49 protein-coding genes and 1 pseudogene (1 of these 50 running past the window's edge) are annotated in these 56954 nt (G+C 72.8%); 33 read left to right on the top strand and 17 right to left on the bottom strand.

The genetic code is table 11. The annotated features are described in order from the left end of the window. Positions 1-1202, top strand: the 3' portion of a protein-coding gene (gene gcl / locus ACFVGS_RS29465) for a glyoxylate carboligase (protein ID WP_384410797.1). The gene continues 577 nt to the left of window position 1, outside the view; only the last 1202 of its 1779 coding nucleotides appear in the window; its start codon lies off the left edge, out of view; it ends in the stop codon at positions 1200-1202. Between the two features lie 51 nt (positions 1203-1253). On the opposite strand, the gene ACFVGS_RS29460 is transcribed toward gcl, so the two are convergent. Then, positions 1254-2228, bottom strand: coding sequence for an ArsR family transcriptional regulator (locus tag ACFVGS_RS29460; protein WP_384410709.1), 975 nt, complete (start codon positions 2226-2228; stop codon positions 1254-1256). A 218-nt stretch (positions 2229-2446) separates the two neighbouring features. Here ACFVGS_RS29460 and ACFVGS_RS29455 point away from each other — a divergent pair, with 218 nt between their 5' ends. Next, entirely contained in the window at positions 2447-3655 is a 1209-nt protein-coding gene (locus tag ACFVGS_RS29455; RefSeq protein WP_384410712.1) for an MFS transporter, read from the top strand. Between the two features lie 392 nt (positions 3656-4047). Here the strand turns inward: ACFVGS_RS29455 and ACFVGS_RS29450 are convergent, their stop codons facing one another. The 3 genes from ACFVGS_RS29450 to ACFVGS_RS29440 form a co-directional block, all read right to left on the bottom strand. Beyond that, positions 4048-5505, bottom strand: coding sequence for a catalase (locus tag ACFVGS_RS29450; protein ID WP_384410714.1), 1458 nt, complete (start codon positions 5503-5505; stop codon positions 4048-4050). Between the two features lie 205 nt (positions 5506-5710). Then, the gene (locus ACFVGS_RS29445; protein ID WP_385694637.1) at positions 5711-6601 is read right to left on the bottom strand and encodes a 2-hydroxy-3-oxopropionate reductase; all 891 of its coding nucleotides are present in this window, start codon (positions 6599-6601) and stop codon (positions 5711-5713) included. Between the two features lie 65 nt (positions 6602-6666). Then, positions 6667-7500, bottom strand: a complete 834-nt coding sequence (locus tag ACFVGS_RS29440; RefSeq protein ID WP_384410720.1) for a TIM barrel protein — start codon at positions 7498-7500, stop codon at positions 6667-6669. Positions 7501-7640: 140 nt separating this feature from the next. Here ACFVGS_RS29440 and ACFVGS_RS29435 point away from each other — a divergent pair, with 140 nt between their 5' ends. The 9 genes from ACFVGS_RS29435 to ACFVGS_RS29395 all read left to right on the top strand — a co-directional run bounded on the left by ACFVGS_RS29435 (position 7641) and on the right by ACFVGS_RS29395 (position 15718). Beyond that, positions 7641-7913, top strand: a complete 273-nt coding sequence (locus ACFVGS_RS29435; RefSeq protein WP_384410801.1) for a hypothetical protein — start codon at positions 7641-7643, stop codon at positions 7911-7913. Then, positions 7910-8296: a helix-turn-helix domain-containing protein gene (locus ACFVGS_RS29430; protein ID WP_384410723.1), complete on the top strand. Its 387-nt coding sequence runs from the start codon at positions 7910-7912 to the stop codon at positions 8294-8296. The genes ACFVGS_RS29435 and ACFVGS_RS29430 overlap by 4 nt, the downstream gene beginning before the upstream one ends. A gap of 155 nt (positions 8297-8451) precedes the next feature. Next, a complete protein-coding gene (gene uraD, locus ACFVGS_RS29425) occupies positions 8452-8973 on the top strand; it encodes a 2-oxo-4-hydroxy-4-carboxy-5-ureidoimidazoline decarboxylase (RefSeq protein ID WP_384410726.1) in 522 nt (173 codons plus the stop codon). After that, positions 8970-9377 carry a hydroxyisourate hydrolase gene (gene uraH, locus ACFVGS_RS29420; protein ID WP_384410729.1) on the top strand — a complete coding sequence of 136 codons (408 nt, stop codon included), beginning with the start codon at positions 8970-8972 and terminating at the stop codon, positions 9375-9377. Before uraD ends, uraH begins: the two co-directional genes overlap by 4 nt. A gap of 5 nt (positions 9378-9382) precedes the next feature. After that, entirely contained in the window at positions 9383-10306 is a 924-nt protein-coding gene (pucL, locus tag ACFVGS_RS29415) for a factor-independent urate hydroxylase (RefSeq protein ID WP_384410732.1), read from the top strand. 69 nt (positions 10307-10375) lie between these two features. Continuing rightward, a complete protein-coding gene (locus ACFVGS_RS29410; protein ID WP_385694632.1) occupies positions 10376-11794 on the top strand; it encodes a nucleobase:cation symporter-2 family protein in 1419 nt (472 codons plus the stop codon). A 48-nt stretch (positions 11795-11842) separates the two neighbouring features. Continuing rightward, positions 11843-13234 carry an 8-oxoguanine deaminase gene (locus ACFVGS_RS29405; RefSeq protein WP_384410740.1) on the top strand — a complete coding sequence of 464 codons (1392 nt, stop codon included), beginning with the start codon at positions 11843-11845 and terminating at the stop codon, positions 13232-13234. Between the two features lie 397 nt (positions 13235-13631). After that, entirely contained in the window at positions 13632-14981 is a 1350-nt protein-coding gene (locus tag ACFVGS_RS29400) for a nucleobase:cation symporter-2 family protein (RefSeq protein ID WP_384410804.1), read from the top strand. Positions 14982-15064: 83 nt separating this feature from the next. Further along, entirely contained in the window at positions 15065-15718 is a 654-nt protein-coding gene (locus ACFVGS_RS29395) for an aspartate/glutamate racemase family protein (protein ID WP_385694629.1), read from the top strand. Between the two features lie 82 nt (positions 15719-15800). On the opposite strand, the gene ACFVGS_RS29390 is transcribed toward ACFVGS_RS29395, so the two are convergent. Continuing rightward, entirely contained in the window at positions 15801-16364 is a 564-nt protein-coding gene (locus tag ACFVGS_RS29390; RefSeq protein WP_385694626.1) for a hypothetical protein, read from the bottom strand. A gap of 200 nt (positions 16365-16564) precedes the next feature. Here ACFVGS_RS29390 and ACFVGS_RS29385 point away from each other — a divergent pair, with 200 nt between their 5' ends. Both ACFVGS_RS29385 and ACFVGS_RS29380 read left to right on the top strand, forming a co-directional pair. Then, positions 16565-17530: a fibronectin type III domain-containing protein gene (locus ACFVGS_RS29385; protein ID WP_385694624.1), complete on the top strand. Its 966-nt coding sequence runs from the start codon at positions 16565-16567 to the stop codon at positions 17528-17530. Between the two features lie 51 nt (positions 17531-17581). Then, a complete protein-coding gene (locus ACFVGS_RS29380) occupies positions 17582-19516 on the top strand; it encodes a hypothetical protein (protein WP_385694622.1) in 1935 nt (644 codons plus the stop codon). Here the strand turns inward: ACFVGS_RS29380 and ACFVGS_RS29375 are convergent. The 3 genes from ACFVGS_RS29375 to ACFVGS_RS29365 all read right to left on the bottom strand — a co-directional run bounded on the left by ACFVGS_RS29375 (position 19503) and on the right by ACFVGS_RS29365 (position 23380). After that, positions 19503-20654 (bottom strand): GDSL-type esterase/lipase family protein, encoded by a 1152-nt coding sequence (locus ACFVGS_RS29375; protein ID WP_385694620.1) that lies wholly within the window; start codon positions 20652-20654, stop codon positions 19503-19505. The two genes, ACFVGS_RS29380 and ACFVGS_RS29375, sit on opposite strands and share 14 nt — an antisense overlap. Positions 20655-20917: 263 nt before the next feature. Then, a complete protein-coding gene (gene aceB / locus ACFVGS_RS29370; protein WP_385694617.1) occupies positions 20918-22540 on the bottom strand; it encodes a malate synthase A in 1623 nt (540 codons plus the stop codon). Between the two features lie 228 nt (positions 22541-22768). Next, complete coding sequence (locus ACFVGS_RS29365) at positions 22769-23380, bottom strand: NTP transferase domain-containing protein (protein ID WP_385694614.1); 612 nt, start codon at positions 23378-23380, stop codon at positions 22769-22771. A 160-nt stretch (positions 23381-23540) separates the two neighbouring features. Between ACFVGS_RS29365 and ACFVGS_RS29360 the strand changes: the two genes are divergently transcribed. Further along, the gene (locus tag ACFVGS_RS29360) at positions 23541-23864 is read left to right on the top strand and encodes a DUF5955 family protein (protein ID WP_384410761.1); all 324 of its coding nucleotides are present in this window, start codon (positions 23541-23543) and stop codon (positions 23862-23864) included. A 10-nt stretch (positions 23865-23874) separates the two neighbouring features. Here the strand turns inward: ACFVGS_RS29360 and ACFVGS_RS29355 are convergent, their stop codons facing one another. After that, positions 23875-24501 (bottom strand): response regulator, encoded by a 627-nt coding sequence (locus ACFVGS_RS29355; RefSeq protein ID WP_384410764.1) that lies wholly within the window; start codon positions 24499-24501, stop codon positions 23875-23877. Positions 24502-24503: 2 nt separating this feature from the next. After that, positions 24504-25661 (bottom strand): sensor histidine kinase, encoded by a 1158-nt coding sequence (locus tag ACFVGS_RS29350; protein WP_384410767.1) that lies wholly within the window; start codon positions 25659-25661, stop codon positions 24504-24506. Positions 25662-25785: 124 nt separating this feature from the next. On the opposite strand from ACFVGS_RS29350, the gene ACFVGS_RS29345 reads away from it, so the two are divergent. Then, positions 25786-26862: an ABC transporter permease gene (locus ACFVGS_RS29345; RefSeq protein WP_384410770.1), complete on the top strand. Its 1077-nt coding sequence runs from the start codon at positions 25786-25788 to the stop codon at positions 26860-26862. Then, positions 26859-27542, top strand: a complete 684-nt coding sequence (locus ACFVGS_RS29340) for an ABC transporter ATP-binding protein (protein WP_384410773.1) — start codon at positions 26859-26861, stop codon at positions 27540-27542. The genes ACFVGS_RS29345 and ACFVGS_RS29340 overlap by 4 nt, the downstream gene beginning before the upstream one ends. 60 nt (positions 27543-27602) lie before the next feature. On the opposite strand, the gene ACFVGS_RS29335 is transcribed toward ACFVGS_RS29340, so the two are convergent. Further along, on the bottom strand, positions 27603-28409 hold the full coding sequence (locus tag ACFVGS_RS29335) for an IclR family transcriptional regulator (RefSeq protein WP_384422376.1): 807 nt from the start codon (positions 28407-28409) through the stop codon (positions 27603-27605). 332 nt (positions 28410-28741) lie between these two features. Between ACFVGS_RS29335 and allB the strand changes: the two genes are divergently transcribed. Continuing rightward, a complete protein-coding gene (gene allB, locus ACFVGS_RS29330; protein ID WP_384422418.1) occupies positions 28742-30076 on the top strand; it encodes an allantoinase AllB in 1335 nt (444 codons plus the stop codon). Next, on the top strand, positions 30073-31194 hold the full coding sequence (alc, locus tag ACFVGS_RS29325; RefSeq protein ID WP_384422420.1) for an allantoicase: 1122 nt from the start codon (positions 30073-30075) through the stop codon (positions 31192-31194). The genes allB and alc overlap by 4 nt, the downstream gene beginning before the upstream one ends. Before the next feature lie 93 nt (positions 31195-31287). On the opposite strand, the gene ACFVGS_RS29320 is transcribed toward alc, so the two are convergent. Continuing rightward, entirely contained in the window at positions 31288-32028 is a 741-nt protein-coding gene (locus tag ACFVGS_RS29320) for an SDR family NAD(P)-dependent oxidoreductase (RefSeq protein WP_384422378.1), read from the bottom strand. Positions 32029-32193: 165 nt separating this feature from the next. Between ACFVGS_RS29320 and ACFVGS_RS29315 the strand changes: the two genes are divergently transcribed. Both ACFVGS_RS29315 and ACFVGS_RS29310 read left to right on the top strand, forming a co-directional pair. Continuing rightward, on the top strand, positions 32194-32808 hold the full coding sequence (locus ACFVGS_RS29315) for a dihydrofolate reductase family protein (protein WP_384422380.1): 615 nt from the start codon (positions 32194-32196) through the stop codon (positions 32806-32808). A gap of 111 nt (positions 32809-32919) precedes the next feature. Further along, positions 32920-33867 (top strand): DMT family transporter, encoded by a 948-nt coding sequence (locus ACFVGS_RS29310; protein WP_384422382.1) that lies wholly within the window; start codon positions 32920-32922, stop codon positions 33865-33867. Here ACFVGS_RS29310 and ACFVGS_RS29305 read toward each other — a convergent pair. Further along, positions 33864-34082 (bottom strand): hypothetical protein, encoded by a 219-nt coding sequence (locus ACFVGS_RS29305; protein ID WP_385694606.1) that lies wholly within the window; start codon positions 34080-34082, stop codon positions 33864-33866. The genes ACFVGS_RS29310 and ACFVGS_RS29305 overlap by 4 nt on opposite strands. A gap of 157 nt (positions 34083-34239) precedes the next feature. Between ACFVGS_RS29305 and ACFVGS_RS29300 the strand changes: the two genes are divergently transcribed. Genes ACFVGS_RS29300 through ACFVGS_RS29290 form a run of 3 tightly spaced genes read left to right on the top strand, consistent with a single transcriptional unit; the run spans position 34240 to position 37331 of the window. Further along, positions 34240-35454, top strand: a complete 1215-nt coding sequence (locus ACFVGS_RS29300; protein WP_385694604.1) for a sensor histidine kinase — start codon at positions 34240-34242, stop codon at positions 35452-35454. After that, entirely contained in the window at positions 35451-36143 is a 693-nt protein-coding gene (locus ACFVGS_RS29295; protein ID WP_384422388.1) for a response regulator, read from the top strand. Before ACFVGS_RS29300 ends, ACFVGS_RS29295 begins: the two co-directional genes overlap by 4 nt. Positions 36144-36152: 9 nt before the next feature. Beyond that, on the top strand, positions 36153-37331 hold the full coding sequence (locus ACFVGS_RS29290) for a cytochrome P450 (RefSeq protein ID WP_384422390.1): 1179 nt from the start codon (positions 36153-36155) through the stop codon (positions 37329-37331). Positions 37332-37416: 85 nt separating this feature from the next. On the opposite strand, the gene ACFVGS_RS29285 is transcribed toward ACFVGS_RS29290, so the two are convergent. Then, a complete protein-coding gene (locus tag ACFVGS_RS29285) occupies positions 37417-38424 on the bottom strand; it encodes a Gfo/Idh/MocA family oxidoreductase (RefSeq protein ID WP_384422392.1) in 1008 nt (335 codons plus the stop codon). A 194-nt stretch (positions 38425-38618) separates the two neighbouring features. Here ACFVGS_RS29285 and ACFVGS_RS29280 point away from each other — a divergent pair, with 194 nt between their 5' ends. From ACFVGS_RS29280 to ACFVGS_RS29235, 10 genes and pseudogenes are all read left to right on the top strand, one after another. Continuing rightward, the gene (locus tag ACFVGS_RS29280; RefSeq protein WP_385694601.1) at positions 38619-39638 is read left to right on the top strand and encodes a sugar ABC transporter substrate-binding protein; all 1020 of its coding nucleotides are present in this window, start codon (positions 38619-38621) and stop codon (positions 39636-39638) included. Beyond that, positions 39635-40690 carry an ABC transporter permease gene (locus ACFVGS_RS29275; RefSeq protein WP_384422396.1) on the top strand — a complete coding sequence of 352 codons (1056 nt, stop codon included), beginning with the start codon at positions 39635-39637 and terminating at the stop codon, positions 40688-40690. Before ACFVGS_RS29280 ends, ACFVGS_RS29275 begins: the two co-directional genes overlap by 4 nt. Next, a complete protein-coding gene (locus ACFVGS_RS29270; RefSeq protein WP_384422398.1) occupies positions 40687-41493 on the top strand; it encodes an ATP-binding cassette domain-containing protein in 807 nt (268 codons plus the stop codon). The genes ACFVGS_RS29275 and ACFVGS_RS29270 overlap by 4 nt, the downstream gene beginning before the upstream one ends. Positions 41494-41529: 36 nt before the next feature. Beyond that, positions 41530-42705, top strand: coding sequence for an ROK family glucokinase (locus ACFVGS_RS29265; RefSeq protein WP_384422400.1), 1176 nt, complete (start codon positions 41530-41532; stop codon positions 42703-42705). Then, the gene (locus ACFVGS_RS29260; RefSeq protein WP_384422402.1) at positions 42702-43301 is read left to right on the top strand and encodes a hypothetical protein; all 600 of its coding nucleotides are present in this window, start codon (positions 42702-42704) and stop codon (positions 43299-43301) included. Before ACFVGS_RS29265 ends, ACFVGS_RS29260 begins: the two co-directional genes overlap by 4 nt. A gap of 78 nt (positions 43302-43379) precedes the next feature. Continuing rightward, positions 43380-44654: pseudogene (locus tag ACFVGS_RS29255) on the top strand (MFS transporter). Between the two features lie 231 nt (positions 44655-44885). After that, positions 44886-46100, top strand: coding sequence for a globin domain-containing protein (locus ACFVGS_RS29250; protein ID WP_384422406.1), 1215 nt, complete (start codon positions 44886-44888; stop codon positions 46098-46100). Next, entirely contained in the window at positions 46097-46906 is an 810-nt protein-coding gene (locus ACFVGS_RS29245; protein ID WP_384422408.1) for a pyridoxamine 5'-phosphate oxidase family protein, read from the top strand. Before ACFVGS_RS29250 ends, ACFVGS_RS29245 begins: the two co-directional genes overlap by 4 nt. A 149-nt stretch (positions 46907-47055) precedes the next feature. Then, on the top strand, positions 47056-47616 hold the full coding sequence (locus tag ACFVGS_RS29240) for a hypothetical protein (RefSeq protein WP_384422409.1): 561 nt from the start codon (positions 47056-47058) through the stop codon (positions 47614-47616). 131 nt (positions 47617-47747) lie between these two features. Then, positions 47748-49454, top strand: a complete 1707-nt coding sequence (locus ACFVGS_RS29235; RefSeq protein WP_385694597.1) for a long-chain fatty acid--CoA ligase — start codon at positions 47748-47750, stop codon at positions 49452-49454. Positions 49455-49723: 269 nt separating this feature from the next. Here the strand turns inward: ACFVGS_RS29235 and ACFVGS_RS29230 are convergent, their stop codons facing one another. From ACFVGS_RS29230 to ACFVGS_RS29220, 3 genes are all read right to left on the bottom strand, one after another. Further along, positions 49724-50179, bottom strand: coding sequence for a hypothetical protein (locus ACFVGS_RS29230; protein ID WP_385694594.1), 456 nt, complete (start codon positions 50177-50179; stop codon positions 49724-49726). After that, positions 50176-51255 carry a flavin-containing monooxygenase gene (locus tag ACFVGS_RS29225; protein ID WP_384422415.1) on the bottom strand — a complete coding sequence of 360 codons (1080 nt, stop codon included), beginning with the start codon at positions 51253-51255 and terminating at the stop codon, positions 50176-50178. The genes ACFVGS_RS29230 and ACFVGS_RS29225 overlap by 4 nt, the downstream gene beginning before the upstream one ends. A gap of 194 nt (positions 51256-51449) precedes the next feature. Then, positions 51450-56954 (bottom strand): amino acid adenylation domain-containing protein (locus ACFVGS_RS29220; RefSeq protein WP_385694592.1); only part of this gene is annotated, 5505 nt, incomplete at its 5' end.

The following is a 56954-nucleotide window of genomic DNA, read 5'->3' as shown; positions in this document are numbered from 1 at the left end:
CGCTGAACTTCCTCCTGGAGTCCGAGCGCCCGCTGATCGTCGCCGGCGGCGGCATCATCAACGCCGACGCCTCCGACCTCCTGGTCGAGTTCGCCGAGCTGATCAACGTCCCGGTCATCTCCACCCTCATGGGCTGGGGCACCATCCCCGACGACCACGAGCTGGCCGCCGGCATGGTCGGCGTCCAGACCGCGCACCGCTACGGCAACGCGACCTTCCTGGAGTCGGACTTCGTCCTCGGCATCGGCAACCGCTGGGCCAACCGCCACACCGGCTACAACATGGACGCCTACACCAAGGGCCGGAAGTTCGTCCACGTCGACATCGAGCCCACCCAGATCGGCAAGATCTTCGCCCCGGACTACGGCATCGCCTCCGACGCCAAGGTCGCCCTGGAGCTCTTCGTCGAGATCGCGAAGGAGTGGAAGGCCGCGGGCAGGCTGCCGGACTTCTCCGCCTGGGCCGCCTCCGCGCAGGAGCGCAAGGCCACCCTGCAGCGCCGTACGCACTTCGACGACATCCCCATGAAGCCGCAGCGCGTCTACGAGGAGATGAACAAGGCCTTCGGCCCGGAGACCCGCTACGTCACCACCATCGGTCTCTCCCAGATCGCCGCCGCGCAGTTCCTGCACGTCTACAAGCCGCGCCACTGGATCAACTGCGGCCAGGCCGGCCCGCTCGGCTGGACGATCCCGGCCGCGATCGGCGCCGCCACCGCGGACCCGGAGACCCCGGTCGTCGCCCTCTCCGGCGACTACGACTTCCAGTTCATGATCGAGGAGCTGGCGGTCGCCGCCCAGCACAAGGTCCCCTACGTCCACGTCCTCGTGAACAACGCCTACCTGGGTCTGATCCGGCAGGCACAGGGCGGTCTCGGCATCAACTTCGAGGTCAACCTCGAGTTCGAGAACATCAACACCCCGGAGATCGGCGTCTACGGCGTCGACCACGTCAAGGTCGCCGAGGGCCTGGGCGTCAAGGCGATCCGCGTCGAGGACCCGAACAAGCTGGGCGAGGCCCTGGAGCAGGCCAAGAAGATGGCCGTCGAGTTCCAGGTCCCGGTCGTCGTCGAGGCGATCCTGGAGCGCATCACCAACATCGCGATGAGCAAGACGGTCGACATGAGCGACGTCACCGAGTTCGAGGAGCTGGCCACCGAGCCCGGCCACGCGCCCACCGCGATCAAGGCCCTGCAGGTCTGATCAGGCTGCCGTGACACGGCCCCCGCCCCGTTGAGCACCGGGGCGGGGGCCTTACGGCGTCTGCGCCCGTACGAGCACGGCGCCCGCGTCCGTCCAGTCGTACAGGACCGAACGGCCGGCCCGTCGCCGCCGTACCAGACCGGCGTCGAGCAGCACCTTCAGGTGCCGGCCCACCGAACCGAGGCCCTGACCGGTCAGCGCCACCAACTGGCTGGTGGACGTGGGGGATTCGAGGCGTACGAGGATCCCGGCGCGGGCCCGGCCGAGCAGGGCCCCGAGCGCCTCCGGCACGACGGGGCCCGTGACGTCCGTCAGGGCGCCGGAGCACGCGTACACGATCGCGTACCGCTCCGAGCCCTCCCAGGAGCACCAGCCCTTCTCCGGTGTCACCGGGACGAACAGCAGCCGGCCGCCGTCCACCGAACGCGGGGGATAGTCACGGGTGTTGATCTGCAGCCGCCCGTCGCCCAGCCAGCGCATCTTCCCCGGGCACAGCTCGTCGAGGGCCGCCGCCCAGCCGTCCCGGGCCAGGCGTGCGGTGCGCGCCACCACGTCGGCCTCCAGGATCCGCCGGCGGCGCGGCCAGTCCGGCAGCACCGTCTCCCGCCACACCCACTCCAGGACCTCCGCCATCCGCCGCGGCAGGTCGGGCGCCGAACGCAGCGGCTCCGGTACGGGACCGCCGACCGCCACCTCCAACTGCGGGACCGCGATGCCCGGTTCGACGTTCCGGACCGCCGCGACCTCGTCCTCGAAGGACTGCTCGCCCTCGCCCAGCGGCGTCGGCGTCAGGAAGTCCGCGTTCCAGGTGGGACCAAGGGCCGCCCGTACGAGCGGCGCGTCGAGCGGTTCGGCGGCCAGCCGCTCCCGGTAGGCGGGCAGGTGTGCGGCCAGCCAGGCCCGTTCGCCCGGGTGGGCGCCGGCCGCGGCGTGCAGGGTCTTCAGCGCGGCGACGGTCTCGGCCAGCGGCGAGATGACGAACCTGCTCGAGGCCAGCGAGTCGGTACCGATCTGCCACCAGCCCATGGCGTCACCCCCTGCCTCGTCCCGCCCGCGTCGCTGTCCCGCCCGGAGCTGTCCCGCCCGGAGCTGTCCCGCTCGGGCCCCGTCGTCCCGCCCGGGAGCTGTCCCGCCCGGCGCTCTTCCGCCCAGGACTCCATCGCCCCGGACTCCATCGCCCGGATGCTTTCGCCTCCGCGCGAAAGAATATCGGCCCGCCGTGACCGTCCCCGAGACTCCGGCGCATGCCCCGCTACCGCGACCTCTTCCGTACTCCCGAGTTCACCCCGCTGTTCCTCCTCGGCGCCGCCCAGGTCGCCGCCCAGACCGTCTCCGGCCTCGGACTCGCCACCCTCGTCTTCCGGGCCACGCACTCCCCGCTGCTCTCCGCCCTCGCGATGTTCGGTCCGGCCCTCGCCCAGCTGGTCGGCGCCACGACCCTGCTGTCGGCGGCCGACCGGCTGCCGCCCCGCGCGGCGCTGACCGCCGTCGCCCTCGTCTTCGCGGCCGGCACCGCGGCCCAGGCGATCCCCGGTCTGCCGGTCGGCGCCGTCTTCGCGATCCTCTTCCTCCAAGGCCTCGTCGGCTCCGTCGGCGGGGGAGTGCGCTACGGGCTGCTCACCGAGATCCTGCCGCGCGAGCGGTATCTGATCGGCCGCTCCGTGTTCAACATGGCCGTCGGCGTCTGCCAGATCGCCGGCTTCGCCGCGGGCGGCGTGCTGCTCGCACTGCTCTCACCCCGCGGCACGCTGCTGACCGGCGCCGCGCTCTACGCCGCCGCCGCGCTGCTCGCCCGCTGCGGGCTGTCCGGGCGTGGTCCGCGCGCGACCGGCCGGGCCTCGGCCGCCGAGACCTGGCGGACCAACGCCCGGCTGTGGTCCTCCCGCCCGCGACGGCTCGCCTACCTCGCCCTGTGGGTGCCCAACGGCCTGATCGTCGGCTGCGAGTCGCTCTTCGTGCCCTACGCCCCCGAGCGCGCCGGACTCCTCTTCGCCTGCGCCGCGCTGGGGATGCTGGCCGGGGACGCCGTGGTCGGGCGCTGTGTACCGCAGCGGTGGCGGGGCCGGCTCGCCGCGCCCCTGCAGGCGCTGCTGGCGGCCCCGTACCTGGTCTTCGCGCTGGACCCCGGGCTGCCGCTCGTCGTGGTCGCGGTCACGGTGTCGGCGGTCGGCTACAGCGCGAGCCTGCTCCACCAGGAGCGGCTGACCTCCCTCGTCCCGGACGAGCTGAGCGGCCACGCGCTCGGCCTGCACGCCTCGGGGATGCTCGCCCTCCAGGGACTGAGTGCGGCGCTCGCCGGCGGCCTCGCCCAACTCACCTCGCCCGCCACGGCGATGGCCCTGCTCGCGGCCGGCTCGCTCGCCGTCAGCCTGACGCTCGTCCTCGCCGAGGAGCCGCGGTCCGACGGGACGCCGTCCGGCGTGCGTACCGCTCGTGCCCGGACGCGGAGGTGAAAAGGACCAGGGCCTGACCGCTGTGCGAGGTCAGGCCCTGGTCTTCGAACGCGCTGTACGGGACCGTAAACCGTACGGCGCGACGTGGTGACCGCCCGACGGCACGAGGCTGGCGCGACAGGACGTTCGCGCCGCCGGGCGGAGTCTGTCCCCCTTCCGTGCGAGAAGGGGGGGCGTTGGGACCGCGGTGGTGCCGACGGGCGCTGCGGCCGGTCCCTTCCTTCAGGTCAAGAAGGGGAGCCGACAGGCCCTTACCACCGCACTGGCTCGGCGCCACCGCGGTCCTCACGCTGTCCGGGTCACCGGCCACCCCTCATCCGGGCCGGCGATCCGGACTGCGTACGGTCACTGACCTCCCGTCAGGTGCCGTACGCAGTCGGGGTGTCGGAGGATCAGTCCTCGCGCAGGGCGCGGACGGCCTCCTCGACGCGCCGGCCGTACTCGGGGTCGGCGGCGGCGAAGTGGGCGATGTTCTTCTCGATGATGTCCTCGCGGGAGACCTGGGACAGGCCGCCGGCGATGTTGGCGATCAGGCGGGCCTTCTCGTCCTCGGACATCAGGCGGTAGAGCTCACCGGCCTGGAAGAAGTCGTCGTCCTTGGCGTGCTCCGGGGCCGCGTGGGTGCCGGTCCAGCCGTGGACGGCCAGCGGCGCGGAGAGCGGGACGTCGGTCTGGCGCGGGCCGGAGTACGAGTTGGGCTCGTAGTTCTTGTCGTGGCGCGAGCCGTTGCGGGTGGCCATGAAACCGTCGCGGCCGTAGTTGTCGGCCGTGGTCGCCTTCGGGGCGTTGACCGGCAGCTGGGTGTGGTTGACGCCGAGGCGGTAGCGGTGGGCGTCCGCGTAGGCGAAGAGACGGCCCTGGAGCATCTTGTCCGGCGACGGGCCGATGCCCGGGACGAAGTTGTTCGGCGAGAAGGCGGCCTGCTCGACCTCGGCGAAGACGTTGTCCGGGTTGCGGTCGAGGACCAGACGGCCCACGCGCTGCAGCGGGTAGTCCGCGTGCGGCCACACCTTGGTGAGGTCGAACGGGTTGAAGCGGTAGTCCGCGGCCTCGGCGGCCGGCATCACCTGGACGTAGAGGGTCCAGGACGGGTTCACGCCGCGCTCGATGGACTGCAGCAGGTCGGTCTGGTGCGAGTTGGCGTCCTTGCCGACGAGCTCGGCGGCCTGCTCGGCGGAGAGCGAGCGGATGCCCTGGTTCGTCTTGAAGTGGTACTTCACGAAGAAGGCCTCGCCCGCCTCGTTGGTCCACTGGTAGGTGTGCGAACCGTAGCCGTTCATGTGCCGGTACGAGGCCGGGATGCCGCGGTCGCCCATGAGCCAGGTCACCTGGTGGGTCGCCTCGGGGGCGTGCGCCCAGAAGTCCCAGACGTTGTCCGGCTCCTGCTTGCCCGTGAACGGGTCGCGCTTCTGGGAGTGGATGAAGTCGGGGAACTTGATCGGGTCCTTGATGAAGAACACCGGGGTGTTGTTGCCGACGAGGTCGTAGTTGCCCTCCTCGGTGTAGAACTTCACCGCGAAGCCGCGCGGGTCGCGGACCGCGTCCGCGCCGCCGAGCGAGTCGGCCACGGTGGAGAAGCGCAGGAACAGCTCGGTCTTCTTGCCGACCTCGGAGAGGAACGCGGCCTTGGTGTACGCCGTGACGTCGTCGGTCACCTCGAAGTAGCCGTACGCGCCGGAGCCGCGGGCGTGGACCACGCGCTCCGGGATGCGCTCGCGGTTGAAGCGCGCGAGCTTCTCCAGCAGGTGCTGGTCCTGGAGCAGGATGGGGCCGCCGACGCCGGCGGTGGCGGAGTTCTGGTTGTCGGCGACCGGGGCGCCGGACTCGGTCGTAAGCACACGCTGAGGCATCTTGTCGGGTCGACCTTCCGTGCGGTGAGCTGCACTGCTGAGTGGTGGAGTGCTCTGGAGCGTAAGGACGCTCCGCGAACAACGTCAACAGTTTGTTGAAAATGAAGTCTGGTGTTCCGGACGGCGGCGGCGCCTGGGCGCGACAGGACAGTTGTCAGCGCCGCCGCCGTCCGGAAATCAAGGGCCCGTCAGCGACGGGCGCGGATCAGACCTGCTGGCCGGAGAGGCGCTCGACGGCGCGCAGCAGGGCCGAGTGGTCCAGGCCGCCGTCACCCTGCGCGCGCAGCGAGGCGACGAGCTGGGCGACCACGGCGCCGACCGGGAGGGCCGCACCGACGTTGCGGGCGGCGTCCGTGACGATGCCCATGTCCTTGTGGTGCAGGTCGATCCGGAAGCCGGGCTTGAAGTCCCGGTTCAGGAAGTTGTCCTTCTTGCGGGTCAGGACGGTGGAACCGGCCAGACCGCCGTTGAGGACGTCGAGGGCGGCGTTGAGGTCCACGCCCGACTTCTCCAGGAAGACCACGGCCTCGGCGCACGCCTGGATGTTCACGGCGACGATGAGCTGGTTGGCGGCCTTCACCGTCTGGCCGGAGCCGTGCGGGCCGCAGAGGACGATGGTCTTGCCGAGGGCCTCGAGGATCGGCAGGGCCGCGTCGAAGTCGGCCTGCTCGCCGCCCACCATGATCGACAGGACGGCCTCGATGGCGCCGGCCTCGCCGCCGGAGACGGGCGCGTCGATGACGCGGATGCCCTTCTCCTTGGCGTTCTTCGCCAGGTCCACGGAGGTCTGCGGCGTGATCGACGACATGTCGATGATCAGCGCGCCGGCCTTGGCGTTCTCCAGGATGCCCTCGGGGCCGTAGGAGATCGCCTCGACCTGCGGGGAGGCCGGGACCATCGTGATGATGACGTCGGCGTCCTTGACGGCCTCGGCGATCGAGCCGGCCGCGGTGCCGCCGGCGGCGGCGAGGCGGTCGAGCTTGTCCTGCTCGAGGGTGAAGCCGGTGACGGAGTAGCCGGCCTTGATCAGGTTCTCGGACATGGGGGAGCCCATGATGCCGAGACCGATCCACGCGATCTTGGGGAGGGTGCTCATGGTGAGGGTCCTTCTCTGAAGCTTCGTACGAAAGAGGTCGGGGTCGCCTGGCGGAACGCCCGGACTTACTTGGCGGCGCGCGCCTCGGCGGGCAACCATGCGAAGGAGGCGGCGGCGTCGGCGGCCTTGTACTCCAGGCCCACCCAGCCGTCGTAGCCGGCCTTCTTCAGCTCGTCGAGCAGCTGCTCGAGCGGGAGATCGCCGGTGCCCGGGGCACCACGGCCCGGCATGTCCGCGATCTGGACGTGGCCGGTCTTGTCGGCGTACTGCGCGATGACCTGGCTGACGTCCTCGCCGTTCATGGCCAGGTGGTAGATGTCGAGCAGGAACTTGGCGTTGCCCAGTCCGGTGGCCGCGTTGACCTTGTCGACGATCTCGATCGCGGACGGGGCGCTCACCAGCGGGTAGAGCGGCGACTCCGGCTTGTTGAGGGTCTCGATCAGCAGGATCGCACCGACCCGGTCGGCCGCGCGGGCGGCGAGCACCAGGTTCTCCAGGGCGAGTTCGTCCTGGACGGCCGGGTCCACCCCCTCGACGCGGTTGCCGTACAGCGCGTTGAGCGCCTTGCAGCCGACCGACGCGGCGAAGTCCGCGGCGATGTCGATGTTGGCGCGGAAGCGGTCCGACTCCTCGCCGGGCACCGAGACGGCGCCGCGGTCCGGGCCGGGGAGCTGGCCGGCGTAGAAGTTCAGGCCCACCAGCTGGGTGCCGGCGTCCTCAAGAGCCTTCTTGAGGGCGTCGAGCTCGCTCTGGTCGGGGGTGGCGGTGTCGATCCAGGGCCACCACAGCTCGACCGCGGTGAAGCCCGCCGCGGCGGCGGCCGCGGGGCGCTCCAGGAGCGGGAGTTCCGTGAAGAGGATCGACAGGTTCACATCGAAGCGCTGGTCCGAGTATCCCATGAGGGGTGGCGCTCCTTCCGTATTGCGGAAGTAAGTTTCTGTCTGGTGGAAGGTTGCTATCAGGGCGGCCGACTTGTCAAGAGGACCCCGCAGGTCCGGGGCTCCCGCGGGCCCCGGACGGGCCGTAGCGTGGGGGCATGGTGCGTTTGAGAGTGGAGTTCACGACCGAGCCGTTCGACCTCGACGAGGCCCCGGCGCACGCGGTCGTGGCCCGTGAGGTCATCCAGTCGGCAGAGCTGGACGCGGTGGACGTCGGCCCCTTCGGCAACACGGCCGAGGGCGGCGCGGACGCGGTGCTCACCGCGGTCGACGAGCTGCTGCGCAAGTCCCTGGCGGCCGGGGCCACGCGGGTCTCGCTCCAGGTGAACGTGCTCGGCGACGGGGCCGGCGAGGACGGTGAGGGGGACAGATGACCGAGCATCCCTTGGTCGCGGCGGTGAAGCCGCTGGTCGACGCGATGGGCGCCGAGCTGCTCGGCCCGGAGCAGGCCGAGCCGGACGACGTGGTCCTCGCCTGGGAGGGTGAGGACGTCCTCGCCGTACGGCTGCCGCAGCTGTCCGAATCCCTGGACCACATCCTGGCCGCCATGGAGCGGCGGCACGGGATGCCGCTCTCGGAACTCGACCGCAAGAACAAGCAGGAGGTCGTGCGGATCCTGGAGGCACGCGGTGCCTTCTCGGTGCGCCACGGAGTGGAGACGGTGGCCGGGGCCCTCGGGGTCAGCCGCTTCACCGTGTACAACTACCTGAACCGTGAGACCGCCCTGAACAGGGAAAAGTCTCCCAAGAACGGCTAGTTGATCATCCGGTGCCGAAAGCCGTCGTCCACATGTCGGGACGGCGGCTTTTGCGTAGCCGACTTTTCAACAAAGTGTTGACGTGGTGTTGCGGAGGGCGTTAGCTATCCGCAGCCCGTCCGACGCACAGCGAAAAACAGCCACGGAGGCTTCCCGTGACTTCAGGTACGACACCGGGCCTCGCCCGGTTCAACACCTCGGCGGAGGGTGACGCCGTCACCGCGCTCCACGAGGTGTGCTCCAGTTCGGCGTGGGGGAGCAAGATCCTCGCCCAGCGCCCGTTCGCCACCGCCGAAGCCCTCTTCCTCGCCAGCGACGCCGCCATGGCCGAGCTGACCGCCGAGGACCTGGCCGACGCGATGGCGGGGCACCCGCCGATCGGTCGTCCGAAGGAAGGGGACCCGACCTCCTCCCGCGAGCAGAGCGGGATGGCCGGCGCCTCCGCGGAACTCAAGGCCGAGATGCTCGAACTCAACCTGGCCTACCAGGACAAGTTCGGCCATGTCTTCCTCATCTGCGCCACCGGCAAGACCGGCGAGCAGATGCGCGACGCCATCCGGGAACGGATCGAGAACTCGCCCGAGCAGGAGCGGGAGATCGTCCGCACCGAACTGGGCAAGATCAACCGCATCCGTCTGACCCGTCTCGTCGAGACCACCGAGGAAGAGAACCGATGAGCACCGACACCACCGCCTCGGTGTCCACCCACATCCTGGACACCAGCATCGGCCGCCCGGCCGAGGGCGTGGCCATCACCCTCGCGGCCCGCGCCGGCTCCGACGCCGAGTGGGTCGCCCTGGGCGGCTCCGCCACCGACGCGGACGGGCGCTGCAAGGACCTCCCGGCCCTGCCGGAGGGCACGACCCACGTGCGCCTCGACTTCGAGACCGAGGCGTACTTCCTGAGCAAGCAGAAGAAGCAAGCCGAGGCGCAGCAGGACGCCCCCGCGAATCGGGACAGCGGTGCGACCGGAGCGTTCTTCCCGGAGGTGGCGATCACGTTCGCCGTCGTGCCGGGCGAGCACTACCACGTACCGCTGCTGCTCAACCCGTTCGGCTACTCCGTTTACCGAGGGAGCTAGCAGACATGCCCACGATTCTCGGCCAGAACCAGTACGGCAAAGCAGAGAACCGCGTCGTCAAGATCACGCGCGACGGCGGCACGCACCACATCAAGGACCTGAACGTCTCCGTCGCCCTCTCCGGTGACCTCGACGACGTCCACCTCACCGGCTCGAACGCCAACTGCCTCCCCACCGACACGACGAAGAACACCGTCTTCGCGTTCGCCAAGGAGTACGGCATCGAGTCCGCCGAGCAGTTCGGCATCCACCTCGCCCGCCACTTCGTGACGAGCCAGGAGCCCATCAAGCGGGCCCGGATCCGGATCGAGGAGTACGCCTGGGAGCGGATCGCCAGCTCCGACGCCAACTCCAAGTTCATCGGCGCCGACGAGGTCAACCACTCCTTCGTCCGCAAGGGCCAGGAGACCCGCGTCACCCAGATCACCTTCGACGGCGAGAAGTGGGAGGTCATCTCCGGCCTCAAGGACCTCGTCGTCATGAACTCCACCAACTCGGAGTTCTGGGGCTACATCAAGGACAAGTACACCACCCTCCAGGAGGCGTACGACCGGATCCTCGCCACCCAGGTGTCGGGTCGCTGGCGGTTCAACTGGACCGAGGACGACCAGCGCATGCCCAACTGGGAGCGGTCCTACGAGCAGACCAGGAAGCACATGCTCGAAGCCTTCGCGGAGACGTACTCGTACTCGCTGCAGCAGACGCTGTACCAGATGGCCACGCGTATCATCAACCACCGTTCGGAGATCGACGAGGTCCGCTTCTCGCTCCCGAACAAGCACCACTTCCTCGTCGACCTCGAGCCCTTCGGCCTGAAGAACGACAACGAGGTCTACTACGCCGCCGACCGCATGTACGGCCTCATCGAGGCCACCGTCCTGCGGGACGGCGCCACGGCGCAGATCCCGGTCGACATGACCAACCTCTAAGCGGCACCGAGTGGCCGCCCCCGCCCGCCCCGCAGTCGGGCGGGGGCCCACTGACCGGAGGGAAGTTCCATGGCACTGCCCGCAAAGGGGCCGGCATCTGCCGAAGGCCCGTGTCCCACCCCCACGTCCACCACCGCCCCGGCCCCGGCCGCCTGCCACCCGGTGGACGAGAAGCTCCCCGCCTCGCGGCTCGTGCCCGCGGCACTGCAGCACATCGCCGCCATGTACGCGGGCGTCGTCACCCCTCCGCTCATCATCGGCCAGGCCGTCGGCCTGGACGCCGCCGGGATGACCCGGCTCATCGCCGCCAGTCTGCTGATCGCCGGCTGCGCCACCATCCTGCAGACCATCGGCCTCGGACGCTTCGCCGGAAACCGGCTGCCGTTCGTCAACGCGGCCTCCTCCGCCGGCATCGCGCCGATGCTCGCCATCGCCGAGACCAGCGCCAAGGGACACCAGCTGCCCGCCATCTACGGCGCGGTGATGGTCGCCGGCGTGTTCTGCCTCGCCGTCGGCCCCTTCTTCGGCCGGCTGCTCCGCTTCTTCCCGCCGCTCGTCACCGGTGTCGTGATCACCCTCATCGGCGTCACCCTGATGCCCGTACCGGTGGGCTGGGCCCAGGGCGGGGACAGGAACGCCGCCGACTTCGGGGCCATGAGGTACCTGGCGCTCGCCGCCTTCACCCTCGTCGTCATCCTGCTCTTCCAGCGCTTCGGCAAGGGCTTCGTCAAGCAGATCGCCCTGCTCCTCGGCCTCCTCATCGGCACGCTCGCCGCGATCCCCTTCGGCATGGCGGACTTCACCGCCCTGCGCGAGGCGCCGGTCGCCGCGCTGCCCGCACCCTTCGCCTTCGGCGCTCCCGAGTTCCAGCCCGCGGCGATCCTCTCCCTGTGCATCGTCATGCTGGTCCTGATGACGGAGTCCAGCGCCGGCATGCTCGCCCTCGGCGAGATCTGCGAGCGGCGCAGCGACGGCAGGACCATCACCCGGGGCCTGCGCACCGACGGCATCGCGACCCTGCTCGGCCCCGTCTTCGGCGGCTTCCCCACCTCGGCCTTCGCCCAGAACGTCGGCGTCGTCTCCCTCACCCGGGTGCGCAGCCGTTACGTCGTCGCCGTCGCCGGCGGCGCCCTGCTGGTCCTCGGTGCCTTCCCGGTCCTCGGCGCGGTCGTCTCGCTGGTGCCGATGCCGGTCCTCGGCGGCGCGGGCATCGTCCTCTTCGGCTCGATCGCGGTCAGCGGCATCCGTACCCTGTCGGAGGCCGGCCTCGACGACAGCTCCAACATCATCCTGGTGGCCGTCGCGCTCGGAGCGGGCATCATCCCGCTCGCCGCTCCCACCTTCTACGCCGGATTCCCCGCCTGGGCGCAGACCGTGCTCGGCTCCGGCATCAGCGCGGGCGCGCTCGTGGCCGTCCTGCTGAACCTGTTCTTCCATCATCTCGGCACCCGGAGCCGTCAGACGGCTCCGGCACTCAAATCCTCCTAGGGTCCTGCCGTGCCCACCGATCCCCTCTGGAATGAAGGAAGCACCGCCATGGCAGCACCTTCGGCAGCCACCCAGCGCATCGTCATCGAGAACGCGGCGATCGCGACCGTCGACGCGAACGACACCGAGTACGCCACCGGCTACCTCGTCGTCGCCGACAACAAGATCGAGTCCCTCGGTGCCGGCAAGGCCCCCGAAGGCCTGGAGAACGTGGTCCGGCGGATCGACGCCACCGGTCACCTGATCACGCCGGGTCTGATCAACACCCACCACCACTTCTACCAGTGGATCACCCGGGGTCTCGCGACCGACCACAACCTCTTCAACTGGCTGGTCGCGCTCTACCCGACGTGGGCGCGGATCGACGAGTCGATGGTGCGCGTCGCGGCCCAGGGCTCGCTCGCGATGATGGCCCGCGGCGGTGTCACCACCGCGATGGACCACCACTACGTGTACCCGCAGGGTTCCGGAGACCTGTCCGGCGCCATCATCGGTGCCGCCGCCGACATGGGCGTCCGCTTCACCCTCGCCCGCGGCTCCATGGACCGCAGCGAGAAGGACGGCGGCCTGCCGCCGGACTTCGCCGTCGAGACCACCGAGGGCGCGCTCGCCGCGACCGAGGAGACGGTGAAGCGCTACCACGACGCCTCCTTCGACGCGATGACCCAGGTCGCCGTCGCCCCCTGTTCGCCCTTCTCCATCTCCACCGAGCTGCTGCGCGAGGGCGCTGCCCTCGGCCGCCGGCTCGGCGTGCGGATGCACACCCACGGCTCGGAGACCGTGGAGGAGGAGAAGTTCTGCCACGAGCTGTTCGGCATGGGCCCGACGGACTACTTCGAGTCCACCGGCTTCCTCGGCGAGGACGTGTGGATGGCGCACTGCGTCCACATGAACGACTCCGACATCGCGGCCTTCGCCCGCACCAAGACCGGTGTCGCGCACTGCCCGTCGTCCAACGCGCGCCTCGCCGCCGGCATCGCCCGCGTACCGGACATGCTCAAGGCGGGCGTGCCGGTCGGCCTCGGCGTCGACGGCACCGCCTCCAACGAGTCGGGCGAGCTGCACACCGAGCTGCGCAACGCGCTCCTCATCAACCGTCTCGGTGCCCACCGCGAGGCCGCGCTCAACGCCCGCCAGGCCCTGCGCCTCGGCACCTTCGGCGGTGCGCAGGTCCTCGGCCGCGCCGACAGCATCGGCTCCCTCGAGCCCGGCAAGCTCGCCGACTTCGTCCTGTGGAAGATCGACGGCCTCGGCCACTCGTCCATCGCCGACCCGGTCACCGCCATCGTCTTCGGCGCGGCGGCCCCGGTCACCGCGTCCTTCGTCAACGGCAGGCAGATCGTCGAGAACAACCGACTGCTCACCGCCGACGAGGACCAGATCGCGCGCGACGCGCGCGCGGAGGCCCAGCGCCTGGCCCGCATCGCGGCCCAGAGCTGATCCCTCCCCAAGGAGTCCGACCGAGGGGGACGGCCCTCGGTCGGTCGCCGTGGACCCGAGCGGGGTCCACGGCAGCCGGACCGGAGGGTGCGCGTACGCCGAGTCGTACGGCACCCTCCGGATCGGTGAACCCGTGTCCGCACCCCCACCGGACGCCCCGTCCCCGTGCCGCTCCCCCTCCGGCGGCGCACCGCTCCACCCCCGCAACGAGCCGCACCTCCTGCACCCGCACCGCATCGCACCACCTCCCTGACATCCTCGTCGCCGCCGACGTGTAACCGACCGGAGGACCGCCGTGGCTTCCAAGCCCCAGGTTCGCAATGCACCAGACGCAGGCTCCGGCCTCGATGACGACCGGACCAGACATCCGGTCGACGAGACCCTGCCACCAGTGAAAATGCTCACCAGCGGTCTGCAGCACGTGGCCGCCATGTACGCCGGCGTCGTCGCCCCGCCGCTGATCGTCGGAGCGGCCGTGGGCCTCTCCGGAACCGAACTCACCTTCCTCACCGGCGCCAGCCTCTTCACGGCCGGGCTCGCCACCTTCCTCCAGACCCTCGGCGTCTGGAAGATCGGCGCCCGGCTGCCGTTCGTCAACGGCGTCACCTTCGCCGGTGTCGCCCCGATGCTCGCGATCGTCGACACGACGAAGGACAAGGCAGACGCCCTCCCCGTCATCTTCGGCGCGATCATCGTCGCCGGACTCCTCGGCTTCATCGCCGCCCCCTGGTTCTCCCGCCTCGTGCGGTTCTTCCCGCCGGTCGTCACCGGCACCGTCATCACCCTCATAGGCGTCTCGCTGCTGCCGGTCGCCTTCGGCTGGGCCCAGGGGCCCAACCCCGCGGCCGACGACTACGGTTCGACGACCTACCTCACGCTGGCCGCCATCACGCTGGGCATCGTCCTGCTGCTGCGCCGCTTCACCCGCGGCTTCCTGAAGCAGATCGCCGTCCTCGTCGGTCTCGTCCTCGGCACGCTGATCGCCATCCCCTTCGGCGTCACCGACTTCAGCCCGGTGACGGAGGCCGACATCGTCGGCTTCCCGACGCCCTTCCACTTCGGTGCCCCGCAGTTCGCCCTCGCCGCGATCATCTCCATGTGCGTGGTCATGCTGGTCTCCATGACCGAGTCGACCGCGGACATGCTGGCGCTCGGCGAGATCGTCGAGCGGCCCGCCGACGAGAAGACGATCGCGGCCGGACTGCGCGCCGACACCCTCGGCTCCGCGATCAGCCCGCTGTTCAACGGCTTCATGTGCAGCGCCTTCGCCCAGAACATCGGCCTGGTCGCCATGACCCGGATCCGCAGCCGCTTCGTGGTCGCCTGCGGCGGTGGCTTCCTGGTCCTCATGGGCCTGTCGCCGGTGGCCGCCTCGCTGATCTCGGTCGTGCCGCGGCCGGTGCTCGGCGGCGCGGGTGTCGTCCTCTTCGGCTCGGTCGCCGCCAGCGGCATCCAGACGCTGGTCAAGGCCGGCCTGGAGAAGGACAACAACGTGCTGATCGTGGCCGTCTCGCTGGCCGTCGGCATCATCCCGATCACGGCGCCGGAGTTCTACCACGCCTTCCCGGAGACCGCGAAGATCATCCTCGACTCCGGCATCTCCACCGGCTGTGTCGCCGCCGTCCTGCTCAACCTGGTCTTCAACCACCTGGGCAGGAACCGGGACGACGACACGGTGACCGCGCCCATGGAGCCGGGCGACGAGATCTCCGAGACCGCGGCGGCCAAGGCGGCGCACGTCCACTGAACCGCCCGACCCCGCTCCCGTCCGCCCCGGTCCCCGCGCACGCCGCGGGGCCCGGGGCGCCGGCCGTCGCGGCCCGGCCCGCCGTGGTGCTCGTCAACCCCAACACCTCGGCGTCGACGACCCGGACGATGACCGCGATCGCCCGCCGCGCCCTCGCGGGAACGGGACTCCGGGTCCGGGGCGTCACGGTCGCCGAGGGCCCGCCGATGCTCACCGACCCGGCCGCCCTGAGCGCCGCCGCCCCGCACGTCGTCCGTGCCGCCCGCGCGGCCGTCGCCTCGGGCGACTGCGCGGCCGTGATCGTCGCCGCGTTCGGCGACCCCGGGCTCGCCTCCGTCCGTTCTCTCCCGGTGCCCGTGGTGGGCATCGGCGAGGCCGCGCTCGCCGAGGCCGCCGCCGGCGGCCGCCGCTTCGGCATCGCCACCACGACCCCGCGACTGGCCGACGCCATCGCCGCGCACGTGGCCCGGCTGGGTCTGACCTCCGCGTACACGGGCGCCCGCTTCACCGCCGGCGACCCGCAGCAGCTCACCGCCCGCCCCGAGGCGCTCCTCGCCGCGCTGACGGCCGCCGCCCGCGCCTGCGTCGTACGCGACGGGGCCGAGGCCGTCGTCATCGGCGGCGGCCCGCTCGGCGAAGCCGCGGAAGCCCTGCGCACCCGGTTGCCCGTCCGCGTCGTCGCCCCGATCCCGGCCGCCTGCCGCCGCGTCGCCGGGCTGCTCGCCGACGGCTCCTGACGCGCCTTCACCGCTCGGCCCTTCGCTGCTCGTCCGCTGACTGCCCGGCCCCTTGCCGCTCGGCCATCCACCGCTCGGCCCTTCACCGTTCCACCTCCATCCGGCGCCGGCACTCGTGCGCCAGGTGCGGGTAGGCCGCCGCGATCGCCTCGTACAGCCGTCGGCGCAGCAGGCGCTCGGCCTCGGCGCGGCCCGTGGCGCCGTACAGGCCGTCGAGCAGGCAGTCGTAGCGGGAGAGGGCATGACGGAGGTAGCCGACCTGCCAGCGGACCATCGCACCGGCCCCGAGGCCGCCCGGCCCGCGTGCGCCGAGCAGATGGCGGTGGCGGACCGCCCGGCGCTCCAGCTCGGCGGCCGGCAGCCGGGGCACCTCGACGGGCTCGGCGCGGATCGCCGCGAGGACGGCCCGCCGCCGGCGCTCGGCCGCCGCGCCCCGCGAGGCGGACGTGGCGGATTCGGTGAACTCCGGGGTGCGCTCCACCGCTTCCACCCGCGCGAGCAGATAGAGCCGCACCGGCGCGAGCGACCAGCGCCGCGGGTCGCGTCCCTGTACATCGGCCTGGCCCAGCATGGCGTCGACCATGGCGTTGCTCCAGCCGCGTGCGCGCAGCCCGGGCAGCGACACATACGTCGTACGGTCCGTCATGATTCCCCCTGATTTCGTTACGGAGAGTGACGGAACCAGTGAAGCGCACCCCACTGACAACGCCTCCGGTCGGCCGGGTGGACAACGCCTCCGGACGGCCGGGTGGCACCCCCGCCCGGGCGACCCCGTCGCCCCTCTTGCCTCCGCCCCGCCGCCCGTGCCATATAGGTCCAGACCTTTACGGGATGGAGGCAACCCCCATGCAACGCCCCCTCACCGCCGCCCAGTCGACCCTCGCCGTCCTCGCCCTCGCCGCGCTCACCGCCTGCACCGCCACCGCCGAGGCCGCCAAGGACACCCACGCGCCCGCCGCCCCCACCGGCGTCACCGCCACCGCAGGAAGCGCGACCACCGTCCACGTCATGTGGAGCGCCGCCACCGACGACACCGCCGTCACCGGGTACACCGTCTACCGCCAGGGCCGCCCGGTGAAGGACCTGCCCGCCGCCACCCTCATGACCGACGTCACCGGCCTCGCCCCCGCCACGCCGCACACCTTCACCGTCCGCGCCCGCGACGCCGCCGGAAACGTCTCCGCGGACAGCGCCGCCGTCACCGCCGCCACACCCGCCGCCACCGCCGAGGACCGCACGCCCCCGACCCGCCCCACCGCCCTGCGCGTCACCCCGGCGGGCCCCGGCGTCGCCAGGCTCACCTGGCGGCCCGCCCGCGACGACACCCGCATCACCGCCTACGACGTCTACCAGTCGGGATCCCGCGTCCACACCGTCCGCGGCACCGCCACCGAGGCCCGTCTCACCGCCCTGCGCCCCGCCACCGCCTACACCTTCACCGTCCGCGCCCGCGACGCCGCCGAGAACTCCTCTCCGGACAGCGACACCGCCGACCTCACCACCCCCGCCGCCCCCGGCGGGCGCCCCGCCACCGCACCCACCGGCGTCACCGCCACCGTCACCAAGGGCGCCATCACCCTCACCTGGACCCCGCCCCGCACCGCCGGCCCCGTCAAGGAGCACCAGCTCCACCTGAACGGCCGCTTCGCCACCACCATCGTCTGGGGCGCCGACCCCGGCCCCGGCCCCGTCCGCTACACCCTCACCGTCCCCGCCACCCCCGGCGTCCGCTACGCCCTCACCCTCCGCGCCAGGCTCCCCGACGGCACCTGGGGCGACTTCTCGGCCCCGCGCACGGTCGTGACGGTCTGACGGGCGTCGCCGACCCGCCACACAGCCTGGCCCCGAACTACGCTGGGAAGCGTGGCCGAGATCGCCCTCACCAACACCGGTCTTGACGCCTTCCTGGAAGCGAGCCCCGAGTTCCGGGCGCCAGGAGCCGTCAGGGCCGCGGATGCCGTGCTGAGTCTGCTCGCGCTGCGCGGGGCGGACCGGGGGACCGGGGTGCCGGAGCCGACGCCCGCGCTCGCCAAGGAGCTCCTCCTCGAGGACCTGCCCGCCTTCGTGTGCGCGGCACCCGACGAGCTCGGAACCTACCCGGCGGTGCTGCGCGCGCTCGCCGCGCGGTGCGACGGGGAGCGGCGCAGCCGGGTGGAAGGGGCGGTCGGCGAGGCCGTCGCCGACTTCGAGCGCGCCATGGCCGACCCGGGGAACCTGACCTGGCCCCGCTGGTACGCCCAGCTCCTGCGCGCCGACGGCACCGATCACGAAGACCCCGAGGCCGTACGGGCCTGGCTCGCCGGCCTCGACGGGCCGCCGCTGCCCGACGGAGTGCGGCGGGCCGACCTCATGGGCCGCACCGCCGTCGCGGACCTCCTCCTCGCCGAGGTCCTGACCAGGGCGTACGTCCGGGACGCCGAGCGGCCGCCGGCCGCCGGGCCGCTGCTCGGCGACCACGACGTGGCGCAGGGCATCGGGACCGTCGCCGCCGCCCTGCTCGACCGCTGGACCGCGGCCGGGCTCGCCGAAGGGCTCGCCGGGCAGTACGCGCACCTCGCTCCCGGCCCGGACGACTTCCCCCATCTCGCCCTCGCCGACGCCCTGCTCGACGAGCACCTCGACTACTACGGAGACCCGTCCGTACCGCTGCCGCCGCCCGAGACGGAGGCGGCCGAGGACGACGTGGAGCGGGACGCCGACCTGCTGGCCGCCGTCGTCGACGAACTCGCCGAGGCGGAGCCGTACGCGACCGCCGCGGAGCCGTACGAGAGGGCCGGGACAGCCGAAGGAGCCGGAGCGGCCGGAGCGGCCGCAACGGGCACGGTCGCCGGAGTCGCCGCTACGGAGCCCGACGGCGGCGGGCCCGGCCCCCGTGGGGGCGGGGCCGGGCCCTACGGCGGCGAGGCCGCCCACCTGCTCTACACGCTCTACCAGCGTGGCTGCTCCGCCGAGTCGGTCGCCCGCCGCGCCGCCGAGTTCGAGGACTGGACGGTCGACCCGGACCTGGAGGACGCGCCCGTCCGCGTACCGCCGCCCGCCTCGCCCGCGTACACCACACCCACCGCCGGCGAGCTCGCCCGGCTGCTCGGCTCGCCCGGGATCAACGACACCGACCGGGCCAGGCTCGACAAGCCCGCGCACGAACTCGCCGCCGTCGTCGACCGGCTGGCGGCGACCGGCCTCGTCTTCCGCCACGGCGACGCCTTCGGGCTCACCCCGCGCGGCTGCGCCGTGGTCCGCTACCTGCTCGCCGTGCGCCGGGTCGCCGTGCCCGACGCCGCGGAGACGGCCGGCTGGGACGCCACCCGCCTGGTGGAGTCCGCCGCGGGCTGGCCCCCGGCCGTCGCGGGCCGGGTCCTCACCGACTGGCTGCGCGCCCGGGGCCACGCCGCCGGGGCCTGGGGCGAGCTGCTCGACGCGCTCGGCACGGCCAGCGCCGGCACCTCCGAAGCCGCCGCCACCCGTGCCCTGCTCGGCCTCCTCGACTGGTCCGCCGCGCCCGCCGAGGCGTTGCGCGACGCCCTGCCGGACCCGGTGGCCGGCGCCCGCGCCGAGGAAGCGCTGCTCGCGCGGGGCGACCGGGTGGAACCGGGCGTGGTGCCCGACTCCGCCCGCGCCCTTCGGGTCCTGGACGGGCTGCCCGGCAAGAAGGGACCGCTGGAGACGCGGCGCGCCGCCTTCGACGCGGCGGCGGCGCGCTGGCCCGGCGGTTCGGCGGCCCTGGTCGCCGCGATGGCGGCCGCCGACCCGCACGAGACCGCGCGGGTCCTCGGCCCCCTGGGCGTCAGCCTGCCGTGAGGTACATCCCGGAGGCCCCGGCGCCCGCCGTGTTGCGGCAGCTGAAGTTGCCGGTCGCCTTGGCGTTGATCAGCGCGAGGCACCGGCCCTGCGCCTGCTGCCCGTAGTAGTTCGGGTGCATGTTCTCCTGGAGCGGCCCCTGGGTCTGGTTCTGGTCGATCCAGCGCGCCCACTCGCTCGTCGTCGCCGAGGCGGGCACGGTCGACGACACCTGCTTGCTGGCCTTCGCGCACACCTCGCGTCCCTGCAGCATGTCGCGCAGGTCCAGGAACTGCGCGCCCTTGGCCGCCGCGACCGCCTTGAGCCGGTTGGCGATCTGCGGGACGAGGGAGTCGCGGGCCCAGTCGGAGTCCAGGTTCCAGAACGGGCAGCCGCCGGTGTTCGTGCGGCTCCAGCCGCTCTCGCCGTAGCGGTTCTCGGCGGCCCGGGGGATGGGGGAGGGGTAGGACTGGAGCACGATCCGGTAGTCGGAGTTCGCGTACCCGGCGCCGGTCATCACGGCTCTGATCTCGTCGACGGCCTTGCCGACGTCCGCCATCACACCGTCGATCTTGGCGTCGACCTCGGCCTGCTGGTCGTCGTGGCAGTACGAGTACCAGACGATGTAGTCCGTCGCACAGGTCGTGATGATGTCGGCGAAGCCGAGGTCGTTGCCGCCGATGGACAGCGCGATCAGCTTCACGTCGCGGGTGGCGGCGACGGCCGCGAGCTGGTCGGCCTGCGGGGCCTCGCCCTTGTACGAGACGCCGCCGGCGGCCGTGCGGAACACGTTGTGGGTGGTGGCGCCGGAGCAGGCGAGGTTGATCAGCTCGCTCGCGATGGCGCCCGCGCTCCTGACCTCCGCCGAGTCCGAGCGGTGGCAGCCGTTGGCCTCCGACGTGCCGTAGACCCGGCTCGGGTCGTACGCGCTGCCGGTCCAGGCGCGGTCGGTGCCGTTGCGGCTGCCGCTGGTGGTCAGGCTGTTGCCTATCCAGCGGCCGGCCTCGCCGGAGATGTAGCTGTCGCCCATGGAGACGACGGCGGTGGGCCCGGAGCCGGGGGAGGCGGCGGCGGGGGCCGGGGCCAGCGAGACGAGTCCGGCGGCGACGCACAGGGAGAGCAGTCCGCGCAGGGCGCGGCGGTGCGGGGACGAAGACATGGCTGTGCTCCTGCGGTGAGCGGTGCGCAGTGAGTGGGGGACAGCCGCCGGCCGGTGGCATGGCGGAATCTCGCACGCCCCGGCTTGTTACCGCTAGGTAGCTGCGTGTTTCGGTTGCGTCACGTGACTTGTGAAACACCATGGATCGAAAACGGCGCGAACGGATCCCGTACGCAATGCGAAAGACCCCGCCCCCGGTGCTGTGCGAGCACCGGGGGCGGGGTCGGTCTACGGGCCGGACGGGCCGGACGGCTGCTGTGCGGTCAGCCGACCAGCTGGTCGTACGCGGGGAGGGTGAGGAAGTCCGCGTAGTCGGCGTCGAGCGAGACGTGCAGCAGGAGGTCGTGGGCCTGCTGCCACTTCCCGGCCGCGAAGGCCTCGTCGCCGATCTCGGCGCGGATCGCGGCCAGCTCCTCGGCGGCGACCTCGCGGGCGAGTTCGGGAGTGGCCTTGCGGCCGTTCTCGAAGACGACCTCCGCGTTGATCCACTGCCAGATCTGCGAGCGCGAGATCTCGGCGGTGGCCGCGTCCTCCATCAGGTTGAAGATGGCGACGGCGCCCAGGCCGCGCAGCCAGGCCTCGATGTAGCGGATGCCGACCTGGACGGCGTTGCGCAGACCGTCGTAGGTCGGGTGGGCGTCCAGGGACGCGATGTCGATGAGCTCCGGGCCCTCGACGTGCACGTCCTCGCGCAGCCGGTCCTTCTGGTTCGGCTTGTCGCCGAGCACCGCGTCGAAGGAGGCCATGGCGATCGGGACGAGGTCGGGGTGGGCGACCCAGGAGCCGTCGAAGCCGTCGCCGGCCTCGCGGTCCTTGTCGGCCTTGACCTTCTCGAAGGCGACCTTGTTGACCTCGGCGTCCTTGCGGGACGGGATGAAGGCCGCCATGCCGCCGATCGCGTGCGCGCCGCGCTTGTGGCAGGTGCGGACGAGGAGTTCGGTGTACGCGCGCATGAACGGGGCCGTCATCGTGACCGCGTTGCGGTCCGGGAGGACGAACTTGGCGCCGCCGTCACGGAAGTTCTTGACGATGGAGAACAGGTAGTCCCAGCGGCCCGCGTTCAACCCGGCGGCGTGGTCGCGGAGTTCGTAGAGGATCTCCTCCATCTCGTACGCGGCCGTGATGGTCTCGATGAGGACCGTGGCGCGGACGGTGCCCTGCGGGATGCCGACGTAGTCCTGGGCGAAGACGAAGATGTCGTTCCAGAGGCGGGCCTCCAGGTGCGACTCGGTCTTCGGCAGGTAGAAGTACGGACCCTTGCCGAGGTCGATCAGGCGCTGGGCGTTGTGGAAGAAGTAGAGGCCGAAGTCGACGAGCGCGCCGGGCACCGGGCGGCCCTCGACGGTCAGGTGACGCTCCTCCAGGTGCCAGCCGCGCGGCCGCATGACGACCGTGGCGAGCTCCTCGGCCGGCTTCAGGGCGTAGCTCTTGCCGGACCTCGGGTCGGTGAAGTCGATGTTCCGCGTGTACGCGTCGATCAGGTTGACCTGGCCGAGGACCACGTTCTCCCAGGTGGGCGCGGAGGCGTCCTCGAAGTCGGCGAGCCAGACCTTCGCGCCCGAGTTCAGCGCGTTGATCGTCATCTTCCGGTCGGTCGGACCCGTGATCTCCACGCGCCGGTCGTTCAGCGCCGCCGGGGCGGGCGCGACCTTCCAGGACTCGTCGGCGCGGATCGCCGCGGTCTCGGGCAGGAAGCCCAGCGACGACGTACGGGCGATCTCGGCGCGGCGCTCGGCGCGTCGGGCGAGCAGCTCGTCCCGGCGCGGGGTGAACCGACGGTGCAGCTCGGCCACGAAGGCGAGGGCCGCGTCGGTGAGCACCTCCTCCTGGCGCGGCAGGGGCTCGGCTTCGACGACGACCAGGGAGGACGGCGCTGGTGCGGACATGAACTGTCACTTCCTTCAGCGGACTTCACGGGCGGTGCCACTCCGGCCGCCGGGCGTCGTCATGCGGCACGCAGTGCCACACATGCCGGGATACGGCCGGGAGCGCCGTCACGGGGGATCAGGCGCTTCTGAACAGTGGATACTAGTTTCCTCATGGTGGAAGTTCAATGGTTTGTTGATGTCGAGATTCTTTGGGTCGACACAACGTGGCGCTCGGTGCCACACCCTTCACTCCAGGTGCACCAGGTCCGCCTCCGTGTCGATGTCGTACGGCTCGGCCACATCCGAACAGTCCACGAGCGTGATCGCATCCCGGTGCGCCTTCAGGTAGTCCCGCGCCCCCTGGTCCCCGACCGCGCCCGCCGCGATCGCCGCCCAGCGGTCCGCCCCGAACAGCACCGGATGGCCCCGCTTCCCGTCGTACGAGGCCGCCGCGAGCGTGTCGCGCGAGCCGTACGCGGCGCGCACCCGGCTCACCGCCGCGGGTCCGATCCCCGGCTGGTCCACCAGCGACACCAGGGCCGCGTCCACCGGCAGCGCCTCCGCCTTCAGGGACGCGAGCCCGACGCGCAGCGACGAGCCCATGCCCTCGGCCCAGTCCGGGTTGTCCACCAGGACGCACCCCGGCAGCCGGGCCTCCTCGCGCACCCGGTCGGCGGCCGCGCCGAGCACCACGTGCACCACCTCGCAGCCGCCCTCGCGCAGCACCCGCACCGCGTGCTCGACGAGCGGCCGGCCGCGGTGCGGAAGCAGCGCCTTGGGCCGCCCGCCGAGCCGCCGACCGCCACCGGCGGCCAGCAGCAGGCCCGCCACGAGCGGTTCTGCAGTCTCAAGAGTCATGAGGACTGCATACCGCATCGCGCCCGGATGACACGGAAGTCTGAACTTACGTCCGCCCGCTGGCGCGCCGGGCGCACGGAGGAGTTAACTGACCCGCGACCCAGGGCGCCCGACCATCGCCCGACGGTCGGCACTGTGACGTGCGCAAGGGGGGAAGACCATGTTGCGAAGCGTGGGGCAGAGGCGAGTGAGCGCTGACGGCGTGGACCCGAGGGTGGCCGAGCTGCGCGCCGCCGTGTCCCGGTTACGGCGCGAACTTGCCGGACACCGCCGGGAGTTCGCCGACCGTGCGATCGCCGAGGACGAGCTCGCCGCGCTCGACGCGATGGCCGTCAGCGGAGCGCCCGAGGTGTGGCGGCTGCGCCGCTCGCTGCTTCTGATAGCGGGCGCCGTCGGTTCGGTCAGCGCCCTCGCCGAGGGGCTCGCGGCCGTCTGGCGCGCCGTCGAACTCTTCGGCCCGCCGCAGCCTCCCGGCGACGCCTGAGGGCGCCGTCTCAGCGCCGGATCAGACGCCGTGCCGTCGCCGCCGCCACCGCCGCCGTACGGGATTCCACGCCGAGCTTGGCGAAGATGTGCACGAGGTGCGATTTCACCGTCGCCTGGCTCAGGAACAGCGCCTTGCTGATCTGCTGGTTCGACAGACCCTCCCCGACCAGCTGGAGCACCTCCAGCTCGCGCCGGGTGAGCGCCTCCGCCGGGGTCCGCATCCGGTCCATCAGCCGGTGCGCCACGGCCGGGGCGAGTGCCGACTGGCCCGCCGCCGCGGTCCGCACCGCCGCCGCCAGCTCCTCCGGCGGGGCGTCCTTCAGGAGGTAGCCCGAGGCGCCGGCCTCGACGGCCGCGAGGATGTCCGCGTCCGAGTCGTACGTGGTCAGGACGAGCACCCGCGGCCCGTCCGGTACGGCGGTGATCGCCGCGGTCGCCTCCGAGCCGTGCATCCCGGCACCGAACTGGAGGTCCATCAGGACCACGTCCACGCCCCCGGCGGCGGCCAGCTCGACCGCCTGCTCCGCCGTCGCCGCCTCGCCCACCACCGCGAAGTCCGGCTCGGTGTCGAGGACGGCGCGCAGCCCGGCCCGTACCACCGGGTGGTCGTCGGCGAGCAGCAGTCGGACGGTCATCTTCAGGCTCCGGGCAGAGGGAGGGAAACGGCCACGGCGGTGCCCTGGCCGGGCGCGGACTCGACGGTGAAGGAGCCGCCCAGCGACTCCGCGCGCGAGCGCATCGCCGGAAGGCCGAAGCCGCCCTCGGAGGACGGCAGGACGGAGACCGGGTCGAAGCCCTTGCCGTCGTCCACCACGTCCAGCGTCACCGAGCCGCCCATGAACGACAGCGTGATCTCCGCCCGCGAGGCCGAGGCGTGCCGGACGGTGTTCGCGAGCGCCGACTGGGCGATCCGCAGCAGCGCCACCTCGTACGGGGTGGGCAGCTCGGCCGGCGTCCCGCTCAGCGAGAAGCGCACCCGCGGACCGTCGGGCCCGGCCGTCTCGCACAGGCGCTCCAGGGCCCCGGCCAGCGAGCCGTGCTCCAGGTCCGGCGGGGTCAGGGCGCGGACGAAGCGGCGGGCCTCCGCGAGGTTGTCCTGCGCGGCGCGCCGGGCCTCGTCGATGTGGCCGGCGGCCGGCGAGCCCGCCGGCAACGCGCGCTCGGCGGCCCGGAGCAGCAGCTGGATCGAGGACAGCCCCTGGGCCAGGGTGTCGTGGATCTCCCGGGCGAGCCGCTCGCGCTCGGCGAGCGTCCCCGCGTGCCGTTCGGCCGCGGCCAGCTCGGCCCGGGTGGCGATCAGCTCCTCGACCATGCGGCGCCGTCGCTCGCTCTCCCGGTACAGCGCCTGGTAGCCGAGCACGGTCGCGACGGCGACCGCCGCGCCGAGCAGCGGCCCGATGAAGACGCCCGGGTTGAGGGCGGCGCCGTGCCGCACGTACGACAGGATCGCGGCGCCCGCGGTGACCGCCACCGCGGGCAGCGACCAGCGCGCCGGCAGCAGGTGCAGCTGGAGGAAGTACAGCGGGAAGGCGATCCACAGCCCTTCGGGCGTCAGCCACAGCAGCACCAGCCAGCTGAGGCACAGCAGCCCCAGCCAGACCGCGGCGGCCCGCTGCGAGGCCCGCACCGACGGCAGCAGCGACCCCGCCGCGTACACCGCGCCGGTGACCACGGCGGCCGCGATCCCCGAGCTCGTGTGCGAGCGGAGGGCGGCGAGCACCAGCAGGCCCGCCATCAGGAGATGGAGGCACAGGCGAAGGGCGCGCAGGGCGGGGGTGAGCGAGCGGGGATCCATGACCAGTCCAGGGTAGGCGGGCGCCGCGGGCTGACCGGGCGATCCGGACTCAATCGAAAGTTTGATGACGGAGCCATCCGTGGCGCGATGCCCGCGGCGGCTCCCGCCCAGCAGGCTTGGCCCCATGTTCGTGGCATGGAGAGACCTCAGATTCGCCAAGGGGCGATTCACCTTGATGGGCACGGTGATCGTCCTGATCACCCTGCTCGTCGGACTGCTGTCGGGGCTGACCGCCGGGCTCGCGCGGGAGAACGTCTCGGCGGTCACCGGCCTGCCGGCCGACCGGCTGGCCTTCGCCGCCCCGCCCGACGGCCGGTCGGTCTCCTTCACCAGCTCGACCGTCACCGCGTCGCAGTGGCGGGGCTGGGCCGCCCGTCCCGGCGTGCGCGGCGCCGAGCCGCTCGGCATCCGCACCCTCGACGCGGCGGCCGGCGGGCGCACCGCCGCCGTCTCCGCCTTCGGCACCGAGTCCGGATCCGGGCTCGCGCCGGGCGCCGTCGGCCCCGGCCGGGTGATCCTCTCGGAGTCGGCGGCCGAGGAGCTGGACGCCGCCGCCGGGGACGGCGTGCGCCTCGGCGGCCTGGACGCCACGGTCGCCGCGGTCGCCGGGGACGCCTCGTACAGCCACACGCCCGTCGTGTGGACCTCCCTCGCCGACTGGCAGAAGCTCGGGCACAGCGGCACCACGCCCGAGGAGCAGGCCACCGTCATCGCGCTCAGCGGTGCGGGCGTCGACTGGGCGGCCGGGGACGCGGCCCTGAAGACCTCGGCGAAGACGATCGACGAGGCGCTCGGCGCCATAGGGTCCTACCAGGCCGAGAACGGCTCGCTGCAACTGATGCGCGGCTTCCTCTTCGCGATCTCCGCGCTCGTCATAGGAGCCTTCTTCACCGTCTGGACCATCCAGCGCAGCGCCGACGTGGCGGTCCTCAAGGCGCTGGGCGCCTCGACGCCGTACCTGCTGAAGGACGCCCTCGGCCAGGCCGTGGTGATGCTGACCGCCGGCACCCTCCTCGGCACCGGGCTCGCCGTCGGCATCGGCGCGCTGATCAGCGGCGGCGACGTGCCCTTCGTGCTCCAGCCGCTGACCGTGCTCGGCCCGGCGGCCGTGATCGTCGTGCTCGGTGTGCTCGGCGCGGCCCTGTCCATCCGGCGGATCACCGCCGTCGATCCCCTGACCGCCCTCGGGAGTGCCCGATGAGCCTGCTGCTCGAAGACGTGACCCTGACCTACCCGGACGGAGACGGCCGGCTCACGGCCCTCGACTCCGTCTCCCTGGAGGTGCCCGCGGGATCGCTCGCCGCGGTCGTCGGGCCCTCGGGTTCCGGCAAGTCCAGCCTGCTCGCGGTGGCCGCGACCCTGGTCACGCCGGACAGCGGACGCGTGGAGGTCGCCGGTACCGACACCGGGCCGCTGAGCCCGGCGCAGAAGGCCGGGCTGCGGCGCGAGCGGATCGGCATCGTCTTCCAGCAGCCCAACCTGCTGCCCTCGCTCACCGCGCTCGAACAGCTCCAGGTGATGGCCCATCTGTCCGGCCGGACGAGCCGCACCGTGCGCGAGCGGGCCGCCGGGCTGCTGGCCGCGGTGGGCCTGGCCGAGCAGGCCCACCGCCGCCCGCACCAGCTCTCCGGCGGCCAGCGACAGCGCGTCAACATCGCCCGGGCGCTCATGAACGAGCCGTCCGTGCTCCTGGTGGACGAGCCGACCAGCGCCCTGGACCACGAGCGGGGCGCGGCGGTCATGGAGCTCCTCGCGGGGCTGACGGCGGAGCGCGGGACGGCGACGGTCCTCGTGACGCACGACCGGACGCACCTGGGGCGGGCGGACCGGGTGGTGGCGGTGCGGGACGGGCGGCTCACCGACGAGGCGGTGGCGGTCTGACGTACGCGAAGGCGCCCGGAACCGTGGGGTTCCGGGCGCCTTCGCGGAGGTGCGCGGTTCTCAGCCCTGGCCGTTGCCCGCGGTGTTCGCGAGGGCGGTCGAGAGCTCCTCGGCGACCTGGTGGAGGATCGGGACGATCTTCTCGGTCGCCGCCTCCGTGACCCGGCCCGCCGGGCCCGAGATGGAGATGGCGGCGGCGGTGGGGGAGTTCGGCACCGGTACCGCGAGGCAGCGGACGCCTATCTCCTGCTCGTTGTCGTCGACCGCGTAACCCGTCTCGCGGACGGCCGCCAGCGCGTCGAGGAAGCCCTCGGGCGTGGTGATCGTCTTCTCGGTCGCGGCCGGCATGCCCGTGCGGGCGAGCAGCGCGCGCACCTCGTCGGCCGGGGTGTGGGCGAGCAGCGCCTTGCCGACGCCGGTGGAGTGCGGCAGCACCCGGCGGCCGACCTCGGTGAACATGCGCATCGAGTGCTTGGACGGTACCTGGGCGACGTACACGATCTCGTCGCCGTCGAGCAGCGCCATGTTCGCGGTCTCGCCGGTCTCCTCGACGAGCCGCGCCAGGTACGGGCGGGCCCAGGTGCCGAGCAGCCGGGAGGCGGACTCGCCGAGGCGGATCAGGCGGGGGCCGAGGGCGTAGCGCCGGTTGGGCTGCTGGCGTACGTAGCCGCAGGCGACCAGGGTGCGCATCAGGCGGTGGATGGTGGGCAGCGGCAGGCCGCTGCTGGCGGAGAGCTCGCTCAGCCCGACCTCGCCACCGGCGTCGGCCATCCGCTCGAGGAGGTCGAAGGCACGCTCGAGGGACTGGACGCCCCCGCTCGCGGCGGGTTTGGCGGCGTCGGTGGTGCTGGCGCTGGACGTCGGCACGGCAACGGTCCTTTCGGGGCAGGCGGGCAAGTCAGCAGCCTACCGGGCCGTCGCGCCGGGCACACGGCCCAGGTGTGGGCGTCCGGGCCGGTCAGGGGGTGTTTGTCCGTTGTCGGCGGCTGCCCGGAGGGCTGCTGGTCCACCCCGCATGTACGGAGCTACGTTCTACTGTACGAAATTCGCATTCCACTTCATGGAAACGTCCAAGCGCGGTTGGCCGGCGTCTCATGCTGGAAGTGTGCCCTTGACGACCTGTCGTCTCGGACGCAAACTCCTTCAACAGTTCGTTGAATTTTTGCTTCGTGGAAGCAGTCGAGGAAGAAGGGGTACGGGTGGACGTCAACCTGGTCCTGCGTTCGACGCGTGTCATCACTCCCGAGGGGACGCGTGCGGCGTCGATCGCCGTCGCCGGCGGGACGATCGCTGCCGTGCTGCCCTACGACGCCGAGGTACCGGCCGGCGCCCGGCTGGAGGACGTCGGCGACGACGTCGTCCTGCCCGGCCTCGTCGACACCCACGTCCACGTCAACGACCCCGGCCGCACCGAGTGGGAGGGCTTCTGGACGGCCACCCGCGCCGCGGCCGCCGGCGGCATCACCACCCTGCTCGACATGCCGCTCAACTCGCTGCCGCCCACCACCACGGTCGAGCACCTGCGGATCAAGCAGGACGTGGCCCGCCCGAAGGCCCACATCGACACGGGCTTCTGGGGCGGCGCGCTCCCGGACAACGTCAAGGACCTGCGGCCCCTGCACGACGCGGGCGTCTTCGGCTTCAAGTGCTTCCTCTCGCCCTCCGGCGTCGACGAGTTCCCGCAGCTCGACCAGGAGCAGCTGGCCGCCTCCCTCGCCGAGATCGCCGGCTTCGACGGGCTGATGATCGTCCACGCCGAGGACCCGCACGAGCTCGACGCCGCCCCGCAGAAGGCCGGTGCGAAGTACGCCGACTTCCTCGCGTCCCGCCCCCGCGTCGCCGAGAACACGGCCATCGAGAACCTGATCAACCAGGCCCGCCGGCTGAGCGCCCGCGTCCACGTCCTGCACCTGTCGTCCTCCGACGCGCTGCCGCTGATCGCCGCCGCCAAGGCCGAGGGCGTGAAGATCACCGTCGAGTCCTGCCCGCACTTCCTCACCCTCACGGCCGAGGAGGTCCCCGACGGCGCCACCGAGTTCAAGTGCTGCCCGCCCATCCGCGAGGCGGCCAACCAGGACCTGCTCTGGCAGGGCCTCGCCGACGGCACCATCGACTGCATCGTCTCCGACCACTCGCCGTCCACCGCCGACCTCAAGACCGGCGACTTCGCCTCCGCCTGGGGCGGCATCTCCTCCCTCCAGCTCGGCCTGCCCGCCATCTGGACCGAGGCCCGCCGCCGCGGCCACGACCTGACGGACGTCGCCCGCTGGATGTCGCAGGCCCCGGCCGAGCTCGCCGGCCTGTCCCGCAAGGGAGCCATCGAGGCCGGCCGCGACGCCGACTTCGCCGTCCTCGACCCGGACGCCACCTTCACCGTCGACCCGGCGGAGCTCCAGCACCGCAACCGGATCACCGCCTACGCGGGCAAGACCCTCTACGGCGTCGTCACCTCCACCTGGCTGCGCGGCGAACGCATCAACGACCGCGGCACCCTGGCCGAGCCCTCCGGCCGCCTTCTCGAAAGGAACAACTGACCGTGACCGGCATACCCTCCTTCACCGGCGACGCCAGCCCCTACGGAGGCGGCGACCCGTACGCCGACTACCGCACGGCCGACTTCCCCTTCACGCAGTACGCCGACCTCGCCGACCGCCGCCTGGGCGCGGGCGTGATCGCCGCCAACGACGAGTTCTTCGCCGAGCGCGAGAACCTGCTCAAGCCCGAGGCCGCCGAGTTCGACCCCGAGCACTTCGGCCACAAGGGCAAGATCATGGACGGCTGGGAGACCCGCCGCCGCCGTGGCGTCTCCGCCGAGCAGCCGCACCCCACCGAGGACGACCACGACTGGGCCCTGGTACGCCTCGGCGCGCCCGGCGTGATCCGCGGCATCGTCGTGGACACCGCCCACTTCCGCGGCAACTACCCGCAGGCCGTCTCCGTCGAGGCCACCTCGGTCGCCGGCTCGCCCTCGCCCGAGCAGCTGCTCGCCGACGACGTGAAGTGGACGACCCTCGTCCCGCGCACCGCCATCGGCGGCCACGCCGCCAACGGCTTCGCCGTCGACGTCGAACAGCGCTTCACCCACCTCCGGGTCAACCAGCACCCCGACGGCGGCATCGCCCGCCTCCGCGTCTACGGCGAGGTCGCCCCCGACCCGCAGTGGCTCGGCGTGCTCGGCACCTTCGACCTCGCGGCCCTGGAGAACGGCGGCCGGGTCGAGGACGCCTCCGACCGCTTCTACTCCCCGGCCACCAACACCATCCAGCCCGGCCGCTCGCGCAAGATGGACGACGGCTGGGAGACCCGCCGCCGCCGCGACAAGGGCAACGACTGGATCCGCTACAGCCTCGCCGCCGAGTCCGAGATCCGCGCCGTCGAGATCGACACCGCGTACCTCAAGGGCAACAGCGCCGGCTGGGCCGCGCTGTCCGTGGCCGCCGAGGGCTCCGAGGACTGGACCGAGATCCTGCCCCGCACCCGCCTCCAGCCCGACACCAACCACCGCTTCGTGCTCGACACGCCCGCGGTCGGCTCCCGGGTCCGGATCGACATCTACCCCGACGGCGGCATCTCCCGCCTCCGTCTCTTCGGCTCGCTCACCGAGGCGGGCGCGGCGCGGCTGACCGCCCGCCACCAGGAGCTCGGCGGCTGACGCAGCCCCGCTCCACCCCGAACTGAGCGGGTACGACACCCCGCTCGGCCCGCGAGGGCGCACCGGCATGACAGCACCGGTGCGCCCTCGTGCTCATGCGGCGTGGCCGCCGTCCACCGAGAACTCGGCGCCCGTCACGTACGCCGCGCCCGGCCCCGCCAGGAACGCGACCATCGCCGCGACCTCCTCGGCGGTCCCGAAGCGGCCCAGTGCCGTCATCCGCGCCTGGCCCTCCGCGTACGGGCCGTCGGCCGGGTTCATGTCGGTGTCCGTCGGCCCCGGGTGGACGATGTTCGCCGTGATGCCCCGGGCCCCGAGCTCGCGGGCCAGTGCCTTCGTCAGGCCGGTCAGCGCGGCCTTGCTGGTCGCGTACAGCGTGCCGCCAGGACCCGGCACCCGCTGGGTCATGCACGTGCCGATGGTGATAATCCGCCCACCCGCGTCCATGCGCGCGGCCGCCGCCTGGGAGGCGAGGAAGGCCGAGCGGACGTTCACCGCGAGCACCCGGTCGACGTCGGCGAGCGAGAGGGACTCCAGCGGGCCGAGGACGCCGACGCCGACGTTGTTGACCAGCACGTCCAGCCGGCCGAGGGCGTCGGCCGCCCAGTCCACGGCACCGGCCGCGTCGCCCGCGTCCCCGGCGTCCGCCCGCAGCGCGAGCGCCTTGCCGCCGGCCGCCTCGATCCGGGCCGCGACCTCGCGGGCCCGCTCCTCTCCCCGGACGTAGGTGAAGGCCACGTCCGCGCCCTCCTGGGCGAGGCGGACGGCCGTCGCCGCGCCCATGCCCCGGCTGCCGCCGGTGACCAGAACCGCCTTGCCGCTCATGGTGGACATCTCTTCACTCCTCGTACGTCGACTGTCGTTGCGTGTTCAATCAAACGCGGGCGGCGACGCCGGCGCCGGCAGGAATCGGACGCCGACCCGCACCGATGAGTTCTGCCGAGCGGCGGGGTCGGAAGGAGTGGGACAGCATGGTCCGGAAGAGAAAGGGCACCCCTCATGGCCACCCTGAGCCTCACCCAGTTCCTCACCCTCGACGGCGTCTACCAGGCTCCCGGCGGCCCCGAGGAGGACACCACCGGCGGCTTCGACCTCGGCGGCTGGGTCTTCCCGTACGTCGACGAGGACTTCGGCCGCTTCGTCAACGAGGTCTTCGAGCGGCCCACCGCCTTCCTCCTGGGGCGCCGCACGTACGACATCTTCGCGAGCTACTGGCCGAAGCAGACCGACCCGGACGACCCCATCGCGGGCAGGCTGAACGCCCTGCCCAAGTACGTCGTCTCCACCACGCTCGCCAGCGCCGACTGGCCCACCACCACGGTCCTGCGGGGCGACGCCGCCGACGCGGTCGCGGCGCTCAAGCAACGGCTCGACGGCGAGGTCCAGATGCACGGCAGCGGCGGTCTGGCACGCACCCTCCTGGAGCACGACCTGATCGACAGGCTGCACCTGCTCGTCTTCCCGGTCGTGCTCGGCAAGGGCCGTCGCCTCTTCGCCGAGGGCGCCACGCCGAGCGCCTTCCGGCTCGCCGAGTCCCGCTTCACGAGCACGGGCGTCACCATCCAGACGTACGAACTGGCGGGCCGGCCCACGTTCGGCACCATCGGCGAGTAGGGATCCAGGGAAAGGTGTAGCCACCACCCTCCCCGGCGGATACGGTGATCTCCCCCGTGTGAGAGCCGCCGAAGTCTCCACCCCGCCCCACGAGTCGGAGACCGCTCGCCGATGACCACCGCCGCCGTACCCGTGCCCCTCGGCGCCCCGCGCCGGGCCTGGCTCACCGACCTGCCCGTCCTGCTCGTCGCGGTCGTCTGGGGCGCCAGCTACCTCGCGGCGAAGGGCATCACCACCGCGAACACCGTGCTCGCCGTCCTGGTCCTGCGCTTCGCCGTGGTGCTGCCCGTCCTGGTCGCCGCCGGATGGCGCAGGCTGCGGGCGCTGGACTCCGCCCAGTGGCGCGGGGCGGCCGTCCTCGGCCTGATCCTCGCCGGGATCTTCCTCCTGGAGACGTACGGCGTCGTCCACACCTCCGCCACCAACGCGGGCCTGATCATCAGCCTCACCATGATCTTCACGCCGCTCGCGGAGGCGGCCGTCAACCGGACCAGGCCGCCCCGCGCCTTCCTCGCCGCCGCCGGGCTCTCGGTGGCGGGCGTGGTCCTGCTGACCCAGGGCGGCGGGTTCACCGCGCCCTCCCTCGGCGACCTGCTGATGCTGCTCGCGGCCCTCGCCCGTACCGTCCACGTGCTCGCGATGGCACGCATCAAGGCCGTCCGCAGCGCGGACTCCCTGTCGCTCACCACCGTCCAACTGGGCTCCGCCGTCGCCGTCTTCGCCGTCCTGGTCGCCCTCCCCGGCACCGGCGCCCCGCCGTGGGCGGCGGCAGCGGACTTCGGTCCCGGCGAGTGGGCGGGCCTGCTCTTCCTCTCCGTCCTCTGCACGCTCTTCGCGTTCTTCGTGCAGATGTGGGCGGTACGCCGCACCTCCCCGTCCCGGGTCAGCCTCCTGCTCGGCACGGAGCCGCTGTGGGCCGCCGCCGCGGGCATCGCCCTGGCCGGCGACCGCCCGGGCCTCGTGGGCCTCGCGGGCGCGGCGCTCGTCCTCGCGGGCACGGCGTGGGGCCGCAGGGCCGCCGACCAGGACGCGCGCCAGACACCCCGCAGGGATCTCTAGCCCTTCACCCGGTCCGACATCACCATCAGGGCGAAACCCAGGGCCGCGATCACGATGTTCGCGAACAGGGCGTGGTGCTCCAGGAACCACACGTTCTCGGTCAGGAAGCGAGTCACGCCCATCAGGCGGAACCAGCCGCCGGTCAGTTCGCGGATCACGCCGAAGACGCCGAAGACCGTCAGCAGGAAGCCCGTCACCTCAAGAAGTCTCTTCATGCCTCCGAGCCTGATCCCCGGGCGGGCGGCGCCGCGTCGGCCGCCGGTATCGGACCGCGGGTCACCCGTACGACCGAAGTCGCGGGCTTCGCGACTTTGGTATCCGGCGGCCGTCCTCATGCCGCGGCGGGGCCCCTCACCTGCGTACATTTCCGGTATGACACGCACCTGGCTGCTGCCCTCCCACCTGGTCGAGGCCGCCCGGACCGGCGCCCTCGACGGGGCGGAGGGGCGGCGGCCACGGCGGACCGCGCGGGACTGGGTGGTGGACACCTGCCTGTTCCTGCTCGCCGCGTTCGTCGGGCTGCTCGCCGCCGAGACCAGCGCCAAGTACAACAGCGAGGCCGTCGCCCTCGCCGACCAGATCGCCGGCGGGCTCGCCTGCGTCGCGCTCTGGCTGCGCCGCCGATGGCCCGTCGGGCTCGCCGTGACCCTGTCCGTCGTCGGCGTCGTCGCGCCCACCGCCGGTGGCGCGCTCCTCGCGAGCCTCTTCAGCGTCGCCGTGCGCCGGCCCTTCCGGCAGGTCGCCTGGATCGGGCTGCTCGGCATCGCCGGCTCCACCGTCCAGGTCTTCGTCCGCCCCGACCCCGAGACCGGCGTCCCCCTCGGCATCGGCCTCGGCGCCGTCCTCATCCTCCTCGTCACCGCCTGGGGCATGCTCGTACGCTCCCGCCGCCGGCTCGTCGAGGCGCTGCGCGACCGGGCCCTGCGCGCCGAGGCCGAGGCCGAGCTGCGTGCCCAGCAGGCGCAGCGGGCGGCCCGCGAGGCCATCGCCCGCGAGATGCACGACGTCCTCGCCCACCGGCTGACCCTGCTCAGCGTGCACGCCGGCGCCCTGGAGTTCCGGCCCGACGCCCCGCCCGAGCAGATCGCCCGGGCCGCCGGAGTCATCCGGGACAGCGCCCACGAGGCCCTGCAGGACCTGCGGGAGATCATCGGCGTGCTGCGGTCCCCCGGCGAGGGGGCCGAGGACCGGCCGCAGCCCACTCTCGCCACCCTCGACACCCTGGTCGCCGAGGTCCGCGAGGCCGGCATGAAGGTCGTCCTCGACTCCACCGTCACCGACCCGGACACGGTGCCCGCCGCCACCGGCCGCACCGTCTACCGGATCGCCCAGGAAGCCCTGACCAACGCCCGCAAGCACGCCCCCGGCGCCGAGGTCACCCTCACCCTGCGCGGCCGCCCCGGCGACGGCCTCACCGTCGACGTCCGCAACCCCGCGCCCGCCGGACCCGTCCCGCACGTGCCCGGCTCCGGGCAGGGCCTCATCGGCCTCGCCGAACGCGCCACCCTCGCCGGCGGCCGGCTGCGGCACGGACCGGCCCCCGACGGCGGCTTCGCCCTCCACGCCTGGCTACCGTGGCCCGCATGACCATCCGGCTGCTGATCGTCGACGACGACCCCCTGGTCCGCGCGGGCCTCTCCCTCATGCTCGGCGGCGCCGAGGACATCACGATCGTCGGTGAGGGAACCGACGGCGCCGAGGTCCCCGCCCTCGTCGACCGGCTCGCCCCCGACGTCGTCCTCATGGACATCCGCATGCCCGCGGTCGACGGCCTCACCGCCACCGAGGAGCTGCGCTCCCGGCCCGGCGCGCCCGAGGTCGTCGTGCTCACCACCTTCCACGCCGACGAACAGGTGCTGCGCGCCCTGCGCGCCGGCGCCGCCGGCTTCGTCCTCAAGGACACCCCGCCCGCCGACATCGTCGCCGCCGTCCGCCGGGTAGCCGCCGGCGATCCCGTGCTCTCGCCCGCCGTGACCCGCCAGCTGATGAGCCACGTCGCCGGGCACGACGACACCTCGCGGCGCCCGCCCCGCCGCGCCACCGCCCTCGAACGCCTCGCGCCGCTCGCCGGCCGCGAGCGCGAGGTCGCCGTCGCCGTCGGCCAGGGCCGCTCCAACGCCGAGATCGCCGCCGCCCTCTACATGAGCGTCCCCACCGTCAAGACCCACGTCTCGCGGATTCTGGCCAAGCTCGACCTCAACAACCGTGTCCAGATCGCCCTCCTCGTCCACGACGCCGGACTCCTCGACCTCCCCGGCGGCCAGGACGGCGCATAGGCTGGGCCGATGTCCGTCATCGATCTGGGGGAATACGGCGCGGACTTCACCGCGAACCCGTACCCGTACTACGCGAAGCTCCGCGAGGCCGGTCCGGTCCACGAGGTCATCACTCCGGACGGCATGCCCGCCTGGCTGATCGTCGGTTACGAGGAGGCCCGCGCGGCCCTCGCCGACCAGCGGTTCTCCAAGTCCTTCTCGTCCATGGGCATACCGCTGCCCGAGGAGGAGGTCGTCGGCCCGAACCTGCTCATCGTCGACCCGCCCGACCACACCCGGCTGCGCAAGCTCGTCGCCGGCGAGTTCACCGGACGCCGCGTCGAGGCGCTGCGCCCGCGGATCCAGCAGCTCACCGACGAACTCCTGGACGCCATGGCCCCCGCAGGCCGCGCCGACCTCGTCGACTCCTTCGCCTTCCCGCTGCCGATCACCGTCATCTGCGAACTGCTCGGCGTCCCCGCCGCCGACCGGGACTCCTTCCGGGCCTGGTCCAACGAACTCGTCGCGCCCACCGGGTCCATGACCGAGCGGGAGGCCGTCGAGGGCTTCGGCGGCTACCTCGACGAACTCATCGAGGACAAGCGGGCCGCGGGCCCCGCCGACGACCTGCTGTCCGCGCTCATCCGTACCCGCGCCGAGGACGGCGACCGGCTCTCGCTGCCCGAACTCCGGGCCCTGGCCTACCTGCTGCTCATCGCGGGCCACGAGACCACCGTCAACCTCATCGCCAACACCGTCCGCGCCCTGCTCACCCATCCCGAGCAACTGGCCGCCCTCCGCGCCGACTTCGACCTCCTCGACGGCGCCGTCGAGGAGGGCCTGCGCTACGACGGTCCGGTGGAGACGGCGACGCTCAGGTTCGCCGCCGAGCCGGTCCCGGTCGGCGGGGCCGTCATCCCCGCCGGCGCCGTCGTCGTGGTCGGCATCGCCTCCGGCGCGCGCGATCCGGGCCGCTTCCCGGAGCCCGACCGCTTCGACATCCGCCGCGACCCGCGCGGCCACCTCGCCTTCGGCCACGGCATCCACTACTGCCTGGGCGCCCCGCTCGCCCGCCTGGAAGGCAAGATCGCGATCCGGTCCCTGCTCGAGCGCTTCCCCCGGCTCGAACTCGACCCCGGGGCAGGGCCGTACGAGTGGCTCCCGGGCATGCTCATCCGCGGCACGCGGCGGCTCCCCGTCGTCTGGTGACAGCCGTCCTCGACGGCAGTCCGGTGACCCCGCCCCGCGGCACCCCCGCGGCCTCCGAGAGCGTGCCTCTCAGGCCGCGGGGATCTCAGGCCGCGGGGATCTCCGTGAGCCGCACCGGCCGCCGCTCCCGACGCGACAGCACGCACGCCTCCGCGACCCGCAGCGCCTCCAGTGCCTCGGCCCCGTCGCAGGGGTTCTCCCGCTCCCCGCGCACCAGCCCCACGAAGGCGTCCAGCTCCGCCTCGTACGCCGGGGCGAACCGCTCAAGGAAACCCGGCCACGGCTTGCCGGGCGGCGGCGGGCCCGTCGGCTCGACCGACTCCAGCGGAGTCCGCTCGTCCAGGCCCACCGCCAGCTGCGCCAGCTCCCCGGCCAGCTCCATCCGCACGTCGTACCCGGCGCCGTTGCAGCGGGTCGCGGTCGCCGTCACCAGGGTGCCGTCGTCCAGGGTGAGCAGCGCCGCCGCCGTGTCCACGTCGCCCGCCTCCCGGAACATCGCCGGGCCCGCGTCCGAGCCCGTCGCGTACACCTCCACGACCTCCCGCCCGGTCACCCAGCGCACGGCGTCGAAGTCGTGCACCATGCAGTCCCGGTAGAGGCCGCCCGACAGCGGCAGGTACGCGACGGGCGGCGGCGCCGGGTCCGAGCTCGCCGCCCGTACGGTGTGCAGCCGGCCGAGCCGCCCGGCCGCCACGGCCTCCCGCGCCGCCCGGTACCCGGCGTCGAACCGCCGCATGAAGCCCAGCTGCAGCTCGGTCCCGGCCGCCTCGACGGCCCGCAGCGCCCCGAGCGTGCCCGGGACGTCCAGCGCGATCGGCTTCTCGCAGAACGCCGGAAGCCCGGCCGCCGCGGCCCGCCCGATCAGCTCCGCGTGCGCGGCCGTCGCCGAGGCGATCACCACCGCGTCCAGGGCGTGGTGCGCGAACAGCGCCTCCACCGTCGGCGCCGCCTCCGCCCCGAGCGCTCCGGCCACCCGCGCGGCCCGCGCCGCGTCGGCGTCCGCGAGGACCAGCGCCCCGACCTCCGGATGCCGCGCGAGCACCCCGGCGTGAAACGCCCCGATCCGTCCCGTCCCGACCAGTCCGATCCGCATGGCCCCAAGGTCGTTCGGAACGCACCGGGTGTCAAGGACGGCTCTCAGGGGGTGACTCACCCCCTGGGCGTTCCAGCCGCCCGCCCGCGGGTAGGACGGACGGGGCCGGGTCGCGGGCCCCGCCGAAGATCGGCTCGACCCCCATGACCGATACTGCAATGCACGCAGAAGGACACAAAGGAGGGCACGACCTCGTGACCAGGGTTCGCACAGGAGGGGTACGCGCGGCGGTCGGCGCCGTGCTCGCGGTGGCGCTGACCGCCGCGCTCGCCGGATGCAGCAGCACCGGCGGCAAGCGCGCGGAGGACGCCCGCAAGGCGGCCGCGGCCCAGGGCCGGGCGGCCGTCGACACCCCCCGCTGGACCTTCGCCATGATCACCCACTCGGGCGACGGCGACACCTTCTGGGACATCGTCCAGAACGGCGCCAGGCAGGCCGCCGTCAAGGACAACATCAACTTCCTGTACGCCCACAGCGACGAGGCGCAGCAGCAGGCCCAGCTCATCGACTCGTACGTGGCGAAGAAGGTCGACGGCATCATCGTCACCCTCGCCAAGCCCGACGCGATGAAGGCGGCCGTCGAGAAGGCCGTGAAGGCCGGCATCCCGGTGATCACGGTGAACTCCGGCGCCGAGCAGTCCAAGGCCTTCGGCGCCCTCACCCACATCGGCCAGGACGAGACCGTCGCCGGCGAGGCCGTCGGCGACGAGCTCGACAAGCGCGGCCGCAAGAAGGCCCTGTGCGTCCTGCACGAGCAGGGCAACGTCGGCCACGAGCAGCGCTGCGCCGGCGCGAAGAAGACCTTCGCCGGCGAGCTGCAGAACCTCTACGTCGACGGCACCAACATGCCCGACGTCCAGGCCTCCATCCTCGCCAAGCTCCAGTCCGACCCGTCCGTCGACGCCGTCGTGACCCTCGGCGCGCCCTTCGCCGACGCCGCCGCCCAGGCGAAGAAGAGCGCGGGCAGCAAGGCCGAGATCGACACCTTCGACCTCAACGCCAAGGTCGCCTCCGGCCTGGAGTCCGGCACCCTCGGCTTCGCCGTCGACCAGCAGCCGTACCTCCAGGGCTACGAGGCCGTCGACCTGCTCTGGCTGTACAAGTACAACGCCGACGTCCTCGGCGGCGGCAAGCCGGTCCTCACCGGCCCGCAGATCATCACCAGGGACCAGGCCGCGGCGCTGAAGGACTACACGGAGCGGGGTACGCGATGAGCGCCGCCTCCCCGCCCTCGGACGGCCTCGACCACGTCGACGAACGGCTGCTCCGCACCTCCCCGCTGAAGAAGCTCCTCGCCCGGCCCGAGCTCGGCTCGGTCGTCGGCGCCGCAGCCGTCTTCCTCTTCTTCTCGGTCGTCGCCGACGGCTTCCTGCGCGCCTCCAGCCTCGGCACCGTGCTCTACGCGGCCTCCACCATCGGGATCATGGCCGTGCCGGTCGCGCTCCTGATGATCGGCGGCGAGTTCGACCTGTCCGCCGGCGTGCTCGTCACCACCTCGGCGCTCGTCTCGTCGATGTTCAGCTACCAGATGACCGCGAACGTGTGGGTCGGCGTCGGGGTCTCGCTGCTCGTGACGCTCGCCGTCGGCGCGTTCAACGGCTTCCTGCTCACCCGCACCAAGCTGCCCAGCTTCATCATCACGCTCGGCACCTTCCTCATGCTGACCGGCCTGAACCTGGGATTCACCAAGCTGATCAGCGGCACCGTCTCCACCAAGTCGATCGCCGACATGGAGGGCTTCCCCTCCGCCCGCACGCTCTTCGCCTCGACCTGGACGGTCGGCGGCGTCGAGCTCAAGGTGACCATCCTCTGGTGGTTCGCCCTCGTCGCCCTCGCCACCTGGATCCTGCTGCGCACCCGCTTCGGCAACTGGATCTTCGCCGTCGGCGGCGGCGCCGACGCCGCCCGCGCGGTCGGCGTACCGGTCCACCGGACCAAGATCGGCCTCTACCTGGGCGTGGCGTTCTGCGCCTGGATCTCGGGACAGCACCTGCTCTTCTCGTTCGACGTCGTCCAGTCCGGCGAGGGCGTCGGCAACGAGCTGATCTACATCATCGCGGCGGTCATCGGCGGCTGTCTCATCACCGGCGGCTACGGCTCCGCCATCGGCTCCGCGGTCGGCGCGTTCATCTTCGGCATGACCGGCAAGGGCATCGTGTACGCCGAATGGAACCCGGACTGGTTCAAGTTCTTCCTCGGCGCGATGCTGCTGCTCGCCACGCTCCTGAACGCCTGGATCCGCAAGCGCGTGGAGGCCACCAAGTGACCACGGAAGCCCTGCCCCTCGTCGAGCTCGACGACGTCAGCAAGTACTACGGCAACATCCGCGCCCTCGAAGGCGTCTCCCTGGAGGTCCACGCGGGCCGGATCTCCTGCGTCCTCGGCGACAACGGCGCCGGCAAGTCCACCCTCATCAAGATCGTCGCCGGGCTGCACCGGCACGACGCCGGAACCTTCCGGATCGACGGCGAGGAGGTGACCCTCGCCAACCCGCGCGAGGCCCTGGACCGCGGCATCGCCACCGTCTACCAGGACCTCGCCGTCGTCCCGCTGATGCCCGTCTGGCGCAACTTCTTCCTCGGCTCCGAGCCCACCCGCGGCAAGGGCCCCTTCAAGCGCCTCGACGTCGAGCTGATGCGGCAGACCACCCGTACGGCGCTGCTGCGCATGGGCATCGACCTGCGCGACGTCGACCAGCCCATCGGCACCCTCTCCGGCGGCGAACGGCAGTGCGTGGCCATCGCCCGCGCCGTCCACTTCGGCGCCAAGGTCCTCGTCCTCGACGAGCCGACCGCCGCGCTCGGCGTCAAGCAGTCCGGGGTGGTCCTGAAGTACGTGGCGGCCGCACGTGACCAGGGCCTCGGCGTGGTCCTCATCACCCACAACCCGCACCACGCCTACCTCGTCGGAGATCGTTTCGTGCTGCTCAAGCGCGGTGTCATGGCGGGCAGCCACACCAAGGACTCCGTCAGCCTGGACGAGTTGACCCGCCAGATGGCCGGCGGCAGCGAGCTGGAGGACCTGCGCCACGAACTGGAACGACCGACCGGTTCGTCCTCCGCTTCGTGACGCGCCCCTCACACCCCACCTGGCAGAATCGAGCCGATGAGTACCTACCGTGACCTGACCCAGCGCGCTTCCGCCCGCGGCACGGTCCTGCGGACCGTCGGCCCCCGGGAGCGGCGCTCGCACCTGACCGCGCCCAGGGTGCCGACCGTCGGCATCGACATCGGCGGTACGAAGGTGATGGCCGGTGTCGTCGACGCGGACGGGAACATCCTGGAGAAGGTCCGCACCGAGACGCCCGACAAGTCCAAGAGCCCCAAGGTCGTCGAGGACACCATCGTCGAGCTGGTCCTGGACCTCTCCGACCGCCACGACGTGCACGCCGTCGGCATCGGCGCGGCCGGCTGGGTCGACGCCGACCGGGCCACGGTCCTCTTCGCCCCGCACCTCGCCTGGCGCAACGAGCCGCTGCGCGACGCCCTCCAGGACCGGCTCGCCGTCCCCGTCATGGTGGACAACGACGCCAACACCGCCGCCTGGGCCGAGTGGCGCTTCGGCGCCGGACGCGGCGAGGACCACCTCGTCATGATCACCCTCGGCACCGGCATCGGCGGCGCCATCCTCGAGGACGGCCGGGTCAAGCGCGGCAAGTACGGCGTCGCCGGCGAGTTCGGGCACATGCAGGTCGTCCCCGGCGGCCACCGCTGCCCCTGCGGCAACCGCGGCTGCTGGGAGCAGTACAGCTCCGGCAACGCCCTGGTCCGCGAGGCCCGCGAGCTGGCCGCCGCCGACTCCCCGGTGGCGTACAACATCATCGAGCGGGTCAAGGGCAACGTCCCCGACATCACCGGCCCGCTCATCACCGAGCTGGCCCGCGAGGGCGACGCCATGTGCGTCGAACTCCTGGAGGACATCGGCCAGTGGCTCGGCGTCGGCATCGCCAACCTCGCCGCCGCCCTCGACCCCTCCTGCTTCGTCATCGGCGGCGGCGTCTCCGCCGCCGACGACCTGCTCATCGGCCCCGCCAGGGATGCCTTCCGCCGCCACCTCACCGGCCGCGGCTACCGCCCCGAGGCCCGGATCGCCCGCGCCCAGCTCGGCCCCGAAGCCGGCATGGTCGGCGCCGCCGACCTCGCCCGGCTCGTCGCCCGCCGCTTCCGCCGGGCCAACCGCCGCCGGGTCGAGCGCTACGAGCGGTACGGGCGCTACGCGCAGGTGCTGCGCGGCACCACGGCCGACCGGGCCTCCCGAACCGCCCAGGACCCGCAGTCATGACCCTGCCCCACCCGACCCTGCCGCCCCAGCAGTCGGCGCCGCCGCCGGAGCCGCCGCCCGGCCGGCTCCCGGAGGGCCGCGGGCACATGCTGCGCCGCCGGGTGCTCACCCTGCTCACCATCGTGCTGCTCATCGGCGTCCCGGCGGGCTATCTGGTGATCTCCGCCGGCCAGAGCCGCGACAGCGGACGCGACAAGGAGCGCGAGTCCTCGGTCGTCGGGCTCCAGGACAACCGGCCCTCCCAGATGAAGCGCCGCGTCTTCGAGATCCCCGTCCCGTCCGACGCCTGGAATGTCGCCTACTACGAGACCAGCAACTGGAAGACCAGCCGGCTGTACGTCCAGTTCACGACGACCGCCGGCGGTCTCGACACCTTCCTCCACGACAGCGGCGCCGCCCGGAACGCGCTGAAGCCCGGCGAGGTGACCGTCAGCGACCGCGACGCCGACATCGTCGGCTGGAACTTCACCCCGGACCGCGGCTGGTCCGGCGCCACGGTGAAGCGCGAGCGGCCCCGCCCCACGAGCGACATCACGGTCGACCTCACGGACCCGGCCTTCCCGCGCGTGTACGTGGTCTCCACGACGTCTCCCTGATCCGCCGGCGGGCCCGAGCGGTCTTCGAGCGCGCCCGCGTACAAGGTGCCCGGACCGACTCCAGGAGGACCGGCACCCATGAACGCGACGCACGCCTTCCGCTCGCTCGCCGTGCGCAACTTCCGGCTCTTCGTCGCCGGCCAGCTCGTCTCCGTCGCCGGCACCTGGATGACGGTCGTCGCCCAGGACTGGCTGGTGCTGTCCCTGACGGAGGACTCGGCCACCGCCCTGGGCACGGTCACCGCCCTCCAGTTCACGCCCATGCTGCTGCTCACGCTGTACGGCGGGCGGCTCGCCGACCGCCACGACAAGCGGCGGCTGCTCATCGGCTGCAACCTCGCCTCCGCGCTGTGCGCCCTCGCCCTGCTCGTCCTGGTCGCCCGTGACGCCGTCACCGTGTGGCAGATCGGACTGCTCGCGTTCTGCCTCGGCGTCGTCAACTCCGTCGAGGTGCCCACCCGCATGTCGTTCGTCGGCGAGATGGTGGGCCCCGAGCTGCTGCCCAACGCCTCGGCGCTGAGCGGCGCCTACTTCAGCCTCGCCCGGGTCCTCGGCCCGGCCCTCGCCGGACTCCTGATCGCCGGCTGGGGCACCGGCCCGGTGATCGCCCTCAACGCCGCCAGCTATCTGGCGACCGTCGCCGCGCTGCGCGCGATGCGCCCCGGCGAACTGCTGCGGACCGCGCCGCCCGCCGGGCGTGGCCGGATCCGGGACGGGCTGCGGCACGCCAGGGACCGGCCGGACGTGCTGCACTGCCTGGTCCTGGTCGGACTGCTCGGCGTCGTCGGCTAGCACTTCCAGCTCACTGTGCCGCTCCTCGCCAAGACCGTCTTCCACGCCGACGCCACCTCCTTCGGGCTGCTGTCCACCGCCTTCGCGGGCGGCGCGCTGCTCGGCGCCCTCGCCGGTACGGCCCGCCGGGAGCGGCCGTCCGCCCGGACCGTCACGGCGGCGGCCCTCGGCCTCGGCGTGCTCGAAGCCGCGACCGGGCGCGCGCCGGACCATGCCGCCGCCGCGGTGCTCCTCGCGCTCACCGGCTTCGCCGCGATCGTCTTCGCCCAGGCCGCGAACCACCGCGTGCAGCTCGGCTGCGACCCGGGCTTCCGGGGACGGGTCCTGGCCCTCTACACGGTGATCCTGCAGGGCTCCACCCCGCTCGGCGCGCTGCTCGTCGGCGTGCTCGCCCGGGAGCTCGGGGTCCGGGCCGTGCTGCTCGCGGGCGGCCTCTGCTGTGTGGTCGCCGCGCTGGCCGTACACGCCGCCGGGCACGCCCGCGGATCACGGTCCCGTCCGGCGGTCTCGCTTGTGAAGCTTCCGCGGGGATTCGGCCAAGGAGATCGTGCCCGCTCGTGAGTCTTTGACGGGGATTCCCCGTCGTCGGCCGTGCGGCCGGATCGCGCACGCCTGCCCGAAATCGTCGGTAACCCGCTGTGACCTGCCCGAAAGCGCCGAGGAGGGCCGTCGGGCGCTCGCCGGGGGGCTCATATCGGCCGGGTATGGTCTGCCCGGTTCACTCACCCGGGTGAACGAGCGGGGGACTTCGCACGGCAAGACGACCGAGGACGTTCGAGGCGAGGCACACGGATGGATGGTCCGCACACCACGTCGGCCGGCGGCGGTCGTGAAGGAGGCTGGTTCGGCCACGGCCCGACGCGGCCCGACGCCGCCGAGGACACGTCCGACAGCGGGCTCCTGCGCCGCACGATGGCCGAGATCGAGCCGGTCGCCGACAAGGCGATCTCGTACTTCTACGCCCTGCTGTTCCTCCGCCACCCCGAGGTGCGGGAGCTCTTCCCCGCGGCGATGGACACCCAGCGCGACCGGCTCTTCAAGGCGCTGCTCGCGGCGGCGACCCACGCGGACGACCCCGCCACCCTGACCGCCTACCTGACCCGCCTCGGCTGCGGACACCGGAAGTACGGGACGCTGCCCGAGCACTACCCGGCCGTCGGCGAGGCGCTCATCGGCGCACTGGCCCGGTACGCCCCGCGCACCTGGGGGCCGCGGACGGAGGCGGCGTGGGTGGGCGCGTACACCACCGTCTCCCAGATCATGATCGACGCGGCGGCGGCCGACGAGCTGCGCGCCCCCGCCTGGTGGCACGCGGAGGTGGTCGCGCACGAGCGGCGGACACCGGACATCGCGGTCGTCACGGTCAGGCCAGACCAGCCGTACCCCTTCCTCGCCGGCCAGTACACCGCCCTCGAGACGCCCTGGTGGCCGCGGATCTGGCGGCACTACTCCTTCGCCTCCGCGCCCCGCCCGGACGGACTGCTCTCCTTCCACGTGAAGGCCGTCCCGGCCGGCTGGGTGTCGAACGCGCTCGTCCACCGTGCCCGTCCCGGTGACGTGCTCCGCCTCGGCCCGCCCACGGGCTCCATGACCGTGGACCACAGCCGGGACAGCGCCCTGCTGTGCCTCGGCGGCGGCACCGGCATCGCCCCCATCAAGGCCCTGGTCGAGGACGTGGCCCGGCACGGCCGCCGGCGGACCGTCGACGTGTTCTACGGCGCCCGCCGGGGCCACGACCTGTACGACATCGACACCATGCTGCGCCTCCAGCAGTCGCACCCGTGGCTCTCGGTCCATCCCGTCGTCGACGACGACGCGGCCGGGCTGCCCACCGGCGGTCTGCCGCAGGCCGTGCGCACCTCGGGCCCCTGGGACGCGCACGACGCCTACCTGTCCGGCCCGCCCGGTCTGATCCGGCGCGGTGTCGACGCCCTCGTCGGCATCGGCATCCCGGCCGGGCGCATCCGACACGACTCCCTCGAAGAACTGGCCGGGGCAAGGAATTGAGCACCTTCGAAGAGACCGGGCACCGGTACGACCACCCGCCCGTGCGCACCACCCGCCCGGGCAGCGACGGCGAACACCTCGTCCAGCGGCGCATGGACAGCACCGAACGCGCCGACCGGTTCTACGCCGACCAGGTCCTCGACCGGCTCAACGCCCGGATGCGGGAGTTCGTGGCGGAGCAGGAGATGTTCTTCCTGGCCACCGCCGACCGGCACGGCGAGTGCGACAACACCTTCCGCGCCGGACCGGCGGGCTTCCTCCACGTCCTCGACGACACGACGCTCGCCTACCCCGAGTACCGCGGCAACGGCGTCCACGCGAGCCTGGGCAACATCGAGGAGAACCCGCACGTCGGCATCCTCATGGTGGACTTCCTGCGGCACCGGATCGGCCTGCACGTCAACGGGCGGGCGCGGGTCGTGGCCGACGAGGAGATGCGCCGCACCCGGCACGGCCTCGGGACCGATCCCGTACCCGGCCGCCGGGCCCTGGTGTGGGTGGAGATCACCGTAGAGGAGGCGTACGTCCACTGCGCCAAGCACATCCCGCACCTCCAGAAGGCCCCCGCGCGCGGCGCCGGCCGTCCGTGGGGCACGGACGACGCCAGGCGCAAGGGCGGCGACTTCTTCGGCGCCGCCGCCGAGTCGCCGCTGCGGGGCCCCTTCCTGCCGCCACCGCGCGCCGACGCGGCGACCTGGCGGGCGGAGGCCGAACGGATGCTGGCGAGGGCCGAACGGCACGGACGCGGCACGGCCGCGGACAACCGGGCGTTCAGCGGCTGGTTCAGCCGGACCCCGACCGCCTGAGGCTCACGGCCGGCCGGCGCGGCGAAACGGAACCACGTCAATCGGCCGAATGGCTCGACGGAAGCGCTTCCGGTGGGCAAAACTGTCCCCAACTGGCCGAAGAACGGGCCCAGTTGCACATCTTCTGTCGATGTACGGGGGGATTCGAGATGGCAGGAACCGGCTACAGATGGTCGGCGCGCGTCGCGGGCGTGGTCGCGGCGGCGGTACTGGTCACGGGCGGCACGGCGGGCGTCACCTTCGCCGCCGACACCACCGGCACGGACGTCCGCGCCGAGACCGCCTGGCTGCCCACGGTCGAGATCGACAACAACTTCGCCGTGGTCGCGACCCCGCACCCGGACACCGTGGGCTGCAACGGCTACAAGGTGACCGGCTCGGGCACCTCCCTCGGCAAGCCGCTCAGCAACGGCGGCACCTGGACCCAGGTCGAGACGGCGTGCAAGGCCACCATCCCCGGCAAGTGGGACATCAAGGGGACGGGGACGATCACGGAGCCCAACGGCGACAAGCTCACCATCAGCTACAGCCTCACGGCGCCGGTGACCTCGGACACCATGGTCTACCCGACGGGCACGTTCACCATCACAGGAAGCACCGGGAACTACGCGTTCGCGAGGGGCAGCGGCCAGATGAGCGCCAGGGTCAACATGCTGGACCACGACCACGTCAGCAGCAGGCTGGTGGGCGACATCGAGTACCTGGGCTGATCACGCGCCCTGTGGGAACAGCGGCAGGTGACGGCATGCTTCCGTCACCCGCCGTCGAAGCCGGCTCCGCCATCGGGGCCGGCTTCGTCCTTCCTCCACTCCTTCCCCCGCACCTCCAAGGGAGCCGCACCATGAAGAGCACGATGCAGGACCGCGAGCTGCTCGTCCGCGACATCCTCACGCACGGGCAACGCGTCTACGCGGACAGCCGGGTGGTGCGATGTGCCGACGGGCCGACCGCCCGCTCCTTACAGTCCTTCGCTGAAATCGCCCACCAGGCCGAGCAACTGGCCGCCGCCCTCGTCCGGTTGGGCGTACGGCCCGGGGAACGCGTCGCCACCCTCGCGTGGAACACGCCCGAGCACCTGGTGGCCTACCTCGCCGTGCCGAGCATGGGCGCGGTGCTGCACACCCTCAACCTCCGCCTGCACCAGGACCAGTTGGGCTACATCGTCGAGCACGCCGAGGACGCCTTCCTGCTGGTCGACGCGACCCTGCTCCCCATGCTCGCCCCGATCCGGGACCGGCTGGGCAGCGTGCGCCACCTGGTCGTCATCGGCGACGCGCCGGACGCGGACCCGGGCACGGACCCGGTCCGGCACCTCGACCTGCCCGGGCACATCGCCGTCCACCGCTGGGACGAACTGCTCGCGGCCGAGCGCCCCGGCTTCATCTGGCCCGACCTGGACGAGCGGGAAGCGGCGGCGCTCTGCTACACGACCGGCACCACCGGCAACCCCAAGGGCGTCGCCTACAGCCACCGTTCGATCATCCTGCACACGCTCGGCGTCTCGGCCAGCGCAGGCTTCGCGATGCACGACGGCGACCGCGTCCTGCCGATCGTGCCCATGTTCCACGCCAACGCCTGGGGCTGGCCGTACGCCGCGTGGATGGCGGGCTCCGACCTGATCATGAACGGCCGGCTGCTGCACACCGAGGACCTGACCCGCGTCATCAACGAGGAGCGGCCCACCGCCGTGGCCGCGATCTGCACGATCTGGAACAGCCTCGTGCACCACGGCGAGCGGCACCCGCTGGACCTGAGCAGCGTACGGCTCGCCGGCTGCGGCGGCGCGACCCCGCCGCGCGCCCTGCTCCAGCGGCTCAAGGACCGCTACGGCGTCCGACTGAAGCAGGGCTGGGGCCTGACCGAGACCAGCCCTCTCGCCACCTTCGCGGTCCCGCCGCACGGCACCCCGGACGAGGACGAGGTCGACTGGCTGGCCAAGAGCGGCCGGCTGATGCCCTTCGTCGAGGCCCGGCTGATCGCGGAGGACGGCAGCGAGCAGCCCTGGGACGGGACCTCCGTGGGCGAACTGGAGCTGCGCGGGCCGTGGGTCACCGGCTCCTACTTCCACACCGAGGACTCACCGGAGAAGTTCCACGACGGCTGGCTGCGCACCGGCGACCTGGGAGTGATCGAGCCGGGCGGCTGGGTGGTGGTCAGCGACCGGCTCAAGGACGGCATCAAGAGCGGCGGCGAGTGGATCTCCACCATCGAGCTCGAGAACGCGATCATCGAGCACCCCGCGGTCCTCGAGGTGACCGTGGTCGGCGTGCCCGACCCGCGCTGGGAGGAACGCCCGCTCGCGTGCGTGTCGCTGGTGCCGGGCGCCGAGGCCGACGGCGACGGCCTGCGGGAGTTCCTGGCCGGGCGGGTCGCCCGCTGGTGGGTGCCGGAACGCTGGTCCTTCGTGGACGCGGTGCCCAAGACCAGCGTCGGCAAGTACGACAAGAAGGCGGTGCGGGCCCTGTACGCGGAGGGCGCGCTGGACGTCTGGGTCCCGGGCGGTGCTGACCCGCAGAGCCCGACGACGTCCGGACCGGCCGAGGCCTGACCGACGCCGGAGGCGCGGGCGACGGCCCGGGCCGCCGGGGTCGCCCGGGGCGGCAGGGAGCCCGGCTCCCGGGGCGGCAGGGAGCCCGGCTCCCGGGGCCGCGGGGCGCGCGGGCCCGCCGGGCCCGCCTGCGGGCCCCGGTCGCCCAGCGGCATCCACCCGCGCGGCCCCGGTCGCCCAGCGGCATCCGCCCGGTCGCCCCGCTTCACGCGAAGGCGCCCCGGGAGCACCCGGATCACCGGGGCTCCGGGGCGCCTGGCCCGTCGTTCTCAGGACTGCGTCAGGCGTGCCGCCGCCTCGGCGAGCAGGTCCCGCTGCTCGTCCGGGCCGAGGCCCAGCTCCCGTACCATCCGCAGCGTCAGCACCAGGCGGGCCTGGACTGTCGTCTGCGGGTCCGGCTCGCCGGGCGGCGTCGTGTCGCCGCTCAGGCCGGCGGCGATCAGCTCGGCGAGGAAGGCCGGGTCGAAGTCCTCCGCGCCGGCCTCCAGCGAACCGAGGAAGCCGGCGACGTAACCGTCGATCTCCTCCGGTGACGCGCCCTGCGGGAAGCGGCGGCGGGCGGCGATCCCGAACCCGGCGCCGACCGCCCGCCCGAAGTGCGGGTCGGCCGGGTCGAGCGCGCCGCCCTTCTGCGCGAAGCCGATGAAGTCGAACGCCAGGAGCGCGCCCAGGACGTCGAGTTCGGCGGCGACGGAAGCGCTGACGTGGGTGGTGGTGTCGGTCATGACGGCTCGCCTTCTGCCGTGGGGGAAACGGTCGGGGTGCCCTGGGCGGCGAGGATCGCCGCCGCGACGTGTTCGGCGTCCCGGCCGACGAAGCCGATCAGCGCCGAACCGCGCGTACGCATCCGGTACAGGCCCAGGTAGTAGCTGCCGGGCACCGCACCCACGCCCTCGGTCTGCCGGGGCTGCCCCTCCTCGTCGAGCATCTCCGGGTCGAGCCAGCTCCAGTCGGTGCGGTAGCCGGTCGCCCACACCACCGCCGACGGCTTGACGCGCTCGCCGTCCGCGACCAGCAGCTCGGCACCCTCGGCGCCGGTGATCCGGCCCACCGTCCGCAGCTCGCCCGCCGCCAGGAGCTCGGGCACCCGGTCGCCGACGACCGGGTCGGGCGCCTGCATGTTCACCGGCAGGCTCATCACGCCGAGGACGCTCATCCACCAGAACATGTCCCGGCCGACGACCGTCTGCGGCAGGGGCGGCGAGACGGCCTCGCTGCAGCTGAGCACCACGTCGTGCGTACCGGCAAGCTCCACGGCTATCTGCCGGCCGGAGTTGCCGTCGCCGACCACGACCACCGTGCCCGGCGGCACCTGCGCGGGGCCGCGGTAGTCGCTGGTGTGCAGGGTGCGCACGTCCGGGCTCAGCGCGGCGGCGAACTCCGGAAGCCGCGGGACGCCGAACGCGCCGGTCGCGATCACGACCTGACCGGCCCGGCACTCGCCGTGCGCGGTGGTCAGGACGTAGCCGTCACCGTCCCGGCGCAGCGACAGCACCCGGTGGCCGGTCAGCACCGGCAGCTCGAACCGCTCGGCGTAGTCCCGCAGGTACGCCACGACCTCGTCCTTGCCGGGGTAGTGCGCGCCCTCGCCGGGGAAGGGCAGGCCCGGCAGTCCGGAGAACTGCGCGGACGTGAACAGCTTCAGCGAGTCCCAGCGCCGCTCCCAGCTCTCGCCCACCTCGTCGCCCGCGTCGAGCAGCACGCACCGCACGCCGGCCTGCCGCAGGTAGTAGCCGACGGCGAGCCCGGACTGGCCCGCTCCGATGACCGCGACCGGCACCTCGGCCGGCAACGCGCTCATCGGCCCGCTCCGGCGCTGTTCCGGTCGGCCTGATCAATTCGCATACCGCATGTCCTCACTTCGTGGACCTGGATCCCGCCGGAACCGCAGGGCCGGTCCGGGGTGGACCGGCCGGGGCCGCCTGCGCGGCGGACCCGGCCGGTTCGGTTCGGTTGACGTCGGGCCGGCCGGCCCTCGGACCGGCCGACGTCACGTCAGTGGGCGTCGAGCGCCCGGCGCAGCTCGCCGGCGAGCACGCGCAGCCGCTCGCCGCGCATCACCGAGTAGTGGTCGCCCGGCACGTCGACCAGGGTGGCGTCGCCGGAGAAGTACTCCATCCAGCGGGCCGCCGTCTCGACCGTCGCACCGCCGTCCGCCGCCCGCAGCGACAGCACCCGGCCGGCGAAGCCGCTGGGCCTGTGGCGCAGCAGCGCCCGGTAGTTGCTCCGGAACCGGTCCACGATCGCGCTCAGCGTCCCGAGGTCGATGTCCTCGGACAGCGCGCCCGCGGCACGGGCCTCGGAGTGCAGCACCTCCACCGGCGGACGTCCGTCGAACACCTCCGGCGCCGGCTCCCACTCCACTCCGGCCAGACCCGCCAGGTCCCGGGCGAACCACGACAGCAGCACCTCGTCGGAGACGGGCTCGCCCTCCGCCGGACCGGGCTCCACCATCAGGTCGACCACGGCCAGCAGGTCCACCTCGGCACCGGCCGCGGTGAGCTGGGCCGCCATCTCCAGGGCGATCACACCGCCCATCGACCAGCCGCCGAGCCGGTACGGGCCCTCCGGCAGCGCCTCGCGGACCGCGGCCACGTAGTGCGCGGCCATCTCCTCGACGCTGCACAGCTCCGCGTCCGGCAGCTGCAGCGCGTAGAACGGCTGCTCCTCACCGAGGAGTTCGGCGAGCTCCGCGTAGCAGAGCACGTCACCGCCGACCGGGTGCACGAACACCAGCGGAGTCCGCGAGCCGCTGGTGCGCACCGGCACCAGCGCCCTGCGGCCCTCCTCGTCACCGGCCTCCCGGACTGCCTGCGCGAGCAGTTCGATCGTCGGCCGGGCGAAGAGGCTGGACAGCGGCAGGCTGCGGCCCAGACCTCGGGCGATCCGGGCCATCAGGCGCACCGCGAGCAACGAGTCGCCGCCGAGCTCGAAGAAGCTCGCCGTCACCCCGATCTCGGTCACGCCGAAGAACTCCGCCCAGATCTCCGCGAGCCGGCGCTCCACCTCGTCGCGCGGGGCGACGAAGCCGGAGCCCTCGGCCGCGACCTCATCGGGCGCGGGCAGCGCCGCCCGGTTGACCTTCCCGTTGTCGCTGAGCGGCAGCTCGTCCAGGACGAGGATGCGCTGCGGCACCAGATGCTGCGGGACGACCTGCCGCAGCGCCTCGGAGATCTCCTGCTCGGTGTCCTCGCGGCCCTCGTCCAGGACCACGTAGGCGATGAGGCGCTTCGGCCCGTGCTGCTCGCCCGCCGCGACCACGGCCGCGGCCCGGACGCCCTCGCACTGGGTGAGGGCGGCCTCGACCTCGCCGAGCTCGATGCGGTAGCCGCCGATCTTCACCTGGGAGTCCTGCCGGCCGAGGAACTCGATGGTGCCGTCCGGCAGATAGCGCCCCAGGTCACCGGTGCGGTAGAGGCGCTCACCGGTCACCGGGTGGTGCAGGAAGGCCGCGCTGGTCTTGGCCTCGTCGTTCAGATAGCCGCGGGCCAGACCGACACCGGCGATGTAGAGGTCGCCCGGCACCCACACGGGGCAGTGCCGCATCGCGCCGTCGAGCACGTGGAAGCGCTGGTTACGCATCGGGCTGCCGTACGGGATGCTCACCCAGTCGTCCTGGACCTCGCCGATCGGGTGCAGGATCGACCAGATCGACGCCTCGGTGGCACCGCCGAGGCTCCACAGCTCGGCCTCCGGAAGCAGCAGCCGGATCCGGCCCGGCAGGGTCACCGGGATCCAGTCCCCGCTCATCATGACCAGCCGCACCGGCAGCCCGGTCAGCCCGTTCGCGAGGGCGTGCTCGGTGAACATCTCCATCAGCGCGGGCACGCTGTTCCAGATGGTCACCCCGTGCTCGGTGACGAGCTCCGCCCAGCGGGCGGGCTCGCGGTGTGCCGCGGGCTCGGGCAGCACCAGGGCGCCGCCCACCGACAGCAGTCCGAAGACGTCGTACACCGACAGGTCGAAGTTCATCGCGGACAGTCCGAGGGCCCGGTCCGCCGCGGTGACGTGGTAGCGCTCGTTGAGGTCGACGATCGTGTTCAGAGCGGCGCCGTGCTCGATCATCACGCCCTTGGGCAGTCCGGTCGAACCCGACGTGAAGATCACGTAGGCGAGGTCGCCCGGCGTGGCTCCGGACGGGCCGAGCGGACGCTCGTCACCCTTGTCGTCGGCCCGCACCACGATCCTGGCCACGTCCTGCGGCCAGTCCGCCGACCCGTCCACCCACGGCTGGGTGACGACACGGCCGATCCCGGCGCTGTCCAGCAGCACGTGCAGCCGCTCGGCCGGCACCCGCGCGTCGATCGGCACGTACGCCGCCCCGGCCCGCAGGATGCCGAGGGCCGCCACGACCTGCTCCCAGCCCTTGTCCATGACGATCGCCACCAGGTCGCCGGGACCGGCTCCCAGGTCGCGCAGCCGGTGCGCCACCTCGTTCGACCTGCGGTCCAGGTCCGCGTACGTGAGGCTCAGCGCCTGCGTGAGGACCGCGGGCGCGTCGGGCGTGGCCGCGGCCTGCGCGAGCACCGCGTCGTGCAGCAGCCCGTCCGGCACCGGACCGTCGGTCGCGTTGGCGGCCGCGCGCACGGCCAGGTCGGCCGCCGGCGTCAGTACGGGCCTCGGCCGCTGCCAGGCCGCCGCGTCGCGGCACAGCTCCCGCAGCAGACCCTGGTACGCGGCGAACATGGCGTCGACGCAGCCCTCGGGGAACAGCTCCTCGATGACGTCCCAGTTCAGGACGAGTTCACCAGCCTCCTCGACCGCCTGGTGGTCGAGCCACACCTGCGGGGTGCGGACCGAGCTGCTGACCTGACGGCCGTTCTCGCCGAGCCCGCCCAGGTACTGCACGACTCCGCGCCGCTCGGTGTCCTGCTGGCCGGCGAAGTTCACCAGGCTGGTGAAGACGACCGGCGCGGACGCCCGCATCGAGGAGCCACGGGCCCGGTTCAGCTCCCGCAGCACCTGCACACCGCTGACCTGGCTGTGCTCCATGTCGCTCCACAGCTGGCTCTGCACGTCCGCGGCGCGGGTGGCGAAGGTGTCGTCCGCCCTGTCGCGGATCTCCAGCATCAGGGTCGTGGAGAAGTTGCCGATGACGTCGCCGACCTGCGGGTGCAGCGGCTGCCGGTTGAAGTACAGCAGGTTCAGCGAGAAGTGGGGCGTGGCGCTCCACTCGGCGATCACCTGCGAGTACGCGGTGCACAGGGCCGCCGACGGGCTGATCCCCGCCGCCGCCGCGTGCTCCTTGAACCGGTCCCAGTCCTCCTTCGCCAGCGTCGCGCCGCGATGGGTGAACACCGGCCGCTCCAGGCTCGACGGGCTCACGGCCAGCGGCAGCTGGGGCGCGCCCGGCAGGGTGTCGAAGCGGTCCCGCCAGTAGGCGAGCGCCCGGTCGTACTCGGGTCCGGTCTCCAGGGCGCGGGCCTGCCGCACGTAGTCCCGGTAGCGCAGCGTCAGTTCGGGCAGCGTCTCGCCGCGGTAGTGCGCGGCCCACTCCTTGAACAGGATCGACGTGCTGAAACCGTCGATGATCAGGGCGTCGAAGCCGGCGTGCAGCCGGATCGCGCGGTCGTCGGTCCGGGTCACGCGCACGTCGAACAGCGGCCAGCGTGCCGTGTCGAAGACCTGGTGGCGCATCTCCTCGTGGACGGCGGTCAGCGCGGCCTCGCGCCCTGCCTCGTCCAGGCCGGAGACGTCGGTCTCGCGGATCACGTACGCCGGGACCTCGCGCAGCACGCGCTGCTCGCCCTCGGCGGTGAAGACGGCCCGCAGCTGGTCGTGACGCTCGATCATCGCCCGGAAGGACGCGCCGAGCCGGTCCAGGTCCACGTTCTCCAGGTCGATCTCGATCTGGAAGTACGTGGAGGTGTTGCCGAGTTCGAAGGCGTCGCCGCGACCCACGAGGTAGGCCTGCTGGAGGTCGGTCAGGCCGAAGGGCTCGTAGCGGTCGGCGTCGTCGGCCGGGGTCCCGGCCTCGGCCGCCGCCTGAGCCTTGGTCCCGGTCTCGGCCTCTGCCGCCGCTCCGGCCTGGCTCTCGGCGCCGGCGTCGGCCTCGACCTCCGCCTCGGCCTTGCTCTCGGCCTCGGCTCCGGCGCCGAGGGCGGTGAGGATGTCCTCGGCGATGTCGTCGGCGCAACGGCCGTTGAGGAACGCCGTCATCGGCAGCTGGACCTCGAACTCACGGTTCAGCGTCGTCCGGATCTTCATCGCGATCAGCGAGTCCAGTCCGAGCGCCTGCAGTGACTGCCGGGCGTCGAACCGGGCCGCCGGGGTGCCGAGGGCCTGCGCGACGGTCCGGGCCACCCGGTCCCGCACGGCCTCGGGTGCGACGACGGGCGACGCGGTCGGCGCAGGGGCGGGAGCCGCCTCGGGCGCGTCGGCCGGGGCCGTGGGGGCCACCGGGGACGCCGGCACGGCGACCTGCCGGCGCTGCTCGGGCACTGCCGTGGTCACGGGCCCGGCGGCGGGCGCCGGCGCGCCCGCAGGCTGGGCCGCGGGGCGGGTCAGGGCGGGGGCGAAGCGGACGCCGTCGGCCTCCGCCGCCAGCCGGCCGTTCGCGCCGACGAGCCGGATACGCGCCCGGGTGCCGTCCTCGAACAGCTCGGCGTGACATCGCAGCCCGTCCCGCAGGTCGCCGCGGTCGTAGTGGACGAAGCGCTCGAGACCGACCGGCACGAGGGCCGGACCGTCCATGGGGAAGCAGGCCAGCGCGGTCTGGAACATCGCGTCGACCAGGCCCGGGTGGATCCGGTAGGACTCCGCCTCGCCGGGCGTCGCGGACCGGATCTCGGCCGTGGCCTCGCCCCGGCCGAGCCTGATCCGCTCCACCCAGCGAGCGGCGGAACCGAGGTACATCGCACGCTGCCACAGCAGCCGGTACAGCTCGTCGCCGGTCAGCTCGCGGCCCGACCCGACGGTCGCCAGGGTCACCGTGGGCGCGGCGGACGCGCCCGGCCGGACCCGGCCCTGCGCGTGCAGCTGCCAGGCGCCGGACCGGTCCTGCGCGTAGTGACGGAACCGGCCGTCGTCGACGACCAGCTGGGCGGCCCGCTCGCCGCCGGACGCCGGCTCCCCGGCGCCGAGGGGTTCGAGCACCAGGTCGACGGGCAGCTCCAGGTCCTCGACGGACACCGGACCCGGTCCGGCGATCTCGGTGACCGCCTCGATCACCGACTCCAGGAACACACCGGCGCTGACCACCGGCCGTCCGCCGACCACGAAGTCACCCAGGCAGGGGTGCGCGGTCGGGTCGAGCCGCGGGGCGAACTGCGCCTGCGCGAGCGGCGACGACGGCAGCCGTACGCCCACCAGGCTGACGGGCTCGGCCGGCTGCGGAGCCGGCAGCACGTCGACGCGCGGGGCGCTGTGCCGGCCGGCGGTCTCCGCCTCGAGCCAGTAGTGCTGACGCTGGAAGGGGTAGGAGGGCAGCTCGACGGTGCGGGCGCGGTAGGGCTGGAGGAGCGTGGGCCAGTCGACGGTGACGCCGTGGCTCCAGGCCTG

The sequence above is a fragment of the Streptomyces sp. NPDC127114 genome, from assembly GCF_042677525.1.
Classification (GTDB): domain Bacteria; phylum Actinomycetota; class Actinomycetes; order Streptomycetales; family Streptomycetaceae; genus Streptomyces.
The sequence above is the reverse complement of the archived record's forward strand: the minus strand, read 5'-3'. Positions and strand labels throughout refer to the sequence as shown.

Bases quoted from the DNA above. Each gene is read 5' to 3' on its own strand.
- ACFVGS_RS29460 (WP_384410709.1), bottom strand. From the start codon at position 2,228: ATGGGCTGGTGGCAGATCGGTACCGACTCGCTGGCCTCGAGCAGGTTC.
- ACFVGS_RS29455 (WP_384410712.1), top strand. From the start codon at position 2,447: ATGCCCCGCTACCGCGACCTCTTCCGTACTCCCGAGTTCACCCCGCTG.
- ACFVGS_RS29450 (WP_384410714.1), bottom strand. From the start codon at position 5,505: ATGCCTCAGCGTGTGCTTACGACCGAGTCCGGCGCCCCGGTCGCCGAC.
- ACFVGS_RS29445 (WP_385694637.1), bottom strand. From the start codon at position 6,601: ATGAGCACCCTCCCCAAGATCGCGTGGATCGGTCTCGGCATCATGGGC.
- ACFVGS_RS29440 (WP_384410720.1), bottom strand. From the start codon at position 7,500: ATGGGATACTCGGACCAGCGCTTCGATGTGAACCTGTCGATCCTCTTC.
- ACFVGS_RS29430 (WP_384410723.1), top strand. From the start codon at position 7,910: ATGACCGAGCATCCCTTGGTCGCGGCGGTGAAGCCGCTGGTCGACGCG.
- uraH (WP_384410729.1), top strand. From the start codon at position 8,970: ATGAGCACCGACACCACCGCCTCGGTGTCCACCCACATCCTGGACACC.
- pucL (WP_384410732.1), top strand. From the start codon at position 9,383: ATGCCCACGATTCTCGGCCAGAACCAGTACGGCAAAGCAGAGAACCGC.
- ACFVGS_RS29410 (WP_385694632.1), top strand. From the start codon at position 10,376: ATGGCACTGCCCGCAAAGGGGCCGGCATCTGCCGAAGGCCCGTGTCCC.
- ACFVGS_RS29405 (WP_384410740.1), top strand. From the start codon at position 11,843: ATGGCAGCACCTTCGGCAGCCACCCAGCGCATCGTCATCGAGAACGCG.
- ACFVGS_RS29400 (WP_384410804.1), top strand. From the start codon at position 13,632: ATGCTCACCAGCGGTCTGCAGCACGTGGCCGCCATGTACGCCGGCGTC.
- ACFVGS_RS29390 (WP_385694626.1), bottom strand. From the start codon at position 16,364: ATGACGGACCGTACGACGTATGTGTCGCTGCCCGGGCTGCGCGCACGC.
- ACFVGS_RS29385 (WP_385694624.1), top strand. From the start codon at position 16,565: ATGCAACGCCCCCTCACCGCCGCCCAGTCGACCCTCGCCGTCCTCGCC.
- ACFVGS_RS29375 (WP_385694620.1), bottom strand. From the start codon at position 20,654: ATGTCTTCGTCCCCGCACCGCCGCGCCCTGCGCGGACTGCTCTCCCTG.
- aceB (WP_385694617.1), bottom strand. From the start codon at position 22,540: ATGTCCGCACCAGCGCCGTCCTCCCTGGTCGTCGTCGAAGCCGAGCCC.
- ACFVGS_RS29365 (WP_385694614.1), bottom strand. From the start codon at position 23,380: ATGACTCTTGAGACTGCAGAACCGCTCGTGGCGGGCCTGCTGCTGGCC.
- ACFVGS_RS29360 (WP_384410761.1), top strand. From the start codon at position 23,541: ATGTTGCGAAGCGTGGGGCAGAGGCGAGTGAGCGCTGACGGCGTGGAC.
- ACFVGS_RS29355 (WP_384410764.1), bottom strand. From the start codon at position 24,501: ATGACCGTCCGACTGCTGCTCGCCGACGACCACCCGGTGGTACGGGCC.
- ACFVGS_RS29350 (WP_384410767.1), bottom strand. From the start codon at position 25,661: ATGGATCCCCGCTCGCTCACCCCCGCCCTGCGCGCCCTTCGCCTGTGC.
- ACFVGS_RS29345 (WP_384410770.1), top strand. From the start codon at position 25,786: ATGTTCGTGGCATGGAGAGACCTCAGATTCGCCAAGGGGCGATTCACC.
- ACFVGS_RS29340 (WP_384410773.1), top strand. From the start codon at position 26,859: ATGAGCCTGCTGCTCGAAGACGTGACCCTGACCTACCCGGACGGAGAC.
- ACFVGS_RS29320 (WP_384422378.1), bottom strand. From the start codon at position 32,028: ATGTCCACCATGAGCGGCAAGGCGGTTCTGGTCACCGGCGGCAGCCGG.
- ACFVGS_RS29315 (WP_384422380.1), top strand. From the start codon at position 32,194: ATGGCCACCCTGAGCCTCACCCAGTTCCTCACCCTCGACGGCGTCTAC.
- ACFVGS_RS29310 (WP_384422382.1), top strand. From the start codon at position 32,920: ATGACCACCGCCGCCGTACCCGTGCCCCTCGGCGCCCCGCGCCGGGCC.
- ACFVGS_RS29305 (WP_385694606.1), bottom strand. From the start codon at position 34,082: ATGAAGAGACTTCTTGAGGTGACGGGCTTCCTGCTGACGGTCTTCGGC.
- ACFVGS_RS29300 (WP_385694604.1), top strand. From the start codon at position 34,240: ATGACACGCACCTGGCTGCTGCCCTCCCACCTGGTCGAGGCCGCCCGG.
- ACFVGS_RS29295 (WP_384422388.1), top strand. From the start codon at position 35,451: ATGACCATCCGGCTGCTGATCGTCGACGACGACCCCCTGGTCCGCGCG.
- ACFVGS_RS29290 (WP_384422390.1), top strand. From the start codon at position 36,153: ATGTCCGTCATCGATCTGGGGGAATACGGCGCGGACTTCACCGCGAAC.
- ACFVGS_RS29285 (WP_384422392.1), bottom strand. From the start codon at position 38,424: ATGCGGATCGGACTGGTCGGGACGGGACGGATCGGGGCGTTTCACGCC.
- ACFVGS_RS29275 (WP_384422396.1), top strand. From the start codon at position 39,635: ATGAGCGCCGCCTCCCCGCCCTCGGACGGCCTCGACCACGTCGACGAA.
- ACFVGS_RS29265 (WP_384422400.1), top strand. From the start codon at position 41,530: ATGAGTACCTACCGTGACCTGACCCAGCGCGCTTCCGCCCGCGGCACG.
- ACFVGS_RS29260 (WP_384422402.1), top strand. From the start codon at position 42,702: ATGACCCTGCCCCACCCGACCCTGCCGCCCCAGCAGTCGGCGCCGCCG.
- ACFVGS_RS29250 (WP_384422406.1), top strand. From the start codon at position 44,886: ATGGATGGTCCGCACACCACGTCGGCCGGCGGCGGTCGTGAAGGAGGC.
- ACFVGS_RS29240 (WP_384422409.1), top strand. From the start codon at position 47,056: ATGGCAGGAACCGGCTACAGATGGTCGGCGCGCGTCGCGGGCGTGGTC.
- ACFVGS_RS29235 (WP_385694597.1), top strand. From the start codon at position 47,748: ATGAAGAGCACGATGCAGGACCGCGAGCTGCTCGTCCGCGACATCCTC.
- ACFVGS_RS29230 (WP_385694594.1), bottom strand. From the start codon at position 50,179: ATGACCGACACCACCACCCACGTCAGCGCTTCCGTCGCCGCCGAACTC.
- ACFVGS_RS29225 (WP_384422415.1), bottom strand. From the start codon at position 51,255: ATGAGCGCGTTGCCGGCCGAGGTGCCGGTCGCGGTCATCGGAGCGGGC.